51 protein-coding genes and 1 tRNA gene (1 of these 52 cut by a window edge) are annotated in these 57671 nt (G+C 35.1%); 22 read left to right on the top strand and 30 right to left on the bottom strand.

What is annotated here, in order from left to right; all coding sequences use genetic code 11:
• The 3 genes in view from B3C16_RS13630 to B3C16_RS13620 are tightly spaced (at most 1 nt apart) and all read left to right on the top strand, a layout consistent with a single transcriptional unit that may run on beyond the window.
• Positions 1-187, top strand: partial view of a Mov34/MPN/PAD-1 family protein gene (locus B3C16_RS13630; protein ID WP_291132667.1) — the 3' end only. Its footprint begins 281 nt before the window's first position; 187 of the gene's 468 nt are visible here — the last part of the coding sequence; its start codon lies off the left edge, out of view; it ends in the stop codon at positions 185-187.
• Positions 174-926 carry an NARF domain-containing protein gene (locus B3C16_RS13625; RefSeq protein ID WP_291132629.1) on the top strand — a complete coding sequence of 251 codons (753 nt, stop codon included), beginning with the start codon at positions 174-176 and terminating at the stop codon, positions 924-926. The genes B3C16_RS13630 and B3C16_RS13625 overlap by 14 nt, the downstream gene beginning before the upstream one ends.
• 1 nt (position 927) lies before the next feature.
• Complete coding sequence (locus B3C16_RS13620) at positions 928-1980, top strand: hypothetical protein (RefSeq protein WP_291132627.1); 1053 nt, start codon at positions 928-930, stop codon at positions 1978-1980.
• A 106-nt stretch (positions 1981-2086) separates the two neighbouring features.
• Here the strand turns inward: B3C16_RS13620 and B3C16_RS13615 are convergent, their stop codons facing one another.
• Entirely contained in the window at positions 2087-2695 is a 609-nt protein-coding gene (locus B3C16_RS13615) for a hypothetical protein (protein ID WP_291132625.1), read from the bottom strand.
• Between the two features lie 225 nt (positions 2696-2920).
• Between B3C16_RS13615 and B3C16_RS13610 the strand changes: the two genes are divergently transcribed.
• Positions 2921-3055: a hypothetical protein gene (locus tag B3C16_RS13610; RefSeq protein WP_291132623.1), complete on the top strand. Its 135-nt coding sequence runs from the start codon at positions 2921-2923 to the stop codon at positions 3053-3055.
• Here the strand turns inward: B3C16_RS13610 and B3C16_RS13605 are convergent.
• Complete coding sequence (locus B3C16_RS13605) at positions 3042-3278, bottom strand: helix-turn-helix domain-containing protein (RefSeq protein ID WP_291132621.1); 237 nt, start codon at positions 3276-3278, stop codon at positions 3042-3044. The two genes, B3C16_RS13610 and B3C16_RS13605, sit on opposite strands and share 14 nt — an antisense overlap.
• A gap of 104 nt (positions 3279-3382) precedes the next feature.
• On the opposite strand from B3C16_RS13605, the gene B3C16_RS13600 reads away from it, so the two are divergent.
• The 4 genes from B3C16_RS13600 (at position 3383) to B3C16_RS13585 (ending at position 7417) form a co-directional block, all read left to right on the top strand.
• Positions 3383-4393, top strand: a complete 1011-nt coding sequence (locus tag B3C16_RS13600) for a hypothetical protein (protein ID WP_291132619.1) — start codon at positions 3383-3385, stop codon at positions 4391-4393.
• Between the two features lie 257 nt (positions 4394-4650).
• On the top strand, positions 4651-4995 hold the full coding sequence (locus B3C16_RS13595; protein WP_291132617.1) for a hypothetical protein: 345 nt from the start codon (positions 4651-4653) through the stop codon (positions 4993-4995).
• Positions 4983-6521, top strand: a complete 1539-nt coding sequence (locus B3C16_RS13590) for a DNA primase family protein (RefSeq protein ID WP_291132615.1) — start codon at positions 4983-4985, stop codon at positions 6519-6521. Before B3C16_RS13595 ends, B3C16_RS13590 begins: the two co-directional genes overlap by 13 nt.
• A 5-nt stretch (positions 6522-6526) precedes the next feature.
• The gene (locus tag B3C16_RS13585; RefSeq protein WP_291132613.1) at positions 6527-7417 is read left to right on the top strand and encodes a BT4734/BF3469 family protein; all 891 of its coding nucleotides are present in this window, start codon (positions 6527-6529) and stop codon (positions 7415-7417) included.
• Between the two features lie 136 nt (positions 7418-7553).
• On the opposite strand, the gene B3C16_RS13580 is transcribed toward B3C16_RS13585, so the two are convergent.
• Positions 7554-7627 (bottom strand) — tRNA-Ile (locus B3C16_RS13580).
• 108 nt (positions 7628-7735) lie between these two features.
• Positions 7736-8137 carry a methylmalonyl-CoA epimerase gene (gene mce / locus B3C16_RS13575; protein ID WP_291132611.1) on the bottom strand — a complete coding sequence of 134 codons (402 nt, stop codon included), beginning with the start codon at positions 8135-8137 and terminating at the stop codon, positions 7736-7738.
• 183 nt (positions 8138-8320) lie between these two features.
• Here mce and rbfA point away from each other — a divergent pair, with 183 nt between their 5' ends.
• Together rbfA and B3C16_RS13565 are read left to right on the top strand one after the other, a co-directional pair.
• Complete coding sequence (gene rbfA, locus B3C16_RS13570; protein WP_121312104.1) at positions 8321-8713, top strand: 30S ribosome-binding factor RbfA; 393 nt, start codon at positions 8321-8323, stop codon at positions 8711-8713.
• A gap of 111 nt (positions 8714-8824) precedes the next feature.
• A complete protein-coding gene (locus tag B3C16_RS13565; RefSeq protein ID WP_121312103.1) occupies positions 8825-10024 on the top strand; it encodes an ABC transporter permease in 1200 nt (399 codons plus the stop codon).
• Here the strand turns inward: B3C16_RS13565 and dusB are convergent.
• Positions 10021-11013 carry a tRNA dihydrouridine synthase DusB gene (gene dusB / locus B3C16_RS13560; protein WP_291132608.1) on the bottom strand — a complete coding sequence of 331 codons (993 nt, stop codon included), beginning with the start codon at positions 11011-11013 and terminating at the stop codon, positions 10021-10023. The genes B3C16_RS13565 and dusB overlap by 4 nt on opposite strands.
• Positions 11014-11183: 170 nt before the next feature.
• On the opposite strand from dusB, the gene B3C16_RS13555 reads away from it, so the two are divergent.
• Positions 11184-12341, top strand: coding sequence for a hypothetical protein (locus tag B3C16_RS13555; RefSeq protein WP_291132606.1), 1158 nt, complete (start codon positions 11184-11186; stop codon positions 12339-12341).
• A 218-nt stretch (positions 12342-12559) separates the two neighbouring features.
• Positions 12560-14356, top strand: coding sequence for a translation elongation factor 4 (gene lepA / locus B3C16_RS13550; protein WP_121312100.1), 1797 nt, complete (start codon positions 12560-12562; stop codon positions 14354-14356).
• Between the two features lie 118 nt (positions 14357-14474).
• Here lepA and B3C16_RS13545 read toward each other — a convergent pair whose 3' ends face one another.
• The gene (locus B3C16_RS13545) at positions 14475-15401 is read right to left on the bottom strand and encodes a 1-phosphofructokinase family hexose kinase (protein WP_291132603.1); all 927 of its coding nucleotides are present in this window, start codon (positions 15399-15401) and stop codon (positions 14475-14477) included.
• Between the two features lie 88 nt (positions 15402-15489).
• Between B3C16_RS13545 and B3C16_RS13540 the strand changes: the two genes are divergently transcribed.
• Entirely contained in the window at positions 15490-16476 is a 987-nt protein-coding gene (locus tag B3C16_RS13540; RefSeq protein WP_121314952.1) for a helix-turn-helix transcriptional regulator, read from the top strand.
• 6 nt (positions 16477-16482) lie between these two features.
• Here the strand turns inward: B3C16_RS13540 and B3C16_RS13535 are convergent, their stop codons facing one another.
• Complete coding sequence (locus B3C16_RS13535; RefSeq protein ID WP_121312099.1) at positions 16483-16968, bottom strand: DinB family protein; 486 nt, start codon at positions 16966-16968, stop codon at positions 16483-16485.
• Between the two features lie 135 nt (positions 16969-17103).
• Between B3C16_RS13535 and thiL the strand changes: the two genes are divergently transcribed.
• The gene (gene thiL, locus B3C16_RS13530) at positions 17104-18150 is read left to right on the top strand and encodes a thiamine-phosphate kinase (protein ID WP_291132600.1); all 1047 of its coding nucleotides are present in this window, start codon (positions 17104-17106) and stop codon (positions 18148-18150) included.
• Positions 18151-18337: 187 nt separating this feature from the next.
• Here the strand turns inward: thiL and B3C16_RS13525 are convergent, their stop codons facing one another.
• The 8 genes from B3C16_RS13525 to B3C16_RS13490 form a co-directional block, all read right to left on the bottom strand.
• Positions 18338-19003: a response regulator gene (locus B3C16_RS13525; protein WP_121312097.1), complete on the bottom strand. Its 666-nt coding sequence runs from the start codon at positions 19001-19003 to the stop codon at positions 18338-18340.
• Positions 19000-21048 carry a sensor histidine kinase gene (locus B3C16_RS13520; protein ID WP_121312096.1) on the bottom strand — a complete coding sequence of 683 codons (2049 nt, stop codon included), beginning with the start codon at positions 21046-21048 and terminating at the stop codon, positions 19000-19002. The genes B3C16_RS13525 and B3C16_RS13520 overlap by 4 nt, the downstream gene beginning before the upstream one ends.
• Before the next feature lie 130 nt (positions 21049-21178).
• Entirely contained in the window at positions 21179-21418 is a 240-nt protein-coding gene (locus B3C16_RS13515; protein ID WP_121312095.1) for a hypothetical protein, read from the bottom strand.
• Positions 21419-21745: 327 nt separating this feature from the next.
• Positions 21746-23767: a tetratricopeptide repeat-containing sensor histidine kinase gene (locus B3C16_RS13510; RefSeq protein WP_121312094.1), complete on the bottom strand. Its 2022-nt coding sequence runs from the start codon at positions 23765-23767 to the stop codon at positions 21746-21748.
• Positions 23768-23787: 20 nt separating this feature from the next.
• Positions 23788-24159, bottom strand: a complete 372-nt coding sequence (locus B3C16_RS13505) for a hypothetical protein (protein WP_121312093.1) — start codon at positions 24157-24159, stop codon at positions 23788-23790.
• Positions 24160-24483: 324 nt separating this feature from the next.
• Positions 24484-25140: a response regulator gene (locus tag B3C16_RS13500; RefSeq protein WP_291132595.1), complete on the bottom strand. Its 657-nt coding sequence runs from the start codon at positions 25138-25140 to the stop codon at positions 24484-24486.
• 32 nt (positions 25141-25172) lie between these two features.
• Positions 25173-26057, bottom strand: coding sequence for a LytR/AlgR family response regulator transcription factor (locus B3C16_RS13495; RefSeq protein ID WP_291132592.1), 885 nt, complete (start codon positions 26055-26057; stop codon positions 25173-25175).
• Between the two features lie 308 nt (positions 26058-26365).
• A complete protein-coding gene (locus B3C16_RS13490) occupies positions 26366-27907 on the bottom strand; it encodes a glycine--tRNA ligase (RefSeq protein ID WP_291132590.1) in 1542 nt (513 codons plus the stop codon).
• Between the two features lie 97 nt (positions 27908-28004).
• Between B3C16_RS13490 and B3C16_RS13485 the strand changes: the two genes are divergently transcribed.
• From B3C16_RS13485 to B3C16_RS13475, 3 genes are all read left to right on the top strand, one after another.
• Positions 28005-28688 (top strand): ComF family protein, encoded by a 684-nt coding sequence (locus B3C16_RS13485; protein ID WP_291132588.1) that lies wholly within the window; start codon positions 28005-28007, stop codon positions 28686-28688.
• Positions 28689-28759: 71 nt separating this feature from the next.
• Positions 28760-29080, top strand: coding sequence for a hypothetical protein (locus B3C16_RS13480; protein ID WP_291132586.1), 321 nt, complete (start codon positions 28760-28762; stop codon positions 29078-29080).
• A gap of 121 nt (positions 29081-29201) precedes the next feature.
• A complete protein-coding gene (locus B3C16_RS13475; RefSeq protein WP_291132584.1) occupies positions 29202-30794 on the top strand; it encodes an Ig-like domain-containing protein in 1593 nt (530 codons plus the stop codon).
• A 31-nt stretch (positions 30795-30825) separates the two neighbouring features.
• On the opposite strand, the gene B3C16_RS13470 is transcribed toward B3C16_RS13475, so the two are convergent.
• From B3C16_RS13470 to B3C16_RS13435, 8 genes are all read right to left on the bottom strand, one after another.
• A complete protein-coding gene (locus tag B3C16_RS13470; RefSeq protein WP_121312086.1) occupies positions 30826-31590 on the bottom strand; it encodes a nitrilase family protein in 765 nt (254 codons plus the stop codon).
• A gap of 38 nt (positions 31591-31628) precedes the next feature.
• Complete coding sequence (locus B3C16_RS13465) at positions 31629-34454, bottom strand: GH92 family glycosyl hydrolase (RefSeq protein ID WP_291132581.1); 2826 nt, start codon at positions 34452-34454, stop codon at positions 31629-31631.
• 40 nt (positions 34455-34494) lie between these two features.
• The gene (locus B3C16_RS13460) at positions 34495-35331 is read right to left on the bottom strand and encodes an endonuclease/exonuclease/phosphatase family protein (protein ID WP_291132579.1); all 837 of its coding nucleotides are present in this window, start codon (positions 35329-35331) and stop codon (positions 34495-34497) included.
• Positions 35332-35482: 151 nt separating this feature from the next.
• Entirely contained in the window at positions 35483-36244 is a 762-nt protein-coding gene (locus B3C16_RS13455) for a succinate dehydrogenase/fumarate reductase iron-sulfur subunit (protein ID WP_121314951.1), read from the bottom strand.
• 6 nt (positions 36245-36250) lie between these two features.
• Positions 36251-38260 (bottom strand): fumarate reductase/succinate dehydrogenase flavoprotein subunit, encoded by a 2010-nt coding sequence (locus tag B3C16_RS13450; RefSeq protein WP_291132576.1) that lies wholly within the window; start codon positions 38258-38260, stop codon positions 36251-36253.
• An 18-nt stretch (positions 38261-38278) separates the two neighbouring features.
• Entirely contained in the window at positions 38279-39118 is an 840-nt protein-coding gene (locus tag B3C16_RS13445) for a succinate dehydrogenase cytochrome b subunit (RefSeq protein WP_291132574.1), read from the bottom strand.
• 161 nt (positions 39119-39279) lie between these two features.
• Positions 39280-40149, bottom strand: coding sequence for a hypothetical protein (locus B3C16_RS13440; RefSeq protein WP_291132573.1), 870 nt, complete (start codon positions 40147-40149; stop codon positions 39280-39282).
• Positions 40150-40234: 85 nt separating this feature from the next.
• Positions 40235-41086 carry a ChaN family lipoprotein gene (locus tag B3C16_RS13435; RefSeq protein ID WP_291132571.1) on the bottom strand — a complete coding sequence of 284 codons (852 nt, stop codon included), beginning with the start codon at positions 41084-41086 and terminating at the stop codon, positions 40235-40237.
• An 84-nt stretch (positions 41087-41170) separates the two neighbouring features.
• Between B3C16_RS13435 and B3C16_RS13430 the strand changes: the two genes are divergently transcribed.
• Together B3C16_RS13430 and B3C16_RS13425 are read left to right on the top strand one after the other, a co-directional pair.
• Positions 41171-41767, top strand: a complete 597-nt coding sequence (locus tag B3C16_RS13430) for a Crp/Fnr family transcriptional regulator (protein WP_291132569.1) — start codon at positions 41171-41173, stop codon at positions 41765-41767.
• 161 nt (positions 41768-41928) lie between these two features.
• Positions 41929-43221 carry an aminopeptidase P family protein gene (locus tag B3C16_RS13425; RefSeq protein WP_291132567.1) on the top strand — a complete coding sequence of 431 codons (1293 nt, stop codon included), beginning with the start codon at positions 41929-41931 and terminating at the stop codon, positions 43219-43221.
• 38 nt (positions 43222-43259) lie between these two features.
• Here the strand turns inward: B3C16_RS13425 and B3C16_RS13420 are convergent, their stop codons facing one another.
• The gene (locus B3C16_RS13420; protein WP_291132565.1) at positions 43260-44417 is read right to left on the bottom strand and encodes an AbiH family protein; all 1158 of its coding nucleotides are present in this window, start codon (positions 44415-44417) and stop codon (positions 43260-43262) included.
• Between the two features lie 167 nt (positions 44418-44584).
• Here B3C16_RS13420 and B3C16_RS13415 point away from each other — a divergent pair, with 167 nt between their 5' ends.
• Positions 44585-45367: an alpha/beta fold hydrolase gene (locus B3C16_RS13415; protein WP_291132563.1), complete on the top strand. Its 783-nt coding sequence runs from the start codon at positions 44585-44587 to the stop codon at positions 45365-45367.
• Positions 45368-45416: 49 nt separating this feature from the next.
• On the opposite strand, the gene B3C16_RS13410 is transcribed toward B3C16_RS13415, so the two are convergent.
• The 6 genes from B3C16_RS13410 to B3C16_RS13385 all read right to left on the bottom strand — a co-directional run bounded on the left by B3C16_RS13410 (position 45417) and on the right by B3C16_RS13385 (position 55364).
• Positions 45417-48176 (bottom strand): PD-(D/E)XK nuclease family protein, encoded by a 2760-nt coding sequence (locus B3C16_RS13410; RefSeq protein ID WP_291132561.1) that lies wholly within the window; start codon positions 48174-48176, stop codon positions 45417-45419.
• 63 nt (positions 48177-48239) lie between these two features.
• Positions 48240-49634, bottom strand: a complete 1395-nt coding sequence (locus B3C16_RS13405) for an OmpA family protein (RefSeq protein WP_121312075.1) — start codon at positions 49632-49634, stop codon at positions 48240-48242.
• Between the two features lie 153 nt (positions 49635-49787).
• A complete protein-coding gene (gene kbl, locus B3C16_RS13400) occupies positions 49788-50978 on the bottom strand; it encodes a glycine C-acetyltransferase (RefSeq protein ID WP_291132558.1) in 1191 nt (396 codons plus the stop codon).
• Positions 50979-51097: 119 nt separating this feature from the next.
• Complete coding sequence (locus B3C16_RS13395) at positions 51098-54250, bottom strand: UvrD-helicase domain-containing protein (protein ID WP_291132556.1); 3153 nt, start codon at positions 54248-54250, stop codon at positions 51098-51100.
• Positions 54250-54846 (bottom strand): hypothetical protein, encoded by a 597-nt coding sequence (locus B3C16_RS13390; protein ID WP_121312072.1) that lies wholly within the window; start codon positions 54844-54846, stop codon positions 54250-54252. The genes B3C16_RS13395 and B3C16_RS13390 overlap by 1 nt, the downstream gene beginning before the upstream one ends.
• A complete protein-coding gene (locus B3C16_RS13385; RefSeq protein ID WP_121312071.1) occupies positions 54840-55364 on the bottom strand; it encodes a GNAT family N-acetyltransferase in 525 nt (174 codons plus the stop codon). The genes B3C16_RS13390 and B3C16_RS13385 overlap by 7 nt, the downstream gene beginning before the upstream one ends.
• 72 nt (positions 55365-55436) lie before the next feature.
• On the opposite strand from B3C16_RS13385, the gene B3C16_RS13380 reads away from it, so the two are divergent.
• Together B3C16_RS13380 and B3C16_RS13375 are read left to right on the top strand one after the other, a co-directional pair.
• Positions 55437-56678: an MFS transporter gene (locus B3C16_RS13380; RefSeq protein WP_199717088.1), complete on the top strand. Its 1242-nt coding sequence runs from the start codon at positions 55437-55439 to the stop codon at positions 56676-56678.
• Between the two features lie 101 nt (positions 56679-56779).
• On the top strand, positions 56780-57388 hold the full coding sequence (locus tag B3C16_RS13375) for a superoxide dismutase (RefSeq protein WP_121312070.1): 609 nt from the start codon (positions 56780-56782) through the stop codon (positions 57386-57388).
• Positions 57389-57671 lie beyond the last annotated feature (283 nt).

Raw genomic sequence — 57671 nt, 5'->3', positions numbered from 1 at the left:
CACTCATCCAAATAATTTACCAATACCTAGCAGCACAGATATTAACGCCATAAATTCGATTGCAAATCATCCCGGAGTATCAATTAAGAATCCTGTAATGCTGATTATAGGTTACAATAATGCCAAAGTTGAACTTGGCTTTTATGTTCAATTTAAAAATAAATTATACAGATATGAAAAAAATTAAATTATTTGCTTTTATAGCCCTTTTCACAGTTTTAACCATGAGTGCAAAAGAAATTGATTCAATCAAAATTGTGAAACTTGAAGGCAGGGTTACTCAGTTAGAAAATTATAAAATAAATATTGAGAATGTATACAAAGCGGAATATCAAAAATCACAAAATGATTTGGCTAAGGACATCGATGAGAAGTATAAAGATGTCAGAAATCTTTTTGCAATGATCCTTATTTTAGGCATTCCTTCTTCCTTATATGGAATTTATTTAATGTTTTGGGGTATTAAGAAAAAAGTCAATCAATCAATTGCGGAAAAAATAGAAACAATTGTTGAACAGAAAAGAGAAGATATTATTAAATTAATACAGTCACAAAAATTTGAAAGACGTTTAAAAGACACCAAGAAAATTATCGTGATTAGTGAAAACGAAGAATCTCAGGAAGAAATAAAAAGTACAATTGAAACCTTTAAGTTTAAAAATGTAGTTTACAGAATTAATAAATCATATGACAACTTACCTGAATATGATTTAATTATTATTAATAATTGCGATGGTGAGTTTAAGCAGGAAGATGTGACTGATATAATAAACTCTGCTGCTGATGACGATGTGTGTTTTGTAGCTTATACCACTAAACAATTAGATAGAAATCCCAAATTAAACTTTGCTAATTCTAAATTTACGTTATATCACAATATTTTGACTACATTGAGTTTTTCTGAAGCAATAAAAATTAATGAATAGTATGAATAAAGCTAAAACATATGCTCAAACCGGTGCAGTAGCCTTTGGAATAGGAAATGCTCTTATCAATGCTCTTAATCAACTTAATAATAATCAAAATAAGAAATTCGATTGGGGGCAACTTGCTTTTGCTGCCGGAAAAGGTGCTTTATTTGGTGGAGCTGGCGGTTTTGTTTTAGGGTCTATCCGTGATAATCAGATGACACAAGTCTTTTCTAAATTTGATAGTGTCCCGAATTATCTTCATAAATCATTGGACTACTATAAAGATGACAATGCTTTACTAATAAGCAAGGCAGAACAAGTTAAAGTCAAACTAAATCAAAGATTTAAAAATGATTTGGCAATGGCGCCTAAATTTCACGGTTCTATTGCTAAAGGAACTAGCATATCCGGCTCAGATATAGATATTCAATTACAGTTTAAAAAAGATTCTGGGACTCTTTCGGATGTATATTACTCTGTTTCTAATTTTGTGTTAGACGAATTTAAGGATGAAAACCTAGAAAGTGTAAGAGAACAAAAACACTCAATTGGTATGGAATTCAAAATAAAAAACGAGATAAAACGGATTGATATAGTGCCTGTAAGGCAAATAGAAAATGGAAATAATGATACTTGTCTTTTTGTCAACAAAACTGGCTTTTTTGAAAAACCAACCTATAAAAAAACAAATTCACGAAAACAGCTATCGTCACTTATTTTTAATTATCGTGAGAAGCGAATAATTAAACTTTTAAAAGTGTGGAAAACAGAAAATAGTTTAAGAATAAAATCTATCCATTTAGAATGGTTAGCCAAGAAAGCTTTTGAGCAAAAATCAATATCAAATAATATTGAAAAAGCATTATTGGATGTGATTTACTTTATTGCTACAAATATTGAATATATGCGTATTGTTGACTCTGCCAATTCAAACAATATAATTTCAAACTCTTTAACAAGTGAGGAGAAGAGTAGCATTAGTCAGTTTTGTTTCAGAATGATAGAAGACATTAAAATAGACAAAAGAAATGTTATTGATTACTTTCCATCTTTGGAGTCAGCATCATAAAAAGAATTCTTGATAATAGCACAGGAGTACCAAAATAGCTTTTCAATACTACTTAAAAAGTTGATTTTTACTTCCCACAATGTAACTATGCAAAGTTGAGTGCTTTTTATTGAAAAGGCACAATTGGCTTAACAAATCCAATCAGTTGCACATTATTGTTAATGCTTCTTACACGTTCGTCATAGTATTCAATAACTCTATATATGGCATTGTATTTCTCAATACTTGTAAGCAATGAAGCTCCATATCCAAATAAAACAGCATACGAATCCGCATAGAGCTCATTATTTAAAGCGTTAGAATTCCTAACCTGCTGATGGGTATCTTTATCATAAGGAAGTTTATTCTTCATACAATATATAATATCCGGCTCCGCTAAAAAATCAGGGCTGTTAAGTAAATGTCCTAGTTCGTGCATAATAATAGCTTTATATTCGTTAGGCTCTATTTCGGCATCAGTACATTTAACCCAATTGATTATGATAAAGCGATGGGGATTTCCACGGTAATAGTGGTTGCTGATTCCAAATCCGAAACTTACATCAGCAATACCCACATAATTAGGCATTCTGTGATGGGCTTCATCCCATGTTGTAATGTGAATTGTATTATGGAATTCGATGTATCGCTGACATTGTAAAATCAATAGTTCGTGTACGTCATCAATAATTTCAGATAATTCAGGATTATCAGCTTCGTTGAAAATCTTAACCATAATTTTTATTTAATGTAGTTAGTAAAAATAGAAATTAATATTTGAAGTATATAAGTGAATTAAGTGAAGTTAATTATATAAAATGTCTTAATAATGACATTGCATTATTAAAATAAAATATAAAAATGTTTTTATAAAATCATCTCACTTACTTCACTTTTATCACCATTTTACCTATATAGAATGTTCTTTCTGGATATTAATAAAAATTAAAATTATTATACCATGAAAGGATTTGTAGAATTTATTATTGTAAGCATTAACGAAGTTGAAATTGAGCTATTAATAGGGCTTAAAGAAGAAAATAATATAGAATTTAATTCAGCAATTGAGGAGCTTATTGCTACTATTGAAACTTAAATAAGTCGGTTATAGATATGTCTAAAGCCTTAGAGATTTTCAACAAAGAAATTATAGTTGGGTTTCTTTTGCCCGATTCGATTGTGTTGTAATTACTTTTATCAAAACCGCAGCGATAGGCAATTTCAGTTTGTGAGATTTTCTTCTGTAAGCGAATCTCTTTTATTCTTTTACCCAATGCAATTAGGTACTCATTGTCGCTATGTTGATTCTCTTCATTCACATTGCTATATTCCAAATTAAACAATGAAAAAAGTTATTATATATTACAACATTTTATTTTTTTGTATAACTTTGAAAGTGATATAAATCTTATAAAATACATATATGAAAAAACTATTCTTGGCGTCAATTGCATTAATATCGTCGTTAGCATGTGTAGGGCAAAATGAACAGCCGACCGAAAAAACAGAAAAAACATTAAATTCTAATTGGAGTAATATTCCTAAGTGGAATTATATAGAAAATGGAAAGCAATTTGTCTTTGTTAGAAAAGGGATAGCAAAATTGGAAACATGCAATGATGGATTAAATAACTTTTTGAATAGTTACAACGCTACAAATAATAAAAAGCTAATGAAGATCAATAGTAATGAGCGGGCGAACTTACTTGAATCTGCGAAGAAATATTACCTTGGTGCCACAATTCTAAAATCACCAAATGATACTATTGGAGATTATATAAAGCTAATCGACATACCAGAAACACATAAATTTACAGTTATTGCTACGACCGGCATTGAACCACATTATACAATACTTAAATCCATTCGTAAAGACAAACCAAATCCATTTGACAGTTCAAAAATGATTATAGATTATGTGTATGATAGTGAAGTTTCATATTACTCCGGCAATGATGAAAGCTATAAAACTAAAAAACAAACTAAACTGTTAATACAGAATTTAAATACCAAATTGTATTATGTTTTAAACCTGGAAGCATTTGAATTTAGTTATGGTCAATGCGATAATTTGAGTTACAAAGTATTAGCACAGATTTATAAAACTATCCCTAAAACATTATCCAAAAATGAACAAGACTTAGTCAATAGATATAAATCACTAATTAAAAGTGCCAATACAAATGTTGCGGTCTTATTATCAATACAAAAGAAAAACTTAACAAGAGGCTACTTTAATCCTGATAAAGTAAACGCAGCGGATAGAAAGATTTACAATAAGAATCTGGAGGAATTAAAAGCAAAAGCACAAAAATTGGCAGAAATAGATAGAAATGAAGATAAAGATGATATAGCCCAGGATAAATTAACCACAGCAGAATTAGCATCTTTAAGTAGTATCAATGATTGGAATTTAAAGCAAACCAAAATATAACTAAACACAAAAATTTTCTAAAAAGCCCTTCAAATTACTGAAGGGCTTTTTCATTTCTTGAAACTCTATATTTTAAAATTTCTTTATGGTCATTTTTTAAGAATGCTAGAAAATTAAAAAATTTCAATACACTTTCATTAGTGATTTGAGACTCCTTTTGTTAAGGAATCTTTGAGAATACTTTCAATTTATGATTGAACCACATTATTGGAGAAAGCAAAAACTCACAATAAGTGAGCAATTAAAAACATAAAAAAATGAAAACAACTTATGAAAACCTTTTTGACAAGGTTGACTATCTGTTGATGTCAGTAGAAAAGATTCACAAGATCATAACAAAGTCAGATTCCGCTAAAGCACTTCCCAAAAACTTATCCTTTAATGGAGCCATTGATTTTTTAAAAGATAATGGAATGATTATCTCAGCATCTAAGTTATACAAACTTACTGCCAAAAAAGAAATTCCATTTTATCGGTTCAATAACAAACTTGTATTTAATACAGTTGAATTAGAAAAATGGATCCAAACACAAATTGCAAAGAAGAATGACAATCAAATAGTTTCTATTAACCCTAAACATAAAAAAGTATGGAGTCAATAGATTTAAATAAAGTGTTTGAAGAATTAACGGAAATAAATAAAAACGTCAAAAATAATAATCTTAATGAAGTTTACAGGCCGAGAATTATCAAGTCTGTTTTTGGAGTTGAACCTTTAAACAAAATACTGGAAGCCATACCTAAAATTTTTAATTACACAGAAGAAGAAAAGTATGCCTTGAAAAAAATAATAAAGGGCGGAGAAAATGTCTTGATTGTAGAAAAGCTTTTAGAAGTTAGTGACCGTTTGGATTTGAGTATTGGCTGTGAGAATAACTTCATTTTCATATATAATAAAAGATATTGGGAAAAAATAAATGAAAAGTTGTTTAAACACTTTTTGGCCCAAGTAGCAATAAAGTGTGGCATTGAAGAACTCTACGCCAAAAATGTACTTAATAATGAATCACTATTTTTTCAATTTATTTTTGCAGCATCACTACATAAAAATGAAAGTGCCGGAAGTACAATCAAAATTAATCTAGAAGATGGGACTTTTCATGTACGGGGAAATAATCTAGGTGAAGTAAGTGAACTAAAACCGCATAATAAAGAAGATTATTTTAAATATCAATTACCATTTTCATACAATCCCGAAGCTACTGCTCCTATTTTCATGAAATATCTACATAGAGTACTTCCTGACATTGATAGTCAAAAAATTCTGTTTGAATATCTGGGTTATATTTTTACTAAAAATATGAAATTGGAAAAAATACTTATTCTATATGGCCCAGGATCAAATGGTAAGTCAGTTTTTTTTGAAATTGTCACTGCATTGTTAGGGACTGAAAATGTTACAACTTTTTCAATGGAAAATTTATGTAATGATAATGGATATTACAGAATTAAAATAGATTCAAAACTCCTAAATTATGCTTCAGAATCTGATGGTAAATTTAATCTGCAAATTTTCAAAAAATTAGTTTCAGGCGAACCTGTTGAAGCTAGATCACCTTACAAAGAGCCTGTTACTATAACGGATTATTGTAAGTTCATTTTCAATGCTAATACTCTCCCAAGTGCCGAGCATACTGATGCATTTTTTAGAAGACCATTGATATTAACTTTTAACCAAAAAATATCCGAAGAAGAGAAAGACATTAATTTATCTAAAAAAATTATTGAAAATGAGCTAAGTGGAGTTTTCAATTTAATATTAGAAGGATTAGATAGATTAATTATTCAAAAAGGATTTTCTAAATCAAAAGTTGTTGAAGAAAATCATAATAACTACCGTAAAAAAAGCAATAGTGTTTCATTATTTCTTGAAGATGAAAATTGGATAAAATCAACTACAACTAAAATTAGACTTAAAGATTTATATAGTAGTTATAGGCTTTACTGCTCTGAAACAGGTCAACGTGCATTTACTCAAAATAACTTTAGCGAACGGCTGAAGGAAATGGAGGTAGAATTTAAATATAAAGGCACAAATAATTACACTTATGTCTGGATTGAAAAAAAAGATAATATGCTTGAAATAGTGCCGTTTCCAGGAATGGTAGATGATATATTAAAAAATTAAAAATTATGAAAAATATTTATATAAGTAAGTTTAAAAACTACATGTCACCAATTCCAGAGGCTACTATAAGCCTTTGGGATTGGCTTAATGATGATAGTTTAAAAAAAGATGTCGAATTCATTAGAACAGTTAAAAACAAAGATGAACGAAGTCAATTAAAGTCTAAGTTGCCAGGTGTTACAATTAGTGGAACATTCACTCAAAGGAAAGCATCTTGCCTAATAAAACATAGTGAATTCATTTGTATTGACATCGATTCTAAAGAAAACCCAAGCATAACAAATTTTGAAGAATTAAAGAATCAATTAAAAGACATATTGAATGTGGCATATTGTGGCATATCTGTTAGTGGTCAAGGGGTTTTTTGTATAATCCCAATTAAATACCCAGAAAAACATAAGGAACATTTTGAAGCTTTAAAAATGTGTTTTGATAAATTGGGTATTGTTATAGACAAATCGTGTGCTGACGTCTCTAGGCTTAGGGGTTATTCGCATGATCCAAATGCTTATTTTAATGAAAACCCTGAAATGTTCTTTCAATATTTTGATTATAGAAAAATTATTGAAAATAGATTATCCGAAGATTCAAATTCACAAATAGAAATTAACGTTTCTGAGAATTTTACAAAAAGAAAAGTAATTGAAATTATTAATAAAATTCAGAAGACTTCAATCGACATCACAGAAAAATATGACCAATGGTTTCAGATAGGATGTGCCTTAGCGAATGAATTTGGTGAAGAAGGCAGAGGAATGTTTGATTCCGTGTCGCAAAACCACCCCAAATATCATCCTGATATAGTTGACAAACAATTTTCAGATTGCTTAAATGCTCGTTATGATTATTCCATCGGCACTTTCTTTCATTGGGCCGAACAATATGGTTTAATTTAAGAAAAAGAAAAAGCCTCAAAAATTACATTTTTGAGGCCTTTTTTTATGCTTTTAATGATGTTGTGTGTGAACTGTGTGCAACAAGCAAAAAAATAGCACTTACGTTTTTGTTTGTAAGTGCTTCATTTCCATTTAGTGGTCCCACTTGGGCTCGAACCAAGGACCACCTGATTATGAGTCAGGTGCTCTAACCAACTGAGCTATAGGACCGGTTAATATTTCACTTATTCCATATTTATTTTGGTGTTCAGTGAATAAAGTCTGGGCTTTATTTGAGGTTGCAATATTACTACTATTTTTGTTTCGTTGCAACTATTTTTATTGGATTTCTTGACAAAGCTCAATCAAAACACCGTTGGTGCCTTTCGGATGTAAGAATGCAACCAGCTTGTTATCAGCGCCTTTTTTAGGTGTTTCGTTTAATACAATGAAGCCTTCATTTTTTAAACGTTCCATTTCTGAAATAATATCTTCCACATCAAAGGCAATGTGGTGAATGCCTTCGCCTTTCTTTTCCAGGAATTTAGCGATTGGGCTTTCGGGATTGATGGCTTCTAATAGTTCTATTTTATTTGGGCCGTTCATAAAAAAGGAAGTTTTTACGCCTTCGCTGGCGACTTCTTCTTCTTTATAAGGCGGATTTCCGAAGAGTTTTTCAAAAAGGAGGTTTGACGTTTCTAAACTTTTTACCGCTATACCTATATGTTCTATTTTTCTCATGGTTTGTACTTTAACCGCAAAGTTCGCAAAGTTTTTGCAAAGTCCGCAAGGATGCCGTGGTTTTTAATTTAGCCCCGATAGAAGCGGCACGAAGTAGAGCGGATAGCGGGAAAATGGCCGGCTGAAAATGCCAAAACTTTCGCTTCTGGGCGTTATAAAAATTTAAAATTGTATTTTTGCGCTATGGAAACGAACAGACAGAAAAAAATTGGCAGTGTATTGCAAAAGGATTTGGTAGATATTCTTCAGGGAGAAGTGCGTAAAAACGGCATTTCTAACTTGGTGATTTCAGTTTCAAAAGTGAGTGTAACTACCGATTTGTCTATTGCCAAAGTTTATTTGAGTGTTTTTCCACAAGACAAGGCCGCAGCTTTATTGGAAGCCATTAAAACCAATGCACCTTTAATCAAACACGATTTGTCGCAAAGGGTAAAACTACAATTGCGTAAAGTTCCGAATTTGGCTTTCTACATTGACGATTCGTTGGATTATATTGAAAAAATTGACAATGCTTTGGCCGGAAAAGAGAATCCGATTGAAAATCGTGACCTTTTAGACAAACGCAAGAAATTTTAAAAGGCGTATTTAAAAAAATAATTGTTCAATCTAATTGCCCAATTATTTTTTTTAATTCAAAATTATACCAGAAATAATAAATTTGTCCAAAACCAATAATATAAGTATAATTTGAATTTCTCGTTATACATAGCCAAACGTTATCTTTTTAGCAAAAGTAAAAACAATGCTATTAATATTATTACGGGTATCGCTTCAGTAGGCATTATTGTTGGCGCCATGGCTTTGTTTGTGGTGCTTTCTGTTTTTAGCGGGTTGCGTGATTTTAGTTTGTCATTCTCCAATGACTTTGACCCCGATTTGAAAGTCAATCCCATTTCCGGAAAATCTTTTTTTATTAGTCCGAATCAGGAAAAAGAGCTTAAAAATATTGATGGTGTTGCTTCTTACAGCAAAGTCGTGGAAGACCGCGTGCTTTTCTTTTTTGACGGAAAAGAGCAAGTCACTTATTTAAAAGGTGTCGATGTCAATTTTACCAAAACCAACGTGGTTGACCAAAATTTGGTGAACGGAAAATGGTTGGAACCCAATACTGTTCAAGTAGTGATTGGTTATGGAATTTCGGAGAAGTTATCTCTTGGACTTTATGATTTTAATAATGCTTTTGAAGTTTACGTACCGAGAAAAGGCAAAGGTGTTATCGAAAGTGAAGCCGAAGCCTTTAACAAAGCGAAGTTGATTCCGATTGGGATTTATGCCATCAGCGAGGATTTAGATAGTAAATATGTGTTTTGTGATTTGATTTTGGCGCAGTATTTATTAGAATTGAAGGCCAATCAGATTTCGGGAGTAGAAATTAAACTGAAACCTGAAGCAGAAGAAGAAATAGTTATTGAAAAACTGAATACTTTGTTTCAAAATAAAGTCGATATCAAAAACAGAGCGCAACAAAATGCTACTTTATATAAAATGTTGAATACCGAGAATATTGCCGTGTATTTGATTTTTACTTTGGTGATTATTATTGCGCTTTTTAACTTAATTGGCGCACTGATTATGATGGTTTTGGATAAAAAAAGTAATTTAAAAACGCTTTACAATTTGGGTTCCGAGATCAAAGATTTGAAGAAAATATTTTTGTTGCAAGGCAGTTTGCTGAGTCTTTTTGGTGGCATAATTGGATTACTTTTGGGCGTAATTATTGTGGTGATTCAGCAACAATTTAATTTGGTTATGATTACCGAAACCTTAGCTTATCCTGTAGTCTTTAGTATTCAAAATGTAGTGATAGTCTTCTTGACGATTGTATCTTTAGGCTTTATTTCCAGTTGGATTGCGAGTAGTAGAGTAAGTAAAAAGTTGTTGGATTAAACAAACTGAAAACCGGAATAAACGTCTTGAATTTCATCCAAAGTTTTGAACAAAGATTCAGCAGATTCCAGCGTAACCAATTTTAAACGGTGTTCCTTAAAGTTGGGAATTCCTTTAAAGTAATTGGTGTAGTGACGGCGCATTTCTACAATTCCCACGCGTTCGCCTTTCCAGTCCATAGACCAAGTGAGATGGTTTCTCGCGGCTTCAATTCGGTCTGCCATTGTAGGTTGTGCCAAATGTTCTCCGGTTTTGAAATAGTGCTTGATTTCGTTAAAAATCCAAGGATAACCAATCGCAGCGCGACCAATCATCATACCGTCAAGGCCGTATTTATTTTTGTATTCCAATGCTTTTTTAGGCGAATCAATATCACCATTTCCAAAGATTGGCATCTTAATTCTTGGGTTTTCTTTAATGCGTTGAATGTGTGACCAATCAGAATGACCTTTGTACATCTGAGCACGAGTTCGGGCGTGAACCGTTAAAGCTTGTACACCAATATCTTGTAAACGTTCGGCGACTTCGTCAATATTAATTGAATTTTCGTCCCAACCCAAACGTGTTTTTACCGTAACCGGAAGAGAAGTTCCTTTGATAACGGCTTTGGTCAAGCGCACCATTAAATCAACATCTTTTAAAACGCCGGCACCGGCGCCTTTGCAAACCACTTTTTTTACCGGACAACCAAAATTAATATCGACTAAATCCGGTTGGACAGCATCAACAATTCTTGAAGACATTTCCATCGCTTCTTCATCGCCACCAAAAATCTGAATCCCAACCGGACGTTCGTAATCGAAAATGTCCAATTTCATTCGGCTTTTCATCGCATCGCGAATTAATCCCTCAGAAGAGATAAATTCCGAGTACATTAAATCGGCGCCGTGTAACTTGCAAAGTCTGCGGAATGGCGGATCACTCACGTCTTCCATAGGTGCAAGGAGCAAAGGGAAATCAGGTAATATGATGTTGCCTATTTTGGGCATAGTGTCAATATAATTTTTTGCAAAGGTAAAAATCTATTATTAATAACCCTTAAATGATTATTAATCTTCGAGTGGATGAAATAAAATTAGAAACAAAGTAATGTTATATAAGGAAAAACATTAAATTTGAATTCTATACATCTTTAAACCAACCAATTAAACATTTTATCATGAAAAAACAATTACTAATTCTGCTGCTTTCAATGCTGACTTTGGTTAGCTGTAGTGATGACAGCAATAATTCTTCGGGTCAAAAAACAGGAAAGTTAAGAGGTAAAGTAACCACTATTAATACCCATAAGGCTGTTGGTGGTGCTTTGGTATTTGCTTTTGACGATGAAAAAAATATTTATTACACCTATAGCAATGCAACGGGTGATTTTGAATTAGATACGCCAATTGGTGATCGAGTAGTACATATTCAAACGGGTGATGGATCAAATTTCAGAACGACCATTAATGTTGTTGTGCAGGAAAATCAAACACAACAATTAGAAGAAGCATCGCTAAGATTAGACCAAGTAGCCAGAGTAGCTTATGTAAACGGAAGTTTTGACAATATCGAAGATATTATTGCCTCTTTAGGATATGAAGCAGAGCAAATTACTTTTAGTCAATTATCTGATTACAGCGTGGTTTCACAGTATGACATTATCTTTTTAAACTGTGGTTCAATATCAGGAAACATAGCCAATAACACAACTGTTACCAATAATTTAGCAACATTTGTAACCAATGGCGGAAGTTTGTATGCTTCAGATTGGTCCGTTGCCTATTTAATAGGAGGAGATACCAATACCAGTTCTTGTAATGAAACAGGTGGTTTTATTTCTGATACAACACTTTGCTCAGTTAATAATGGAGGTTCAGGAACACTAAATGCTTCTATTACTAATGCGGCATTAGCAAATGCTATCGGACTTTCAACGTTAGATATTGAATATGATCTTGGTTCTTGGCAAAAAATTGTTACTGTAGATGAAAGTTTTTGGGAAGTTTTGGTTAGAGATGCTAACACAAACGAAGCATTGATGATAAAAACCAATAATTTCTTTGATCAAAGTTTGGTTGGAAGCAGAGTAGGAAATTCACAAAATTCTGATTGGATTACTATTTGTCATGTTCCGGATGAAAACGGAAGTGAGCCAATAACAATTACTATAGAAGCGGCGGATTTACAATCTCATTTGGATCATGGCGATACTTTAGGTTCTTGTTCAGCGGTTGGAACAAGTGGGACAATTTATTATACTACATTCCACAATCACGCCAACCAAAACATTGGAAACTCTCAATTCATACTCGAACATGTGATTTTAAATCTTTAATAAAAAGTGCTCCGATAAGGAGCATTTTTTATTTAAAACCTTTGCAAAATAAGTATTTAATCAATCCAAAACTTTGACTTATATTTGCCGATTAAACGCACGCGCGTTTTTGCCCATCCGAGGACATTGGCCGAACGGAGCGAAGCTAAAAATTGACAGATTTACGAAGATGACATGCGAAGCATTAGATGTTTCCAATAAGACAATATTAAGTTTACATGAAGCATATTAGAAATTTTTGCATTATTGCACACATTGACCACGGAAAAAGTACGCTTGCAGACAGACTTCTTGGCGCTACACAAACCGTTTCCGCTCGTGAAGAGAAAGCCCAATTGCTTGACAATATGGATTTGGAGCGTGAGCGCGGGATTACGATTAAGAGTCACGCCATCCAAATGGAATACAAATACAAAGGCGAAGATTATATCCTAAACCTTATTGATACTCCGGGACACGTTGATTTTTCGTATGAAGTTTCGCGTTCGATTGCTGCTTGTGAAGGAGCGCTTTTGATTGTAGATGCGGCTCAAAGTATACAAGCACAGACGATTTCCAACTTGTATTTGGCTTTAGAAAACGACTTGGAAATTATTCCCGTATTAAATAAAGTGGATTTGCCAAGTGCTAATCCGGAAGAAGTCAGTGATGACATTATCGATTTATTAGGTTGCAAAATGGAAGACATTATTCACGCTTCGGGTAAAACCGGCTTTGGTGTGGAAAATATTTTAGCGGCTATTATTGAAAAAATTCCTGCTCCAAAAGGAAACAAAGACGAACCTTTACAAGCCTTGATTTTTGATTCCCATTACAATCCTTTCCGCGGTATTGAAGTTATTTTCCGTGTCAAAAACGGTGAAATTAAAAAAGGGCAAAAAATTAAATTCATGGCCACCGGTAATGAATATTTTGCCGATGAAGTAGGAACGTTGAAGTTAAATCAGGTTCCGAAAAACGTAATTTCTACTGGCGATGTTGGGTATTTAATTTCCGGTATTAAGGAAGCCAAAGAAGTAAAAGTGGGTGACACTTTAACCGATGCCAAAACGCCAACGACCAATATGATTACAGGTTTTGAAGATGTAAAACCAATGGTTTTCGCCGGAATTTATCCTGTAGATACAGATGATTACGAAGACTTGCGCGCTTCCATGGAGAAACTGCAATTGAATGATGCTTCCTTGGTGTTTACACCGGAAAGTTCGGCCGCTTTAGGTTTTGGTTTCCGTTGTGGATTCTTAGGCATGTTGCACTTGGAAATCATCCAAGAACGTTTGGAGCGCGAATACGATATGACCGTAATTACTACGGTTCCCAACGTTTCCTATTTGGCTTATACCAAAAAAGAACCGGAAGTTGGTTTTGTCGTGAACAATCCATCCGATTTACCGGAACCATCGAAATTAGACCGAGTTGAAGAGCCGTTTATCAAAGCGACCATCATAACCAAATCTGATTATGTTGGTAATGTAATGAGTTTGTGTATTGAAAAACGCGGTGTGATTACCAATCAAACTTATCTAACTACTGAAAGAGTAGAATTGAATTTCGACATGCCGTTGGCAGAGATTGTCTTCGATTTTTATGATAGATTAAAAACCGTTTCCAAAGGTTATGCGTCGTTTGATTATTCTCCAATTGGAATGCGAGCGTCTAAATTAGTTAAATTGGATGTTTTATTAAACGCTCAATCAGTCGATGCGCTTTCGGCCTTGATTCATGAAAGTAACGCTTACAACATTGGTAAAAAAATGTGTGAGAAACTGCGTGAATTAATCCCAAGACAACAATTTGACATTCCGATTCAGGCGGCGATTGGTGCCAAAATCATCGCGCGTGAAACGATAAAAGCATTGCGTAAAGACGTTACCGCCAAATGTTACGGTGGTGATATTTCGCGTAAACGTAAACTCTTGGAAAAGCAGAAAAAAGGAAAGAAAAGAATGCGTTTGGTAGGTAATGTTGAAATTCCTCAAGAAGCGTTTATGGCAGTTTTGAAACTGAACGATTAAAAGAATATCTGAGTAACTGAGAATAGCATATAGAGAAACCCAATAGCGAAAGTTGTTGGGTTTTTTGTTTAAACCATATAAGTCATGTAAGATTCTTAAATGACTTATATGGAGAGAATCACTGCATTCCTTCGAACAATTGTTCTGCATCTTCTTTTTTGAAAAGTTGCGTGCCTTCATTCATGGTGGCCGCTGTTCCGCAGGAAACGCCCCATTGAATGACTTCTTTTAAAGTTTTGTTTTGTGACAAAGCCCAAATTATTCCGCCGACCATGCTGTCTCCGGCACCTACGGTACTTTTCTTTGTGACTTTGGGCGCTTTCACCAATTCGGTTTGGTTTTTGGAAACCAAAATTGCGCCTTTTTCTCCTAGGGAAACAACAACAATTTCTGCGCTTCCTTTTTCGATTAAAGTTTTGGCTGCTTTTTCTACTTCGGGTAATTCTAACCTTTTTACTCCAATTAATTTGGCCAATTCACCTATGTTTGGCTTAATCAGATAAACCCCTTTTTCCAGTACTTTTTGTAACGCTTCACCTGAAGTATCCACAATTACTTTTATTCCGGAAGCTTTTGCGGTTTCAGCAATTGTTTGGTAGAAATCCGTTGGTAAACCGTCATTTAAACTTCCGCTAAGGACTAAGTAGGTTGTTTTTAGTTCTTTTATTGTTGTTAAAATAGTTTTGATTTCTTCGGCTGAAAATTCTTCTCCCGGAAATCCAAATCGGTATTGCGCTTTAGTACTGTTTTCAAAAGCAATAAAATTTTCTCTGGTCCAGTTTTTGGTTTTTATGACGATACTTTCTATACCTTCATTGGCAATTAATTCTTCTAATTTTTCACCTGTTGAACCACCGGAAGTTGACACACAAAGAGAATTCCCTCCTAATTTAGAAATGGCTTTAGAAACATTTATTCCGCCACCGCCGGCATCGTATCTTGGTTTTTCACAACGAATTTTTTTTTCGGCAACCAATTCTGAAAAATGGGCGGATTTATCTAACGATGGGTTGACCGTAAGGGTAATGATTTGATATGTTTTCATTGTAAAAAAATTAATTATAGTAAAGGTGCGAAAATTTATTGTTTTTCTCCTTTTACTATAAAATACTATCTTTGGATAAATGTCTTTTATGTTAGATGATTCCCCCAAACGGTTTGACCGTATTATCGCCATTCTAATTCAATTACAATCGAAAAAGGTTGTAAAGGCTCAGGAATTAGCGGAACGTTTTGAAGTGAGTTTGCGTACCATTTACCGTGACATTCGAACGTTAGAATCCTCAGGAGTGCCTATATATGGCGAAGCCGGAATTGGATATTCATTGGTTGACGGCTATCGTTTACCACCGGTTATGTTTACCCGCGAAGAAGCCAGCAGTTTTATTGCTTCCGAAAAGCTAATGCAAAAATTTATTGATAAGGAATTGGGACAGCATTACCAATCGGCTATGTTTAAAATTAAATCAGTGATGCAAAGTTCGGATAAAGATTGGGTTTCGAACATCGAATCAAAAATACTGATTCAACCGCCGAACGGCGATTTATTCAACGAGAATGTTCCTAATGCCATGGCAATCCTTTTTAAAAGTATAGCCGATAAAACACAAGTTGTTTTAAACTATCAGTCCATAGAAGCCGAAAATGCTTCCTTGCGAACTATTGAGCCTGTTGGAATTTTTCACGACAATAACAGTTGGTATGTTTTGGGGTTTTGTCATTTGAGAAATGATTATCGTCAGTTTCGTGTCGATCGAATGGAAGGAATTAAAAAAACCGAAATTTCATTTACTAAAGAGCATGATGCTTTAGAAACTTTTTTGGATAAAGAAAAGGAATCGCCAACAACAACTGTCCGACTTTTAGTTGATAAAAAAATCAGCAAATACCTTTCTTATGAAAAAAACTACCACGGATTTGTTTCGCAAAAAAATGTAGGCGATTCAGTAGAGATGACTTTTTTGTCCCGGGATTTAGAAAATGGTTTTGCCCGTTGGTTTTTAATGTATGCCGATTATGCCGAAATAATTGAGCCATTATCATTGAAAGACCGAGTTGTAGAATTAATGAATATTTATCGCCAACGATTGCAAAAAAAAGCCCCGACTAATCGAGGCTAAATTTTTTTACCAACGTTCCCAAAAGAACGGTGGCTCAATGCCTAAAGCTCTTAAGTAGACATAACCTTGTCCGCGGTGGTGAATTTCGTTATCGATAAAATAAAAAATGTTTTGGTAAATAGGGAATTCATATTGCCCGAACAAATTGAACGTTTTTTCGAAATCTTCTTCGGGGATTTGTAACCAAAGGCGGTTGATTTCTTCGGTGGCTTCGTCCCATTTTTGCAAATATTCCGCTTTGGTGGTTAATACAAATCCTTCTTCGGTGTAAGGTTGACTATCTCTTGAAATAATGGCTTTCAAAGCCGGAACGGCAATCGAAAGTAACTCAGAAGCCAAGCCCGAAAAAGGACGCATACCGCCAACAGAAAATTCAAAAAATTCTTTTTCAGGAAAAGCTTCGATAACGCGGCGTGTTACAAAACGATGGCCTTGCCAGTGGCGTAATAACTGTTCTTTTGATAAGATTGATGAGGTGTTCATAGTTTCCATAAGTTGATGTTTTTTATTTATAAGACAAATTTATAAGGCAGAAATGACAACAGTATGTCAGTAGGAATTTGAAAGTTTAAATTTTATTTAAAAAGAGAAACTGTTCGTACCTTTGCAACCTTAAACTTTGAAACAATGTTAGAAGATAAAACTCCGCAACGCACTTCACTATCCCAATTAGGCGAATTTGGGTTAATTGACCATTTGACCAAAAATTTTGATGTAAAACAACCCTCGACTTTGAAAAGCATAGGAGATGACGCTGCTGTTTTGGATTTTAAGGATAAAAAGGCCGTCGTTTCAACCGATTTGCTGATTGAAGGAGTTCATTTTGATTTGTCTTATATGCCTTTACGTCATTTGGGTTATAAAGCTGTTGTGGTGAATGTTTCCGACATCTGTGCTATGAATGCTAAACCAACACAGATAACGGTTTCCGTTGCAGTTTCTAATCGTTTTCCATTGGAAGCATTGGAAGAACTGTTTGACGGTATTGCTTTAGCGGCGAAGTTCTATAATGTGGATGTTATTGGTGGTGATACTACTTCTTCACAAAAGGGATTGATTATTTCGATTACGGCTATTGGAGAAGCGAATGCAGAAGATATTATTTACAGAAACGGAGCAAAAGATGGCGATTTGTTAGTGGTAACCGGTGATTTAGGTTCGGCTTATATGGGATTGCAGGTTTTGGAGCGCGAGAAGCAAGTATTTCAGGTGAATCCGAACAACCAGCCCGATTTGGATGCTTATACTTATTTAATTGAACGCCAATTAAGACCTGAAGCCCGTCATGATATCAGAGATTTATTGCAAAAACTGGAAGTGAAACCGACTTCAATGATTGATATATCGGATGGTTTGTCTTCTGAGATTATTCATATTTGCAAGCAAAGTAAAGTCGGCTGTAATTTATACGAAGAAAAGATTCCGGTAGATCCACAGTTTATCAATGTTTGCGAAGAATTCAACATTGATTCAACAACCGTAGCTATCAATGGTGGCGAAGATTATGAATTGTTGTTTACCATAGCTTTAGATGATTTTGATAAAATAAAAGCCAATCCGAATTTTACCGTTATTGGACATTTAACACAGGAAAGCGAAGGCATACACTTAATCACAAGAGCTAACACTAAAATCCCTTTGAAGGCTCGTGGGTGGGACGCTATGGATTCATAAAAAAAGCGATACCGAAGTATCGCTTTCCCCCTAAGTCTTGAAAAATTAAGAAGCAGTTTGAAGTTTTATAACTACTTGATTAATTCTACAAATACTAACCCTGAAATCATTCAGCTAAGTTAGGTATTGTAGTTATGTGGTTAATTACGGTTTACCGCATATTTGGTTACGGTTTACCGTAATATCGTTAAATGACACCTTTATTCTTGGCTTCTCTGATTAAATCTACATCAGTTCCGCCTGCAACTTCAAGTATTTCACGAATATTTAGTTTTCTTTTTTCGATAGCGCTTAGAGAAAGCGGTATGTAGGTTGGTAAATCTTTAGTTTTGACGCCTTTTGATAAGTGAAATAGAATTTGTTTGTCGAAAACATCTAATTCAATGTTGTTGTATTGGGCTTGACCTACTAATTTTATCACGGTTTGGCTGTAATAACTTTCGTCATTGATGATTTTGTCAAAGGCAAATAGCAATTCATCAAAGGTTAAATCGTTTTTGATGATTAAACCGCTTGGGTTGATGTTTTTGATGATATTGTTAATTTTAAGTAACTCGGTATGCATGGTCAAAAGAATGACTTTGCATTCCGGCATTTCGGTTTTCATTAACATGGCTAAGTCTTCTCCGGAATAGATTCCTTTCTCAGCATATTCGGGCATACTGATGTCAAAAAAAGCGATGTCGAATTTTTTAGCCGAATCTACGATGTTTTCATAGCCTGTTTTGCAGTTGCTGGCTTGTGTTACTACAAATTCAAAGCCTTTTTGGCCATATTTATTAATTGCATTTTTGTAGGCTTCAATAATAAAGGGATGGTCATCAACGATTAAAATTTGGATAGGGCTTTTCATTCTTGTTCTACAATTATAGGTTGTTTTGTTTCTATTGGTATGGTTATTACAATTTTAGTTCCGTTGCCTTTTTTAGAAGCAATGTCGATAATTCCTTTGCAATCATGTGTCCTGGAAATCATATTTTGCATGCCGATTCCTTTGCTTTTCTTGTTGACATCGAATCCAATTCCGTCGTCTTGGATTTTCAAATATACATTTTCTTCATTGCCTTTTATCTCTACCAAGATGTTTTTAGCGTTGGCGTACTTATTAATGTTTTGCAAGCCTTCCTGTAGGATACGGTATAAGTTGATTTTGATAGCATTGCTTACTTTATCCCAGATCACATTTTCATCAATAGTATAATTGACATTGACTTCAAAGGAAGTTTTTTGTTCTTCTAATAAATTATGAACGATAGAAACAAAGTTATTAATTAAAACTTGTTTTTCTCTATTTAAGTCGTGGGATATTTCGCGAATGTCTTGTTCGATGGTTTTGAGTTCATTTAACAATTCAAAACGTTTTTGTACCGCATCCTCTTCGGTGCTTGAATTTAAGCTGTCTAAGTTTAAGCGCAAACCAAACATTCTGCCTAAAACACCATCATGTAAATCTTGAGCCAAGCGTTTTTTCTCTTTATTTCGACTTTCATCAATAATGGCTTGTTGCGACATCATCAGGTTATAAATGTCTTCGTTCGCTTTTTGCTGGGCTTGTTTGTATAATAACTCTCGAGTTCTGGCTCTTTGAGCTCTTACGACAAATAATAATACTACTAAAATAAAAGAAACTACAAAAACATAAAGCAGGTTTCTGTTGCTTTCTGCCAGACCTTCGTTTTCTTGGATGATTTCGTCGGTTTCTAACGCTAAACGAGCAAACTTTTCTTGGGATAATCTTTCTACATCCTGAATACTATCATTTATTCTAATATAATCTTTGGAGTATTTGGAAGAATTTACATTGTCTACAACTGAAGCCTGTTTTAATGCTGCTAAAAAGTCTCTTGAAATTCCGGTGCTTTTTGCCTGAATTAATGCTTCAGTTGCAAATTTTTGTGATAGTTGATTTTGCTTTGTAACAAAATAGTATTCAGAAAGATGTATTTTGCTTAGCACAATTAGGGTTTTTGCATCAATTTGTTCTCTAACTTTTAAAGAAGTATAAAATAAATTTGGTAATCCCTCATAATCATTTAATTTAAACTTACAATAGGCCAAGTTGTCAGTTAATAAACTATATAGCTCTGGGTCGTTATCAATGATTGTCTTGTCTTTTAATGCTTTAGTATAATTCTTTATAGCCTCTTTATAGTCGCCTTTGTTTTGATAAACATATCCTATATTGTTTAGACAAGTTGCTTCTTGATAATTATCAGTTAAATTATTTTCTTTGATTATTTCTAAGGTTTTTGTATAATATTTAATTGCCTTTTCATAATCTTTAGTTTCATTAGCCACTATTCCCATCATGGTAAAAATGACATATAATTTATCATTTTGATTAGTGTCTTTTAATAATGAGTATGCTCGTGTCAATGAGCGGTCAGATCCAACAAAGTCTCCAACATTATATTGAATGACGCTTTTTGAGCTTAATACGGCTCCTTCATTGTTTTTATCGTTTAAAGATTTAAATAATTTTTCAGCTTTAGAAAAATAAATGAAAGCACTGTCATTTACAGCTGTTATCCTGTAATAGCCGGCAAGATATCTATATCCTTGTGCTAAATTTAAGGTATCTTGACTTTTAATTGAATTATTAATTAATGTAGTGGAGGATTTTTTTAACTCTTCAGAGTTGCCTGTTTTTAGGAATCCGATAGAAATATCAAGTAAATGATTTCGAGTTATTGAGTCATTTGATTGTGTTATAGCTTTTTCAAAAGCTTTTTCAAAATAAAGTTTTTTTTTGTCTACAGAAATTTCATTTACATTAGCCAATCTAATATAAATAGCAGTACTGTCTGAGTCAGTTTTGTTAACAGGTTTTTTTTGTTCATTTTTTGAACAGCTTATTAATAAACAAAGAATAAAGAAAAAAGGGAAATTTTTTTTCAAACTGTTTTCATGTTAATTTTTCAAAAATAGTAAACAAATAAAAAAAACCACCTTTAAAGGTGGTTTTTTTATAATTTAAATTTTTTATAATTTTTTCATATAACATTGAGGCTTTTTTACCGTCAAGTTATTATCCATTTCCTAAACCTGGGGTTTTACTTCCTCCGATAGTAAATCCGTTTCCTAAACCTGGAGTTTTGCTTCCTCCGATAGTAAATCCATTTCCTAAATCTGGAGTTTTACTTCCTCCAATAGTAAATCCATTTCCTAAACCTGGGGTTTTACTTCCACCAATTTCAGTCGGTGTTGTAAATGAAGTAACTACAAGCATTAAAGCTAATAATCCAAATGTTGTTGCTAATTTTTTCATAATTTGAGACTTTTTATTGTTAATGTTTTTGTTTCAATTTAAAGAGTGTGTTGTTCATATTGCTTTTGGGGCTTTCACACTTTCACGATGTAAAACTAAAAAGGATGTCTCTGTGAATCCCTATATATAAAGGTGTTTGTGGTAGAATGACCTCGTTTGTGAGTGAATGATAGTCAAATCTGGGTGAATGATTTTGAAGATTTTCTAAAAATGTTGATAATTAAAAGGATTTGTTGACAATCTTTTTTTAAAGTGTTGTCATTTGAATGATCTCAAGAATAGAAATATTTTTGGAAGAGGATAAAAAGATAACAGGACTAATTTTTATTAGTCTCTTTTGGGGATTGTGATATTGATTGTAGTTCCTGAATTGGTTTTAGAACTAATCTTGAATTTGCCTTTTAAGAGTTTAATTCGGTATTTCATGTTTTGTAAACCGATTCCATTTTTTGATGAAGAATGATTTAATCCTATACCGTCATCTGTAATTGAAAGATTAATATTTGCGCCAACCTTTACAATATTTATTATTGCATTTTTTGCTTTTGCATGTTTGAGAATATTGTGACTAGCTTCTTGGATAATTCGATACAAATTCATTTTCTTGCTATTAGATATAGCGTTCCAATCAATGTAAGAATCAGTTTCTATTTTAAAGATTGTATTGCTAGCCCTATTGAGGTCTTTTATATAGCTATTCAATAATTTATTGAAACTATTAGTGCCTGAAAAAACTTCCTGATTTAGATTATGTGCAACATTCCGAATTTCTTTTTCAATATTTTGAATATCCTTGATATAGTCCAAACATTTTTTAACAGTAGCCTCGTCACGACTAATAGATAATATAGAAAGATTGAGTCTGGTGCTGACCAGTTTATTCATAACTCCATCATGCAACTCAAGCCCAATACGTTTTTTCTCTATTTGTCGAGCTTCTTCCTCCTTGCTTTCTTGTGTTAACATAAGTTGGTATATTTCCTCATTCGTGTTTTGTTCTGTTTGCTTTATGCGAAGCTCTTTTTGTTTTAATCTTTGGCGAGCAATGATGAAAACCAAAATGGAAATAAAAAGAAGAAAAATGGCGACTATAATCACAAAAGTTCTATGTTTAACAGCAGTGTCTTTTTGTTGTGTTATCTCGTCTGTTTCTAACTGGATTTTATAATATTGATTTCTAGAAGTCCTTTCTGCAAAAAGGATACTGTCATTAATCCGGTGGTATTCTTTAATGTATATTGGAGCTTTCTTTGGGTTTATACTGCCGGCATGACTTAAGGCGATTAGATAATAATAAGACGCTTTTGATTCTTTAGCTAATTTCAACGCTGATTCAGCATGTAAATTAGCTTTTAGGGAATTGCCCTTTTTAGAAAAATATTCTGATAAATTAATGTCGCATATAGCACTTTCATCTTTTAATTCTAAACTATCAAATATTTTTTTTGATTTTTCAAATAAAGTTGGAATTTGTAATTGATTTGTTTTTAAATAACAATAGCCTAGGTTATTTGATATAAATCCTAATAATTCTGGATCTTTTTCAAACAAGTTCTTTTCTTTAAGTGCTAATTTGAAATAAAAAATTGCTGCTTTGAAATTATTTTGTTCTCTATAAACATTACCAATGTTATTCAAACAAGATCCTTTTGGGCAGCTATTTTTTTTGTCATCAAATTTGTCAATTAAAAACATCGCGTCTTTATAACATTTTATAGCAAGCACATTTTCTCCAATTGATTGATTTATGTTACCAATTAAAACTAAACTTTTAAATTCATGCTTGTAAAGTTTATTTTCTTTAAAATAGTTATAAGCCTTTTTAGCCGAAAGTTCTGCGCCTAAATAGTCATTTATGTCGTTTTGGATAAGTGATTTGTTAAGATTAATTAAGGCAATCTCATATTTATTGTTCATAAATTGATAAATCTTATCTGCTTTTGAATAATTATAAAAAGCAGAGTCTTTAACTTTTGTTAAATGATAAAAATGTCCTTTATACTTATGATATCTTGCAATTCCTAAACTATCTTTTTTTTCAAAAACTTTGTTGCTGTATAATTTTATTACTTTTTCGAAACTTTTAAAATTATTTGCTTTTAAATATAAATAATTGATTTTACTCAAATACTCCCTAGTCAAACTATCGTTCCTCTCCAAATCCAAAAAACCAAGCGCTTTATCATTGTACTTTATCCTTTTTTCAAAATCCAAAGTGTCATTTCCGGCTAAGTCAAGGTATTTTTGGATAGAGTCATTGGTAGCGGTAGTTTTTTTATCGGCTAAGTTGGAGTTGCAACCGATGAATATAACAAGAAGTATTAATAAAAAGACAGCTCTTTTGTTCATATAGCCAATTTAATTAAAAATCATATTATCCCTATTGCAATGGCGATTAATTGTGTTCGAAGTTTTTTTATTGCTGAGATTATTGAGGAATAAAAAGCGGTAACCGAACCGGTTATCGTTGTTGATACATTGTCGGAAGTAGTTGTTATAGATATTTCAATGGTTAGATTAGAGTCTTTTTCTTTTTTATTGGTAGAATTTGGCGTGGTAATTTCGTTTAAAATTTTCTCTGAATTCTCATCAAAATCTGTAAGGGAATCAAATTCATAAGTAATGGTCTCATCACCTGTTTTAATTTTTAAATAGGCAGATTCGTGTTTGTTTTTATCTTGGGCGATACCCAAAGAGGAAAACAAAACAAAAGTTAGACAAATCAATAATATTTTTTTCATAAAAACAGTCGCTACTTTAAAACAATACAGCCCAAGCTTTAAGTCGTCCAAACATCAAAGCCAAGGCTGCATTTTGGTTGGTTTTTGCATACTCCTGTTTAATAACAAACCCAAAATAAACAGAACAAAATTTCAATTAATTTTCACCAAATAAGATACCACTCAAATTTAGCTACATACTCAAGATGGTAAGTCTTGCTTTTTTACCAATAATAAAATAGATTTTTTATTGAAGTAAAATTAAAAGACAAAAACGACTTACTGTTACACTAAAAGTGTACATTTTGTTAAAGTTTGCGAATGAAGGAATAAATCTAGGAGAACTTAAATAAAACCTTGTTTTCTAGCTTCTCTTAGAATGTCTTCGTCCGTGCCTTTTTCAATGTCAAAAAACTCTTTGATGATTACTTTTCTTTTGTCAATGGCACTTTTGGATAGGTTTAAATAGTCGGGAAGATTTTTTGTTTGTATGCCTTGAGACAATAACATAATTATTTGTCTGTTATAGCTGTCCAGCACTTTGTCTGATTCTTTTAATTCTTGCTTGAGACTAATAATGGTACTGCTGAAATAACTTTCACCTTTTACAATGGTGTCAAAAGCAACCAAAAATTCATCGGCCAAAATATCACTTTTCACCAAAAGCCCTTCAGGATTGCCTTCTTTTAAAACTTTAAGTAATAATAGTGATTCCGAATGTGAGGTTAGCATCATGATTTTGGTTTTCGGTAAATATTGTCTGATTATCGGAACCAGATCAGCACCACAATGAATATTTTTCTCGACAAATGGTGGCATGGTGTAATCTATCATCACTACATCAAAAGGTGTTTTGGTAGTTGAGATTAAATGATAAGCAGATTCACAGCTAAATGCAGTTTGTATATCTAAAATATAACCATAAGGATTATATGATAATATCGATTTATAGCCTTCAATAATCGGAGGATGATCGTCAATCATTAATACAGTTACTTCCATACTCAAGTTTTAGTAAATGTATTATTTTTCTTCTATATCTCCAAATAATTTCCGCCGGCGATTCGGGTGATGATTAAATCGACATTGTCTTTATAGGATTTGGAGAATGGTAATTTAGTGGTGGAATTTTTAATATAACAAACCGTATTTCCGGTATGAATTCTCGAAACCTGTTCGACATTGATAATATAACTGTTGTGAATGCGTAAGAATTGTGTTTGTGGTAAAACGGTTTCAAAATGCTTTAAGGTCTTGAAGGCCGTAATCATTTCGCCATTATTCAAGTGAATATCGGTGGAGTTGTTATCGGCTTCAAAATATAGAATATCATTTGAATCGATATAACGATAATCACCATAGGATTTGACACAAATTATCAATGATTGTTCTTTTTGAACTAGAATCGGATTTTCAACCGTTGCCGGAATTGTTTTTACTTCAACCTCTGTCTCTGCTGTTTCTAACTCTTCGGTTAGGGTTTCATCCAAAACTTCAAAAGTCGCTGCCGGATTTTTGACTTCCATGTGTGGTAAATCGGACTTGATGGCGCGGTCAAATTTGAGTATTGCTTTTCTAAAATCATTGATGTCTAAAGGCTTTAGTAAGTAATCAACTACTTCATATTTCAAGGCGTCGTAAGCTAAATCTTTTTTGGCTGTAGTGATGATGATTTTAGGAACAACACTTAGATAACGATACAATTCATTAATCAATGACAAAGAAAGATTACTTTTTTTATCAGAAGGATCAATTTCGAGAAAAACTAAATGGGGTTGGTGTTCTAAGATAAGATTTACGCCTTCGTCATAACTATTGGCTGATGCGACAAATGACAAGTTACGAAAGCGCTCAGCTATTGCCTGAGTTTTCGTGACATCGTCCTGATTGTCATCAATAATTATATAAGTGTGGCTCATGAACGCTTTTCCGTGATTTAGGAGAAAGCATCATCAGTTAAATTGACAGGTAGTTTTGGGGAAACTAATTGTTGGGCTAAGATTGCATTTTATAATTAATCCGAAAAATAAAAACGATTAAACGTCCGTATTTTCGTTGTAACGAAATTATAATTTTGATAGCTCAATGTTAGTAAATGTTGACAGAAACGTTAATACTGTTAATATGTGTGTTTTAAATCGGATAAATCCTTACAAAAACAAAAAGCCCAAACTCTTAGTGAATTTGGGCTTTTTTCCTCTTTCGAGGTAATGACAATAGGTTGGTATTACATCTTCATCAACCAGTTTCTCATCGAAACTTCGTTGCCAATTATGTCTCTCAATGCTGAAATCTTAACGCGGTCCTGTGCCATGGAATCTCTGTGGCGTATGGTAACGGTTTCATCCTCTAACGTTTGGTGATCAACCGTAATACAGAATGGTGTTCCCAACGCATCTTGTCTTCGGTAACGACGACCCACCGCATCTTTTTCGTCATAAGCAACATTGAAATCCCATTTTAAATCTTCGATGATTTTTTGAGCCACTTCCGGCAAACCGTCTTTTTTTACTAATGGTAAAACCGCTGCTTTGGTTGGTGCCAAAACCGATGGCAAACTTAAAACGGTTCGGGTTGAACCATCTTCCAACGTTTCTTCTTTTAAAGATGTGGCGAAAACTGATAAGAACATTCTATCCAACCCAACCGAGGTTTCTACTACGTAAGGCACATAGTTAGAATTGGTTTCGTTGTCAAAATATTGCAGTTTTTTGCCGGAGAATTGTTCGTGTGCTTTTAAATCGAAATCGGTTCTTGAGTGAATTCCTTCTAGTTCTTTGAATCCGAAAGGGAAATTAAACTCGATATCCGCTGCCGCATTGGCGTAGTGTGCTAATTTTTCGTGGTCGTGGAAACGGTAATTTGCTGCGCCTAAACCAAGCGATAAATGCCATTTCAAACGGTTTTCTTTCCAGTATTCGTACCATTTCATTTCTTCACCTGGTTTTACGAAAAACTGCATTTCCATTTGTTCAAATTCGCGCATGCGGAAAATGAATTGTCGCGCTACAATTTCGTTACGGAAAGCTTTTCCGGTTTGGGCAATTCCAAACGGAATCTTCATTCTTCCGGTTTTTTGAACGTTTAAGAAATTTACGAAAATACCTTGAGCGGTTTCCGGACGCAAGTATAAATCCATCGCATTCTCAGCAGAAGCTCCGAGTTTGGTGCCAAACATCAAGTTGAATTGCTTCACATCCGTCCAGTTTCTTGAACCGGTTTCCGGATCGGCGATTTCTAACTCTTCGATTAACGCTTTGACATCTTCTAAATCTCCGGCACCAAGAGAACGACCCATTCTTTCCAGAATTTCACGCTCTTTTGCCAAGTATTCCATCACACGCGGGTTGGTGGTTTTGTATTGTTCTTCGTCAAACGATGCTCCAAAACGCTCGCGGGCTTTTTCAATTTCTTTTTTGGCTTTCAGGTTTAATTTTTCAGCATAATCCTCAATTAAAACGTCGGCTCTGTATCTTTTTTTAGAATCCTTGTTGTCAATCAACGGATCGTTAAACGCATCCACGTGACCCGAAGCTTTCCAAGTGGTTGGATGCATCAAAATTGCGGCGTCTAAACCGACAATATTTTCATGCATTTGCACCATGGCTTTCCACCAATATTCCCTAATGTTCTTTTTTAATTCGACTCCGTTTTGCGCATAATCATACACTGCGCTCAAACCATCGTAGATTTCGCTTGACGGAAAAATAAATCCGTACTCTTTTGCATGCGAAACTACATTCTTAAATAAATCTTCTTGTTTTGCCATAATGTTGCAAAAATATAAAAAGCGATGATAAAAAAAGGGCTAAAAATCAATTAGAATAGAATTTTTTTATAATTTTATGTAAGAAAATTACTTTTTTATGTTGAATCACCTGCTGAATTTATTTTTTCCAAAGTCGTGTGCCGGTTGTCATTCCTTTTTATTGCATGACGAATTGGTGATTTGTACGCAATGTCGGCACGAAATTCCGCTGACCAATCACCACAAGATTCAAGAAAATGAAGTGTTCCAAAAATTCTATGGTAGAATTCCGTTAGAGTTTGGTGCTGCCTTATTTTATTTCCACAAAAAAGGAATTGTTCAGGAAATGATGCATCAATTGAAATACAAAGGAAATCAGGAAATTGGCCAAATTGTAGGCGATTGGTATGCGGCAGAATTAAAAGATTTGGAAGCCATTACAACCATCGATTACATCATTCCGGTTCCGTTGCACAAAAGAAGATTTCGCGAACGCGGGTACAATCAGGTGACGAAATTTGGACAAGCTTTGGCACAAAACTTAGCGATTCCTTATGAAGAAACCATTTTGCAACGAAAATTATATACCAAAACCCAAACCAAGAAATCACTTTTAGGTAGGGCTGACATTAGTAAGACTATTTTTGACGTAACTTTTTCAGAAAGTCATCATGGAAAACATTTTTTGCTGATTGATGATGTAATTACAACCGGTTCAACACTAGAGGCTTGTAGTCGTGAACTGCTCAAAATTCCGGATGCGAAAATCAGTATTGTTTGCATGGCGATGTCACACAGTTAATTTTATAGAAAAAGAGTAAATGAAAATATTTTCTTATATTCGTGATGAATTAACTCCTTAAATTTATAGTTATGAAAAAAATATTTTTAGGAATTGCCCTTATTATTTTGTGCCAAAGTTGCTTTAGCTACAAAGCAATGGACAACGATCCAACAAAGATGGAAACGGGTAAAACATATAAGATTAAGCAAAATCATAAGTATTCGAAAGTAGTCTTTCATGATGTAAAAGACAACACAATATTGGTTTCAGAAGATTTTGAGGAAAAACAAATTCCCATAAATGATATCACAGACATCAAAAAAAGGAAATTCTCCATAGTCAAGACTGTAGCGCTACCTTTGTCCATAATAGCCGGTCTGGTAGGACTCTTCGCTCTATCATATAATTGACCTTCAAGAAGGGAAAAAAACTTTGTAAATAATGGGTTAATGACCAATTTGTTAACTTTCGGCTAAAACATTTCATTCGCACTGAATATAATTGTTATTTTGTGCTTTGAAAAAATGCTTTATGCCAAAAATCCACTTCAAATATTTTTCTTTACTGCTGATTCTTTTAACCATTGGATGTGCCAAGCGCGGCTCGATTACCGGTGGTACGAAAGATACAATTGCTCCGGTTTTAAAATCGAGTTTGCCTAAAAATTTTTCGACCAATTTTACCGGAAAAGAAATCAAGTTGGTTTTTGATGAATATGTAAAGCTGAAAAATGCTAATAAGCAGTTGATTATTTCACCACCTATGAAAAATCAACCTGAGATTTTACCTTATAATGCCAGCAAAATAGTGACTATCAAGATAAAAGATACTCTTTTGCCGAATACCACTTATAGTTTCAATTTTGGTCAAAGTATAGAAGACAATAACGAAGGCAATCCGTATTCCCAATTTAAATACGTTTTTTCTACCGGCAGTTATATTGATTCCTTGGCGCTGAGTGTAAAGGTCAAAGATGCTTTGGAAAGGAAAACGGATAATTTTGTATCGGTAATGTTGTATGAAATCAATGAAAAATTTAATGATTCGACGATTTATAAAGATACGCCAAGGTATATTACCAATACTTTAGATAGTTTGCAAGTAGTCAAACTCGAAAACCTAAAGGAAGGAAAATATCTTTTGGTGGCTTTGAAGGACAACGGCAATAATCTATACAACCCGAAGTCGGATAAAATTGGTTTTCAAAAACAATACATTAGCATTCCGAACGACACTATTTTTGAATTAGAATTATTTAAAGAGACTTTACCGTTTAAAGCTTTTAAACCAACATTGGCTGCAAAATCACGAATGTTGATGGGTTATGAAGGCAAAGGTAAAGACACTAAAGTAATGGTGAAAAATGGTTCTGAAAGCATTCCATCATTGGTTACTCAAATGGCTAAAAAAGATTCGTTGCAAATTTGGTTCAAACCTGTAAAAGCAGATTCGCTCCAAGTGACTGTTGAAAAAGACAAGTATAAAACAGATTTCATTGTTAAAATGAAAGCTGCAAAAGCAGACACTATTAATATTAGTTCGGATTTTAGTGGGAATTTACCACTTCGAGGGCGATTTTCTATGACTAGTGTTACGCCTTTAGTGAAATTTGATAAATCTAAAATCAGTATTAGAAGCAAAGATTCTACGGTAGTTGATTTTACTGCCGAGTATGATGATTTTAACCAAAAAATGTATCTAGATTTCAAAAAAGAACCATTGGAAAGCTACAGTATTCAAGCAATGCCGGGTGCTATGACTGATTTCTTTGAAAAGGAAAATGACACACTTAACTTTAAAGTAAGCACCAAGAATTTATCAGATTATGCCAATTTAAGGGTTGTTCTGGAAAATGTCAAGACATTTCCGTTGATTGTAGAACTTACAGATAAAGATGGAAAAGTCAAATACACAGAATATACTGAAAGCGCTACGACTATTAATTTTGACGCAATTGAACCCTCAAAATATACTTTGAGAATCATCTACGATAACAATAAAAACAAGGTTTGGGACACGGGAAGCTTCTTAGAAAAACGTCAAACGGAAGAGGTCATTTATCTACCCGGTGAGATTGATGTTCGCCCGAATTGGGATTGGATACAGCCTTTTAGTTTGAAATAAGATTGAAGATTAACTATTTTTGATTGCCGAATTATTGTATTTTAAAATCGTCTTTGTCTTCCAAAAAAGCCAATTTACTTCTCGTTTCTAATATTTTTTCTTTGTTTAATTCGATTATAAAAACGCCATCTGTTTCTTGTGGTTCCAATACATAATTCCCTAGAAAATCAACGGCTTGCGAATGACCGACGTATTCTAAACTATTACTGTCAGTTCCAATTCTGTTGACGCCAATCGCATAACTCATATTTTCTACGGCGCGCGCTTTTAGCAAAATATCCCAAGCATTGATGCGTGGTTTTGGCCAATTGGCAACATAAATTAATAGGTCATAATTTTCCACATTTCGCGAAAAAACCGGGAAACGCAAATCATAACAAATCAACGGACAAATCTTGAATCCTTTGTAATCAATGATTAATTTTTCGGTTCCGGCTGTATATACTTTGTCTTCTCCTGTCAACGTAAACAAATGTCGTTTGTCGTAAGTTTTGAGGTCGCCATTCGGAAAAACAAACACCAAACGGTTGTAAAAATTACCGTTTTCTTCAATTACCAAACTTCCTGTAATGGCGCAGTTTTTGGCTTTCGCCAAATGTTGGAGCCAAGAAATGGTTTCGCCTTGCATAGTTTCAGCAACATTTCTCGGATTCATGGTAAAGCCTGAGGAAAACATTTCGGGAAGGACAATCAAATCGACGTCTTCCATAAAACCCGTTATTTTTTGGGCCAAATGACTTCGGTTTTCGGTTGGATTTTCCCAAGATAATGTGGTTTGGATTAAGGCTATTTTCATTTTTTTAAGGGATAAGGGAAAAGAAATAAGGGATAAGTTTATTTAATGGTTATTTCGTCAATAAAAATAAAGGCATCGCCACCGGCTCCTTGATGCCATTCTGGTAATTTACCGTAATTATAGGCTTTAATTTTTACGTATTTGGCTTTGATAGCTGAGTTTAATTTGACACCAAAATTGGTCACCGTATTTTCAGTTTCTGCTGGATCAAGTGTATTGTCAATGGTTCTGGCTAAAGTAAAGTTCACATTATCAGTAGACACATAATATTCTACTTTTGTAGGCATCAAAATCCAAGAGCGCGAATCTTGAAGAAAAGTGCTGTTGCATTCGGTAATGGTTTTTTCAGATTGCAAATCTACAGTCGCTTCAAAATCTTGACCTTGATATCCTTGCCAATCGCCCTTTCTCCAGTTGGTAGTTCCGTTGATTCCGTCTAACAAACCTTCCGCACCGCCGGCATGGTATTGCGGGTTGTATTTTGATTTGATGTCGATGGAGTAATTGTTGGGTTTTTTGAAGAAAGTTGCAGAAATTGTGTCGCTGGTTGCCATAAAATCAGGTGCGAGATAGGCCTCAATTTTTGAGGTTTCGTCTATGATGAATGGTTTTTCATAAAGTTGAAATGTTTTATTATTGTCCATTCTGTAATACGCTTTAAGGCTTTTTTGATCATCCAAAAAATCAAGTTTATTGTAGAGAATGCTAATTTCAATCTTTTCTTTAAACGACTTACTTTTGGCTTCAATAACCGGAACAGGAATTATAGGTTGCCATGAATCTTGATGTGGTTTTTTTTGAAATTCCTCTAATCCGAAATACTGCAAATAATCTCCAGTTCTGGTTTTATCTATGTAATCAACTTTATTTTCATTCAATTGTACTTTAATGGTTTTAAAGTAAGGTTCAGTAGTACTCCAGCCTGCTTTCCCCGGTGTAACCGCATAAATTCCCATTGAACTCAACACATACCAAGCGCTCATTTGGCCACAATCTTCATTGCCAATCAAACCATCGGGCGTGTTTTTGTAGAATTCGTTTAGAATATAATTGATTCTTTTGACTGTTTTTTCGGGTTTGCCGATGTAGTTGTACAAATAAGTCATGTGATGACTTGGCTCGTTCCCGTGCGCGTATTGTCCAATCAAACCGGTAACGTCAACTTGCTCACGTCCTGTGGTTTTGCTTTCGCTGTTGAACATTTTGTCTAATTTGGCTTCAAATTTTTCGGCTCCGCCGTATGCTTCAATCATCCCGGGAATGTCTTGCGGCACAAAAAAAGAATAATGCCATGAATTGCCTTCAGTAAAGTTGTTATTGACTTCTCTTGGGTCAAAAGGTTTGTCCCAACCGCCGTTTTTCTTTGGTCGCATAAAACCGGTGTTCCAATCGAAGACATTTTTCCAGCTTTGCGAGCGTTTCATGAAATAATCGTAATCGTCTTTTTTGTTTAAAATCAAAGCCATTTGCGCAATACACCAATCGTCATAAGCATATTCCACCGTTTTGGAAACGCTTTCGTGTTCATCATCCATCGAAATAAAACCTTGTCTTTTATAGGCTTCCAACCCTAAATGATCCAACATCGCAGAATGTTTTGCGGCTTCAAAAGCTTTTTCGTAATCAAAACCTTTGATGCCTTTAGCCATTGCATCGGCCATGACAGAAACCGAATGGTAACCAATCATACAATCGGTTTCATTCGACGCCAATTCCCAAACCGGTAATCTTCCACCTTGTTCGTATTGTTTTAAAAAGGTATTGATGAAATCGGTGGTCCGTTTCTTTTCGATTAAAGTATATAAAGGATGCGCACCACGAAACGTATCCCAAAGCGAGAATACAGAGTAATAATCAAAACCTTCGGCTTTGTGGATTTTGTTGTCGCGACCACGGTATTTGCCGTCGATGTCTTGGGCAATATTAGGTTGCACCATCGTATGGTATAAAGCCGTGTAGAAAATGGCTAATTTATCCGTATTAGTTTCTGTGATTTGGATTTTAGCCAATTGTTGGTCCCAAAGTTTTTCGGCATCTTCTTTGACTTTATTAAAATTCCAGCCCGGAATTTCGCTCATGTTTAGTTTGGCACCTTCATAACCAGTTGGAGATAACGCTACTTTAACCCAAATTTTATCGCCTTTGCTTACGGATTTAGAAAAACTTAAAGCCAATTGTGTTCCTGTAAATAGTTTATCAGTCGAAGTGGCTTGCGCTGCATTGTTGTTTCTGATTTTGTTGATTTGCATCGGTTGGCTGAACTCAATTCGGGCAAAAACGTATTGATCCTTAGCCCAAGCTTCGCTTCTTCGGAGTATTTCAATGGTTTTAGAATTCACAATTCGCACTTCACCTTGTAACAATTTATCGCGGTGGTTTAAATCCAAAATGATGTTGGCTTTGCCCGAATTATTAAAAGTATATTGGTGAAAACCAACACGAGTAGAAGAAGTCAAAGCTACGTCAATGTTGTGTTTATCGAGCTTAACCGAATAAAATCCGGCTGTTGCTTTTTCTTTCGCATGAGAAAAGGTTGAGCTGTATTCTTTAGGGTTTAATGTTGGTTCGCCCATGGTTGGCATCAACATAATATCGCCATAATCAGTACAACCGGTTCCGTTTAAGTGTGTGTGAGAAAAGCCATAAATAGTATTATCGTCGTAATGATAGCCCGAACAGCCATCCCAACTGCCGTCAATTCTAGTATCGGGAGACAATTGTACCATTCCGAAAGGCACAGTTGCTCCTGGATAGGTATGTCCGTGACCACCGGTTCCAATCATAGGATTGACATGTTGGTGGAGATTTTGACCATAAGTTGAAATGGAAATCAGTAAAAATAAAGAGGTAAGTTGAAATTTCATTGCGTTGTTTGTTATGCGAAATATATAAAAATGCTTTTAATTAAATCTTGAGTTCGATATAAACCGGTAAATGATCTGACGGATATTTTAAGTCTTTGGAATCACTTAAAACGGCATACTTTTTTACTTTAAACGGATTCTCTTTGGATAAAAAGATATAGTCAATGCGTTTGGTTACGTTTTCGTTGTATTTAAAACCATTGAACGTTCCGATTGGTCCAAAAGGTTTTTCTTCTGAAATATCTCGGCTGTCAAGCATTTCTTTTTTCAGGTTGACAATTCGTTCTTCTGTTGGTTCCGAATTGAAATCGCCCATGAAAAAGATAGGGTAATTTTCGGTATTAAGTTCCTTGATTTTAGAAAGAATCAAAAGGATAGAATTGGTTCGTGCCAATTCACCCATGTGGTCTAAATGGGTATTGAAAATCCAAAAAGTTTGTTTGGTTTTGCTGTCTTTTAACAAAGCATAAGTGCAAACACGATTGAGTGCAGCATCCCAACCTTTGGAAATTTTATCAGGCGTTTCTGAAAGCCAAAAGGTGTTTTCTTGCAAGACTTTGAAACGGTCTTTTTTATAAAAAACATTGGATGATTCTCCTTTACCAACACCATCTCTGCCAACGCCGACATAACTATAATTTGGTAAGAGGGTTGCAATATCTGTCACTTGATGAGGTAAAGCTTCTTGAATTCCGAAAATATCCGGTTCGTTAAAAGTAACTTGTGAAGCCCAATAATCTTTGCGATTCGGCCATGCATTTTCACCATCAGAAGCGACATCTAATCTTATATTGTAAGTCATTAACTTTAGTTTTTGTGCCAAAATTGGATTTCCAAAAACCAAAAGCAGTAACAATGAAAAGAGAAATTTTTTCATGCGAATTAAAGTCAAAGTTTGTTACTGTAAATATACTTGATTTGATTTTATGGTATAAAAAAAACGCATTCAAATCAATGAATGCGTTTTGCCCTTCGACTGTACTTCGTCTACGCTCAGCATAAGCTGCTCAGGGTGACACAATATGAAATTATATTATACTCGCTTTTAAATATTCTCTGTTCATGCGAGCGATGTTTTCTAAAGAAATGCCTTTCGGACATTCTACTTCGCAAGCACCCGTATTGGTACAGTTTCCAAATCCTTCTTCGTCCATTTGACGCACCATGTTTAATACGCGTTGGGTTGCTTCTACTTTTCCTTGTGGTAACAAAGCATATTGCGATACTTTGGCACCCACAAATAACATAGCCGAGCCGTTTTTACAAGTTGCGACACAAGCGCCACAACCAATACAAGCAGCGGCTTCAAAAGCCCTGTCGGCGTCGTGTTTTGGAACCGGAGTGGCATTAGCATCAATCGTTCTTCCGGAAGTATTTACCGAAACGAAACCACCGGCTTGTTGGATTCTGTCAAAAGAACTTCTGTCCACCACTAAATCTTTTACTACAGGGAAAGCTTTACTTCTCCATGGTTCGATGTAAATGGTATCACCGTCGTTGAATTTACGCATGTGTAATTGACAAGTTGTTGTCCCGGTATCCGGGCCGTGTGCTCTACCGTTGATGTATAACGAACACATCCCACAAATACCTTCGCGACAATCGTGGTCAAAAGCCACCGGTTCTTTTTTGGTATTGATTAATTGCTCGTTCAATTGGTCTAACATTTCCAAAAATGAACTTGCAGTAGAAACATTATCTAATTTATAAGTTTCTATTTGACCTTTGGCTTTAGCGTTTTTTTGACGCCAAATTTTAAGGGTTATATTGATGTTTTTTGCTGCACTCATAATATCTTATTTGTAATTTCTAGCTGCAATTTTGATAAACTCGTATTTCAATTCTTCTTTGTTCAGAATTTCTTGGCTGATGTCATAACCCATGTATTCCCAGGCACCAACGAAGGCAAAGTTTTCGTCATCGCGAAGTGTTTCGCCTTCAGAATCTTGGTATTCTTCACGGAAGTGACCACCACAAGATTCTTTACGTTGCAACGCATCCATCGCCATTAATTGACCTAAATCAATAAAGTCGGCTACGCGAAGTGCTTTCTCTAATTCAGGGTTTAATTCGTCTGAACTTCCAGGTACGTAAACGTCTCTGTAGAATTCTTCTTTTAGCGCCGCGATTTCTCGAATAGCTTCGTTTAAACCTTTTTCGTTACGGGCCATACCGACTTTATTCCACATAATCAAACCTAGACGTTTGTGGAAATGATCTACAGATTTGGTTCCGTTATTGCTCAAGAATTTGTCGATTGCATTTTTAACGCTGTTTTCGGCTTCTGCAAATTCAGGAGAATCCGTTGAAATTTTTCCGGTTCTGATTTCGTCTGCCAAATAATTGGAAACGGTATAAGGCAATACAAAATAACCATCAGCTAAGCCTTGCATCAAAGCTGAAGCTCCTAATCTGTTGGCTCCGTGGTCAGAGAAATTCGCTTCTCCGGCAACGAAACAACCAGGGATTGTAGATTGTAAATTATAATCTACCCAAACGCCACCCATAGTATAGTGAACTGCCGGATAAATTTTCATTGGCGTTTCGTATGGATTCTCGTCTGTGATTTTTTCATACATCGCGAAAAGGTTACCATATTTTTCTTCCAACCATTTTTTACCCAATTTAGTCACTTCTTCTGCTGACGGATTGTGATTTCCTTGAGAATAAGCCGCTTGGCGACCTTTGGTTTGAATCTCGGTAGAGAAATCTAAGTAAACACCTTCGTTAGTGTCGTTAGCTTCAATGCCGTGACCTTCATCACAACGCTCTTTGGCAGCTCTAGAAGCTACGTCACGAGGAACCAAATTACCAAACGCCGGATAACGTCTTTCTAAGAAATAGTCTCTGTCTTCTTCTTTAAGTTGTGTTGGTTTTAATTTTCCGGCACGAATCGCTTCTGCATCTTCTTTTTTCTTTGGCACCCAAATTCTACCGGAGTTACGCAACGATTCCGACATCAAAGTCAGTTTCGATTGGTTTACGCCGTGAACCGGAATACAAGTTGGGTGAATTTGCACAAAACAAGGATTAGCAAATAATGCACCTCTTTTGTGTATTTTCCAACTGGCTGTAACATTACTTCCCATCGCATTTGTCGAAAGGAAATAAACGTTTCCATAACCACCAGTCGCTATAATTACGGCATGTGCCGAATGTCTTTCTAATTCACCGGTAACCAAGTTACGAGCGATAATTCCACGTGCTTTTCCGTCAATTTTTACCAAATCAAGCATTTCGTGACGGTTGTACATTGCTACGTTTCCAACTCCAATTTGTCTTGATAATGCTGAGTAAGCACCTAATAATAATTGTTGTCCGGTTTGTCCGGCAGCGTAAAAAGTACGTTGTACTTGTGTTCCACCAAAAGAGCGGTTGTCTAACATTCCGCCATAATCACGGGCAAAAGGAACGCCTTGAGCGACACATTGGTCAATGATATTAGCAGAAACTTCTGCCAAACGGTGAACGTTGGCTTCACGAGCTCTGTAATCACCACCTTTGATGGTGTCATAAAATAATCGGTAAGTACTATCACCGTCATTTTGGTAATTTTTGGCAGCGTTGATTCCACCTTGAGCAGCGATTGAGTGCGCTCTTCTTGGCGAATCTTGGAAACAAAATGCTTTTACATTGTATCCCATTTCTCCTAAAGAAGCAGCAGCAGAAGCACCGGCTAAACCAGTTCCAACAACGATTACATCGATTTTAGGACGGTTATTTGGAGCAACTAATTTTAAATGATTTTTATGGTTAGTCCATTTCTCTGAAATAGAACCTTCTGGTATTTTAGAATCTAACTTCATGATGTATACTGATGTTGATTATTTTAGAAAAAAGTGAATATAAACCGGAATCGTTGCAAATAATAGCGGAACTATAATGGCGAATGCCGCTCCGAATCCTTTGATGACCGGTGTGTACTTTGGGTTGTTTAAACCTAGTGACTGGAAAGCACTTTGGAAACCATGAAGTAAGTGGAAAGCCAAAACAAACATCGCCAAAACATAAAGTATTGTTGCGATTAAACCGGTTTTAGCGTCTTTAAAGAAAGCCACCGTGATTTTGTGTAAGTCTTTGTAACCTTCACCCATTTTTACACCAGCTTGGGTATTATAAAATTCTGTTCTGTTTCTGATTTCTAATCCCATTTGCTTCAATTGAATTGAATCTGTTGGAAAAAACTTTCCGTTATCAGTAGTGATGTAGTAATCTGCTTTTTGACCCATTTGATCCACAGTGATGGTTTGCAATGGCATTTTTTCATCAAAATGCATAACTGCCCAAAAGTTAACCATGTGTGTTACAATAAAAACCAAAATCAATGTTCCCAAAACGGCCATGTTTCTTGAAGAAAAACTACTGTTTTTGGAAGGATTGTTTTTGGCATAGCCAATAGGTCTTGCTTTTACATTTTGATAAGTCAATAAAAACCCATCAACGGCATGGAAAAGAATTGAAATGTAAGTTAGATAAGAAAGAAGTTTTACTGCCGGATTAGAGGTCATGAACAACGCATACTTGTTGAACGCTGAAGCATCGCTAAAAATTAATTGAAGATTTCCTGCTAAGTGACCTGCTAAAAACAAGCATAAAAATAAACCTGTAAGAGCCATCCAATATTTTTTTGCTAAGGATGACTTTAAAAGTGCAGATTTTGCCATAATTGTGTATAATTTGTTTAAAAAAATCACACAAAAATACACCTATTTGGTATTAACTACAACCTTTTCGCTCTAATTTATAATGAATTTAAAGTGAGATTAACACTTGTTGATTTTCAATTGTTTAAATGGCTTTTTTTGGTCAAAAAAATTAAACAAAACTATCTAACATAACTCGGAATCAAACCTCTTAATCCCATGTCGACAACATTTTCGCCAATAGAAGGTTCAAATTTTCCGTCAGCGGTAACTTCGTGCCACTCAAAACTGTTGTTAATTGACAACGAAAGAGTAATCACAATATCATCTGTTTCGTTTCCATTGATAACCAAATTGGAAGCAAATCTTCCGGTAACCACACAAGAACCTTGTGGAATAGGCGAAGTTGTTGCAATAGGATTTGGAACTGTAGTGGCATTAGCGGGTGCTTGGCCAGACGAAGAATAAGGTTGGTTGTTTAAGCCAAATGCCCAGTAACCCTGAGTTCTGTTGCCATCGACTTGAAAAATGTTATTGCCAATATTAAATTCGCTTATGTAAGTATTGTATCCAACAAAACTGGCTAAAGTTCCGGTATAATCAATATTTTGGTGTCGTATATTGATTTGGTAATTCTGATAAGACAAAGAAACACGCATCCATTCATAACTGCCGGAAGCGATTTCACTCAAAGGGATTTTTAGGAAAGTTTCACCTTCGGATACTATTTTAGATTGATCAAAATCGATGGCCGAAGCACCTCCTAAATTGGTTTCAGGCGCATGATAAATAATCGTTCCTTGACCAATTTGTGTGAAAGCATTTGGAGCCAATTCCATGTAATGAGCCGAAATAGTATTGAAAATTGGTGATTGAGCGGCATTTCCTGCAGCAACGGTTGAAGGTTGCCCTAAATTATTCAATCGAGCCTGATTTTCATCAAATTGGAATTTGATAATCAACATCGGTTCTTCAGGTGCATTATCACTGCTGCACGAAAAGAACGGCAGCGCGGCGATCAGGAAGAGTAAAAGGATATATGCTTTTTTCATTGGGTTTTGATTTTTTCCGCTACACTGCAAACAATTTGGCTGCGCTTTGGATGATTGATTTTTGATTGATTATGTTAAGACGATGTTAATGTGTTTTTGTTACATCTTCATCTATAACGAGAATATAGTCTGCTTTATTATAATCTTCGGGCATTATTTTTTCTAAATCTTTTTGTTCCAATGTAGCAATGGTGATTATTTGCAGATTTGGCGTGTTTTTTTTCAGATACCAATTGATGCCTTCAAAATTGTCGGAATGATAAGTGCCGTTGTAGTGAATGAAAATACTTCCGTCTTTTAAATTCTTTTCGATAAAATAAGCCATCGTCGCATCTTTACTGGCTTGCGCTTTCGGCATATTCGGACTCGCATGATCGCCCATCATTTTCATCATGTTGACATAACCCGGCAAATTTTCATCATAAGCGATTGGCAAAGGTGCAATCCATGCTTTTTCTTCAGCAGTCAATGTTTCTAAAGCTTCAAATCCTTTTTTAGAAACCGCAGCCGCATATCTTCTGGGAATATTTGTGGCGATAAAAGGCAATTTGTTTTCCTTAGCAAAATCAACCAAAGGTTTATAATCAGTTTTATAATTGGGCCAAAGTCGAGCAGTCGTATCCAATTGTTTTTGGTTGATTTCTCCTTTCAAATATTGGTCTAATGGCGCCTGGTTGTCGGCTTCAATCATTTCTGCACCAAGAACTAGCGGCTTTTTTACAGCTAAATCTTTCGTTAGTTCCAATTGTAACCAATGCACCACTGAATTATTATGGTATTCGCCAAACAAAACCACTTGCGATTTTTCAGCAGCCTTCAGAAGTTTGGCATAAGTCGTCTTTTTGCCTTTCTTGTCAAATAACTGATAAGCCTTTTTGTCCTGAGCATTAAGTCCAAAACATATCAAAAATGCGATGAATAACGTAACCTTTTTCATGGGATTAATTTTGCTTAAAATTATTCATTAATCGTTGAATAAAAAAATGTGTCCCAAAAAAGAATATTTTTGTTCTCAATACTTATGAAAACTCAAAACAATAATTCGGCTTTTTTAGATTATTTGCGTCATTTTATCAATGATTCAGATAAGCATTTGGAACAATCACTGACCGAAATTGCCAATCACTTCAAGATTTTGTCTTTAAAAAAGAACCAATTTTTAGTCGATGAAAATCAAGTTTGCCGTTATTTCTGTTATGTTGAAAGTGGCATTTTGCAACACGCCATTTTAGTTGATGATGAAGAGAAAACCACCTATTTAGCCATGCGAAATTCGGTTACATCGTCTTTAAATAGTTTCCTCAATACAATTCCGTCCAGAAAAAGCATTAAAGCACTAGTCGATTGCCAACTTTGGGTAATTGATTTAGAGTCTTTCAACTATTTGTTAGCCAATAACCAAGCGTTTCATCAATTTTATTACAATTTAATCGAAAGACAGATCATTTTGATTGACGATTATCGCATCGACTTACTGACGTTAACACCGGAAGAACGCTACAAAAAATTATTAGTCACTGAACCCAAACTTTTGCAAGAAGTGCCGCTGCATTATTTGGCTTCTTTCCTCGGTATTTCCAATCGCCACATGAGTCGTATTCGAAAAAACAGCCATTAATTTTTCACCACAAATTCGCGAACTTTATTTTATTTTTAATCTGCGAATCTGCGGTGAACAAAAAATAACGCCATTTGGCTACTTATCGCTTTAGAGTAATCCGTAATTTTGGTAAACTATAATCTAGGAAGTCTAACAATCCAAAAATCTAATAATCTAATATGAAATACCATCAAATAGACCGCGATTTGTTTGTAAAAAACAGGGCCAAATTCACGGCACAAATGAAACCGAACAGCGTGGCTGTTTTTAATTCAAATGACATCTATCCGGTTTCTGCCGATAGTTCTTTACCTTTTGCACAGCACAGAGATATTTTTTACTTGTCAGGTGTTGACCAAGAAGAAAGCATCTTATTGCTTTTTCCTGACGCACCGTATGAACATTTGAAACAAATTTTATTCTTAAAAGAAACCAACGAGCACATTGCAATTTGGGAAGGCGAGAAGCTGACGAAAGACAGAGCGTTTGAAGTTTCCGGCATTAAATCGGTGATTTGGTTACAAGATTTTCACAAAACTTTGAAAGAAGTGATGGCTTACGCCGAAACGATGTACATCAACACCAATGAGCATTACCGCGCGAGTATTGAAACCGAAACCCGTGAAGCGCGTTTTGTCAAATGGTGGAAGGAAAATTATCCGGCGCATAAAGTCGAAAAATCCAACCCAATTTTACAAAGATTGCGTTCGGTAAAAGAAAGCGAAGAATTGGATTTAATCCAAACCGCCTGTGAGATTACTGAGAAAGGTTTCCGTAGAGTGCTCAACTTTACCAAACCTAACGTAATGGAATACGAAATCGAGGCCGAATTCGCTCACGAGTTCCTCAGAAATCGTTCCAAAGGATTCGCCTATACGCCAATCATCGCTTCGGGAAACAATGCCAATGTGTTGCATTATATTGAAAACAACCAACAATGCAAAGCCGGCGATTTATTGTTGTTGGACGTTGGTGCCGAATATGCCAACTATTCCAGCGATATGACCAGAACGATTCCGGTTTCGGGGAAATTCAGTGACCGACAAAAAGCAGTTTACAATGCAGTTTTGCGCGTGAAAAACGAAGCGACTAAAATGTTGGTGACCGGCAATTATTGGAAACAATACCACGTTGAGGTTGGCAAAATCATGACTTCAGAATTGCTTGGCTTAGGCCTAATCGACAAAGCCGATGTACAAAACGAAAACCCGGATTGGCCGGCATATAAAAAATATTTCATGCACGGAACGTCACACCACATGGGATTAGACACGCATGATTACGGGCTATTGCACGAAGCCATGCAAGCCAATATGGTGTTCACCGTAGAACCTGGAATTTATATTCCGGCAGAAGGTTTCGGCATCCGATTGGAAGATGATGTCGTGATTCAGTCAACCGGAGAACCGTTTAACTTGATGCGAAATATTCCGATTGAGGTTGAGGAAATTGAGAGTTTGATGAATTCCTAATCTAGGGAAAAGGGATAAGTAAAAAGGGATAAGACGGCTCACGATTGTGGGTCGTTTTTTTGTTCGAATCTTATTTTTTGAAATAAAGGATCACTTTTTTTCTTAATATCAATCTTTGTAGTCGTTGCAATTCTATCGTTTTTAAAATGTCTGGAAATATTTTTAGATAAATCTTTATAATTATTACTTCCATTATCATATGGACGATAGTAGATTTTTATTTTATCACAGTTAGGGTTTTCAAATATTTGGCTGAGTAAAAATTTATCTGATGTCTCGCATGAATGTCCCATTATTAAAACTCTAAACTTATTAGAGTTCATAAAAGCGATTAAGTTTACTAAATTTTCTTCTTCACCATATTCATGATTTTTCAAATTATTGAGAAAAACATTTCCTTTTTCTTTTAAAGAACCATAATCATTATCTTCATCATCACCGTAACCAAAAATGATATATGGATTTTTATCATTGGATAATTCTCCATGTATATAATTCACTTCTGTTTTGTAAAGTTTGTTTTTTAAATATTCGTAGTATAATCTGGCTGTCGGAGTATAATTAAAACTCAAAAAATATGTCACATATGTTTCGTTCTTTTCTATGTCACTATTGTTTATTTCTTCTTCAAGACTTTTTAAAATTTCATTTGTATCATCTAAGGTGAATGAATATTTTTCACAAATATTTTTTTCTAAGTAATTTACAAGAAGTTTTTTCACATCTTCAAACTCTTCATTTAATCTTTGGACGCTATTTGGATATTTATATATATTCTTTTCTGGAATAGCAATCCCTTTTAATATGTTGTAATAAATAGCTTCAATCCCTGACCAATTTATAGTTGTGCTTTCATTACAAATTATTTTAAAAAACTCATTTTCAAACTTAAAAATAACCTCTCGATCGGCACCTTTAGATGTGTAAAACATTAAACGCTCTTTGTTAAAATAAAAACCAGTATGATCGTTTATATATTCATCTATGTTGGATTTAAAATCATTAAAATTATTGATTATTCCATAATTAGAATAATATTGATCAAAAAGGTCATGAGTATAGACAAACTTTTTGTACTCTTCAGTCTTTACTTTATTCTTGAAATTACTCCAAAAAGCGTCTATAAAATGTCCGTAACTCGTCGGCAACCCATGCGCTAAGTCAAATCCATTTCCAATAATAACCAATCTGTTCATATTCAAATCCTTTTCTCAAATATAGGAATTTTACGTTTAGTATTGTCATTCCGACTGAAAGGAGGAATCTCATCATGAGATGCTTCCTTCGTCAGCATGACAATAATAATGACAAATCAGGCTAAATATACTATGTCTTATATGGTTAAAAAACTATTTTTGTAGCTATGAAAACCATCACTTATAAAAACACCAAAATCTCTTTTACCGACGAAGGTAAAGGTACAGCTGTAGTTTTATTACACGGTTTTCTCGAAAACAAAACGATGTGGCAGGCTTTTGTGCCCGAACTTTCGAAGAAACACCGCGTCATTACCGTTGATTTATTGGGTCATGGTGAAACCGAATGTCTCGGTTATGTGCATGCGATGGAAGACCAAGCCGATATGTTGTTTGCCTTATTTATGCATCTTAAAGTTCGGAAAGTAGTTCTCGTTGGGCATTCTATGGGCGGTTATGTGGCTTTGGCTTTCGCCGAATTGTACCCCGATTTTATGAAAGGTTTGTTTTTACTGAATTCAACTTCTCGTGCGGATAGTGACGAACGCAAAATGAATCGCGATAGAGCAATAGTTTGTGTTAAGCAGAATTATGGTGCTTTTGTGAGCATGTCGATTGCCAATTTGTTTAGTGAAGACAATCACGAACGCTTAGCCGACGAAATCGAAAAGGTAAAAGAACAAGCTTTGAAAACACCTTTGCAAGGTATTGTTGCTGCTTTAGAAGGCATGAAAATCCGAAAAGACCGTGAAGTAATTTTACATTTTGCGCCTTATCCGATGCAGTTGGTTTTAGGTCAAAAAGATGGTGTTTTACACTACGAAGACAGTTTGGAACAAATTGAAGGAACGAAAGTCGAGTTGACCACTTTTCCAGATGGACATATGAGTCACATTGAAAACGAGGCGGCATTGATGAAAGTGTTGTTGGGTTTTTTGAAGAAGGTATAAACGCCTTTGTGCTCTTGGCGTAATGCCTTTGCGACCTTTGCGGTTCAAATCAATTTATTTTCTCCTCAAAAGCCTTTTCCAAATTAAAAATCTCTTGTAGCAAAACTACAATCTGTTCTAGATAGGCTTCCATAATTTCAGGCGAAATGACTTCGGTTACTTCTTTATCTTGTTTGAAATTAAAAGGCAAAAATCCGGATTTTAAATTTTTAAACGAAATGATTCCGGCTTCAATTTCTCTGCCTTTGGCTTGTTCTTCAAACATAAAAGCGTACGCCAAAATCTGAATGATCTTGTCGTTTTTGATGTCTTCGGTTAAGCCTTTCCAGTCTTTTAAAGTGACGCTTTTTTGCTCGACTTTCCCCGTTTTATAATCAATGATTCTGATTTTGCCGTTGCGGATTTCAATTCGGTCCACGTTTCCTTTGATTAATACCGGAAATGGCAAACGCATGTCTTCTAAAGTTCTTTGAAAGGTTTCTTCTAAAGCGATAATTTGCACTTCATCACCTTTTTCTAAATTTTCTAATTCGAGTTTGAGAAAGTTTAACACATTGCGTTTTGCGACTTCAAAAGCCAACAGGTTTCTGCCTTTTTTGATTTCGCCTTCTTTGTACACTTCTTTGAATTGGGTCAACACTTCGTCATCTATCTTTTTGAAGCAACTTTCGATATCGATTTTGGTTAAAATTCTTCCGATAAACGGTTTGTACAAAGCTTCTAAAGCACCGTGAATAATGGTTCCTAAAGTATTCACTGCGATATTCTCTTCGACTTCATCGGTTTCCGAAATACGCAACACTCGTTGAAAATAAAACTGAATCGGATTTCGAATATAGGTCGTTAAGGACGAAGGCGAAAAACCATTGGTAGCAATTTCGCGCAAGCGTGTTATAACACTTTCTGTTTTTGGAACTATAATGGGTTGGTGTGCAATATTGGGCACATCGGGATTGAAATATTGAAAGGTTAAATTGTGATTAGGTTGTTTTTCGACTTCCAATTGGGTAATGAAACGGCTTTTTTCGCCGGCATCAAAACCATCGCTGTCGGCATTGAAAATCAGGTAAATGTTTTTGGCGCGTTGCAATAAATGGTAAAAGTGATACGTGTAAATCGCGTCTTTTTCTTTGTAAGTTGGCAACCCTAATTCGCGTTTCACATCATAAGGAATAAACGAATTGGTGCTTTTTCCTGCCGGAAATTTGCCTTCGTTGACCGAGGTGATGATTACGGTTTCAAAATCGAGCACACGACTTTCCAAAACGCCCATGATTTGCAAACCGTCTAATGGTTCGCCTTCAAAGGACACTTCGGCAACTTCAATCACTTGTTTGTAAATGGCGTGTAACGTTTTGATGTCGTCTATGTTTTGGTGTTCGCCAAAATAAGAAATCATCTTGTTAATTACTTTGAATACGGAATAGACAAAGGCATTTGTGATTTTCTCTTCTTCGTTGTCGTAACTCAGATTCGCTTTAATTTGGAGTAAAATTTGAGATAGATTTTCTAAAACCGCTACCGAGTTGGTGTCCCATTTTCGGAACAACATTTTGAATAAAGCATTGTCATTAGGGTATAAATCCTCGAGTTTTTTGTGTGTAATAAAAGTGTAATTGTTTTTGTTGATTCGGTTGACCAATTCGCCGGCATAGACATAAGGTTCAATCAACGGATGCGTCAAAATATCGAGTACATCTTTGTAATACATCACATAACTGCTCGGATTTCTTGACAAAGCATTGGAATGCAGTTTGAATAGTTTGGCGATTAATAATTGCGCAGGATTGTTTTTGCTCGAAAATCCCATCGTGACATTTAAGGCGTTAACGGTATTTGGTAACGAATGCAAAACCGGTAATAATAAATTTTCTTCTCCTAAAACTACGGCTACGTTTTGCAGATTTGAATCATTTTCTCTAATATATTTATCGATTATGCTTCCGGCAATTTTGGCTTGACCGATAGATTTGGAAGTCGCAATGACGTGAATGTTTTTCGCTTCGGTAAAATCGTTTACAATCCACTCATAAGGATGTGTTTTGTAGTAAATCCATTCCGATTTAAATTTCCTTTGGAACAAACCCGCATCATGGAAAGAATCATAAAGTAGTGTTTCGTCAATATCCCAATAGATTTTGGCTTTGTCTAAGGCCAATAAATGTTGGATGATTTTTTCTTCGGCTTGGTTCAAAGCATTAAAGCCTGCAAATATAAATTGGTTGGTATTGTTTTCTGAAAAATGATTTAAATTCTCAACTGCTTCGCGATAAATTAAACCTTGATAGCCAATGCCTTTGTTGAGCAAATAATCATAAAGAGATTGGTAATATTCAGGAAGTTTTTTCCAGAAGATTAAGTAGTTTTCAATGAGTTCGGTGCGTTTTTCAATATCAACAGCCCAATGTTCAATTTCCTTGATGTTTTCCAGATACTTTAAAACTTTGTTGGGTTCTAGTAGGTAACGGTCAATCTCGTTGAAATCTTGTAGTAGCGTTTTAGCCCAGTTGGCAAAGGTTTCGAAGGATTCTTGTTTGTCTTTTTCAGTAACAGAAAGATAGACGTCATAGAATTCGAAAAGCAGTTCAACACTATCTATGGAGCGAATGCCTGCAACATCTTGAATGAAATCTTCAATGCTGATGATTTCGGGAGCGAAGACATTATTGGGTACTGATTCCTTTAGTGCTGCAAGCAAAAAAACTTTGGCTCTTTTGTTGGGCAAAATTACCACCAAATCCAATAAATTGTTGGAATGGGTTTTCAGAATTTCTTGCGTGAGTTGGTAAAGAAATGTTGGCTTTGACATTCTATAAAAATAAAAAAACGCCCCGAATTTCGGAGCGTTTTTTAGAAATATTTTGAGAAGAAATTATTTTACTAATTTCACTTCAACTCTTCTGTTGTTAGCTTTACCAGCTTTAGTTTTGTTAGTATCGATTGGTTTAGCCTCACCGAAACCAGCTGAAGACAATCTTGAAGAAGCAATACCGTTTTCAATTAAATAATTTTTAACGGCTGCAGCTCTGTTTTCAGAAAGTGTTTGGTTAGCAGCATCTTTACCATCGCTATCAGTGTGACCTTCGATTGAGAAGTTAGAGTTTGGATACTCTTTCAAGATAGCTACAATTGCTTGTAATACTGGGTAAGTTTGTTGTTGGAAAGAAGCTTTACCGCTATCAAATAAGATAGTTTTAGCATAGTCATTCAATCTTTTGATAGCTTCTTCAGTAACTTCAGGACAACCATTGTTTGCAACAGTACCTTTTACGTCTGGACATCTGTCATCTTTGTCTAATACATTGTCACCATCTCTATCTGGCCAAGGACAACCACCATTTTCTTTAGGACCTTTAACGTCTTTACATTTGTCTTCTTTGTCTTGAACTCCGTCACCGTCAGTATCAGGACAACCACCGAAAGCTTTTAAACCAGCCACTTCTGGACAAGCATCAACATTATCAGCAATTCCGTCACCGTCAGTATCAGGACAACCATTGAATTCAACCGGACCAGCGATATCTTTACAAGCATCTTTGCTGTCTTCAATTCCGTCACCATCAGTATCAGGACAACCATTGAATTGTTTTAAACCAGCTTCTTCTGGACAAGCATCATCTTTATCATAAATTCCGTCTCCATCTTTGTCAGAACCTCCAAATTTGAAAGTAAGACCTGCAAAATGTTGCATGTGCGTTGGCATATCTTCACGTAAATCTTCGAAAGAATGTTTGTAAGTAGAACGAACAGATAAACCGATGTTTTCAGTAAACCAATAAGTTAAACCTAAACCTCCGTTTACAGTACCGGCACTCATGTCGTCACCAATCCAAGTGTAACCTCCACCAGCGTGAATAGATGGGTCAATTTTTTTAGATCCAATTAAACTCATCAAACTGTAGTTGATAACACCATCAACAGCGTAATAGTTCAAATCGCCAGGATTTACAACTTCGTATGGTCCATCGCCAACTCTTGGCAATACATACCTGTTAATTTTGTTAAGGGAACCTGTAATTCCGAAAGAGAAATTACCGCCAACGTATTTAGATACGTTTACAAAAGATACTGAAGGTAAAATGTTCCAGTTGTCATTAGCATTAAAATACTGAGAGAACTGATCCTCTAATTTTGATGCAGCGCTTACTCTTGTATCTACTGCGTTAGCCCCAAACGATATAGCCCAAGGGTTGTTGCTGTCTTGAGCTTGAGAGCTGAAACCAGCCAACATTAGCATAGCAACGAATAATTTGTTAAGATGTTTCATACTTAATTTGATTAGATTATAATAATTATAATGAAGCAAAAGTAATACGTATTAATATAATATCAAAATCTTATTGTTAAAATGTGGAAATTATGTAATGTTTTGGATAAATTTTGGAATTCCAATGACAATTACGCAACATTTAACACCGTTTTATATGACATTTAACATCTTGGCTACTTCTTCAAAGGCTTTAATAGCCTGATCAAGATGTTCTTTGGTATGTGCGGCTGATAATTGTACTCTGATTCTAGCTTTGTCTCTTGGAACCACTGGAAAAAAGAATCCAATCACGTAGATTCCTTTTTTCAATAATTCATCTGCCATGACTTGAGACAATTTGGCATCATATAACATCACAGGAACAATGGCTGAATCTCCATCAATGATATCCAAACCTGCTTTTTTCATTCCTGCTTTGAAGTAGTTGGTATTCCATTCTAATTGATCTCTCAACTTGGTGTCTTTTTCTAATAGTTCGAAAACTTTGATAGAAGCACCAACAATGGCCGGAGCTAAAGAGTTTGAAAACAAATAAGGTCTTGAACGTTGACGTAATATTTCAATCACTTCTTTTTTAGCCGTAGTATATCCGCCCATAGCGCCGCCTAAAGCTTTCCCTAAAGTTCCGGTGATGATGTCAACTCTGCCCATTACGTTTTTGGCTTCCATCGTTCCTTTACCGGTTGCACCGATGAAACCGGCTGCGTGACATTCGTCAACCATAACTAATGCATCGTATTTGTCGGCTAAGTCACAGATTTTATCTAATGGTGCCACCAATCCGTCCATAGAGAAAACACCATCGGTTACGATTAACTTGAATCGATGTCCGGCTTCAACCGCTTTTTTCAATTGGGTTTCCAAATCTTCCATATTGGAATTTTCATAACGGTAACGCGCGGCTTTACACAATCGCACACCGTCAATAATAGAAGCATGGTTTAAACTGTCTGAAATAATACAATCTTCTTCGCCTAAAAGTGGTTCGAAAACACCACCATTGGCATCAAAAGCTGCTGCATATAAAATAGTATCTTCCGTTCCGTAAAAATCGGCTATCTTTTTTTCTAAAGTTTTGTGAATATCCTGAGTTCCGCAAATGAAACGTACTGATGACATACCGAATCCGTGAGAATCTAAAGCGTCTTTCGCTGCCTGAATTACTTCCGGATGCGAAGACAACCCCAAATAATTATTAGCACAGAAGTTTAAAACTGTTTTGCCGTTTACGGTGATTTCCGCGCCTTGAGGCGAAGTGATGATGCGTTCTCTTTTGAAAATACCGTTTTGCTCAATGGTATTTAGTTCGTTTTGTAAGTGTTGTTGAATTTTTCCGTACATGTTATTTAGTTTGTTGTTTGTTGTTTCTTTTTCTGCCTTTTGCCTTTTGCCTTTTGCCTTTTGCCTTTTGCCTTTTGCCTTTTGCCTTTTGCCTTTTGCCTTTTGCCTTTTTTTAGAGTTTACAAATTTACTATTTCCAACCTTTCCCCAATATAAACCAATGCTTTTTTAGTCACTTTAAAACCCATTTTTTCGATTGCGTTTTGATAATTTTCCAATTGCAAGGTGTATTTCGTTTGGTGCGCTCCGGTTTTGTAATCGAGCAAATAGATTTCTTGGTTGGTGTTGATGACCATTCTATCTGGTTTGACCAAGTTGCCTTCTTTTTGAATGATGGTTTTTTCGTTTAGAATTTTGTTGCCAATGGCGAAAAAGGATAGCAAATCAGAATGGTTGACGACTTGTTGAATGGTTTGTTCGACTTCTTCTTTTTGCGATGCGACGATTAATCCGTTTTCGATGGCTTTGGTGAGTGCCAAATCAATGTCGTCTTTGCTTTTGACGAAAGATAGAATTTCGTGTAAAATGTTCCCGAATTCAATGGCTTTCTGCTGTTGTGTGTTCCACATCAAACTTTCTTTTTGGGCAATTTTGATGTTTTTCGGGTTCAAAGTGGCTACTAATTGAGGGATGGTTTCGGTTTCGTCAATGAGGTCTTTGGTGTCGGATAATTTTTTGGCTTCGCCAAATGAATACTCAAATTTACTTTCGTCAAAACCTTTGTCTTCCAAAAACTTGATAAAAAACGTCGCCATGTTATTTGGATATTCGCCCGAAGTTTTGCTTCTGCCTTGCATCCCCGAAATGATATACAATTGCTCTTCAGCACGCGTTAGCGCCACATACAAAACATTAATATTGTCGAGCAATTCTTCCTGTTTTTTTTGTTGGTACACCAAAGTGGCTTCTTCGCCATAACCTTCGACTTTACTACTTTTGTCGACTAATGCTTTCGGCAAACCGATAATGGCTTCATCGGCATTGAGCCACATTTTTTCCCGCGGACCTTTGCTGTAATCTTCTTCGGCAAAAGGAAAAATCACCACCGGAAATTCTAAACCTTTCGATTTGTGAATCGTCATAATCCGAACGGCATCGTTTCCTTCAGGCGACGGAATACTGAGTTTCTCCGAATTGTTGTCCCAATAAGAAAGAAAATCCGAAATGCCGGCTTGATTTTTAAGATCTCGCTGTAAAACTTCATCCAGGAAAAACTGGATGTAAGCATTGCGCTTGGCCATCGGAATGACTTTAGCAATGATAATTTCTGTGGCTTCGTACAATGATTTTTTTCGAATATTTTGAAACGAAAAATCTATGTTGAATGTCGTTAACCAGTTTTGAAATTCGGTTTCCGATTTTTGTTCCATACCTTGGGCAATGAAATCGTGAATCGCTAATTGCTCTTGTTGCGAAGCCAAATAATACAAGAAATTCGCTTTTGATTGCAAATCGTGGCTGTTTTTCAGATAACGCAAAATGTGAATTACGCCTTGAACTTCCGACGAAGCACCGAGCAACAAACTTTCCGAAGACAAAATCGGAATGCCGTTTTCGGTTAAATAATTGGCGACTTCAGTACCGTGAGCTTTTTTTCGAGTTAGAATCACCATGTCTTTGTAGCGGAAACCGTTTTGTTTGACTTTTTCAATCGTGGCTAAAGTCGCTTGCAAATACAATTCGTTTTTGGCTAGATTTTCTTCATCGTCAAAGGTTTCTTTGTCAATTTTTGGTACAAAAGAAATATTGACATAACCACCAGTTTTGGAATTGAACTTTTGATGGCTGTGGTTTTGGTACAAATCTTTGTAATCTGCATGCGCAAATTCATTCGACAAAAAGCCAAAGAGTTTGTTGTTGAAATCAATAATTTCCGAGTAACTGCGGTAATTGGTTCCCAATGAAAAAGGTTTCCAATCCGGATTCACGAATGGATTTTTGCCTTTTACTAATTCGATAAATTGTTCGGCTTTTCCACCGCGCCAACGGTAAATCGATTGTTTTGGATCGCCTACAATCATTAGCGAACCTTGTTCACCATTCAAATCTTCGCTCGACAAGGCATTATCAATCAGCGGAATCAAATTCTGCCATTGCATTTCGGAAGTATCTTGAAACTCGTCGATAAAGAAATTTCTATATTTTTCACCTAAACGTTCGTAAATAAACGGCGCCGGTTGGTTTTGGATTTGTTCGTTAATCAGTTTATTAAATTCAGCTATAGAAAGGATGTTTTGTTCTTTTTGGATTTTGCCCAATTCATTGCTAACCGTATTGAGTAAAGAAAGCGGTGTGATGTTTTTGAGAAACGCTTCGTAGAAATTTTTCTTTTCGAATGTTGCATAAATCGAAGCCAACATTTCGAGTAAATCGGGAATGATATTTTCAATTATCGCTCTGTCGGAAGCGGTTTTGTTGATAGAAATATCTTCAAACTGATAATATCTCTTGTTGATAGGATTGAATCTTTTTTCAACAATGCTTTTTATATGATTTGGAAAAGTTTCTCTTGAAAACGATTTGAGATCAATGCCTTTGTTTTGAATTAACAATAATATTTCGCTTGCTGCTTCAACCGTTTTCGTTTCTAATTCATCACAAAGTTCCGTCAGTTTGTTTTTGATTTCAATAAACTCCGTAATGGTTTTGTTTTGGAAATGCGTGATTTCTTCCCGATTGTTTTCGTTTAAAATCAATTTTCCGGTGTCCATAATTTCGCGCGAAATGTCCCAAGATTTGTCGTCATCGGTTTTTTCCATGGTGAAATCGACCAACAAGTTGGTTAACGTTTCATCGTTTCCGGCTTCGGCTATGATGGCGTCGACGGCTTCGGTCAATAAATTTTCGGTATCCAACGACACTTCAAACGTAATGGGCAAATTCAAATCGTGTGCAAAAGCGCGAATGACTTTGTGCGTGAATTTGTCAATGGTAGAAATATCAAACGAAGCATAATTGTGAATCAGGTTTTTGATGATGCTTTTGGCTTTTTCGGTAATCGTGGCCAATGATAATCCTGTTTCCCTTTGAATGTCTTGCATCAATTGCAATGCTTTATCGGAAGGATTTTCTTTGGCAAATTCTGACAGACTTTCGACCACCCGACTTTTCATTTCGTGTACTGCTTTGTTGGTAAACGTAATGGCTAAAATATTACGATAGGCATCGGGTTTTTTAGACAAGAGAATAATCTTTAGGTATTCTTTGACCAAAGTATAAGTTTTGCCCGAACCGGCGGAAGCGTCGTATATGGAGAAAGCGGTTTTTTGCATTAGTTACTTTTAGTAGTTTTTAAATTTAATAGCCATTGTTTGGCATATTTATAAGCGAATACTATAATGGCAAATTCAATTGTCTTAATTATTAACGAAAGTATGAACACCCACCAAGTGATTCCAAAATCCAAACTGAAAATACGCCAACTGCTCGGAAGATAATCTCTGTGAAGGGAAGTTATCATTATGACAAATCTTTCAAAAGTTAGAATAAAAGAAATACAAATTAATAGCCTGAAAATCAAAAGTCTTCTAATGAAACGAATTCTTAATGATTGGGTTAACATTACCCAAAACAAAGGTTGAAACCAATAGCCAAAAGAATACGGACCGGTTAGCCTGCGGATAAATTGTGCTTTTTCTTCTTCATTCATTACGTTAAAATAAGTTAACAATACCGCAATTATCCAAACAATGCCATAGGCTAATCCTAAAAAAGCAAGCGTTTTGCATGCCTGTTTATCAAACTCAGCCAAAAACTCTTTTTGGTATTTGAATAATCGTAAAATAAAAAACAAAATGGAATACCAGCCAAAACCGATAATCAAGTCAACTCGGATGAAATCCAATATGAAATCAAAAACGGCTACCATTGGTTTTTATTGATCAGGTAAACAAAATTCAACTTCGCGTCTTCACCATAATATTCCACTTCAAATTCGTCAATTTTCACAGCACCGATTTTTTCAATAGCTTTTTGTGACCGAAGATTAAACGCGCCAATATGAAAATAAACTTTATTGACATGTGCGAAAGCATAATCGAGCATGATTTTTTTCAAAGCTTTGTTGTAGCCGTTGCCCCAAAATTTCCGTCCGATAAAGGTATAGCCAATCAATACCGAATTTTCTTTTTCGTTATAATCATAAAAACGACTGCTGCCGATTACTTCATTTGTTTTTACATCGCGAATTATAAAAGCACCTTTAGACAAAATGGCACCTTCAAAATAATTTTGAAAAACATCGCGTTGGTATCGCAGTTTGTTTGGATGTTGTTCCCAAACCAAAGGATCAGAAGCCACGGCATACAATTCTTCAAAATCTATTTCCTGTAAAGGAATTAGTTTAATAAGCTCATTTTCAAGTTTATTGGTTTGCAAATCAAACATAGAAAACTATAGTTTTTATTTATGCTACTAATGTAATTAATTAATTCTTTATTAAGAAAAACGAATTTTTCAATGCGTAATTTTGCAACTGAATTAAAAAATATTGTTTTGAAGAAAAATGAAGTTATTTTGGTAGCATTGATGGCGTTACTGAATTTCACACACATACTCGATTTTATGATTATAATGCCTTTGGGAAATATCTTGATGCCCAAATGGAATTTGACTACTTCTGAGTTCTCAATTATTGTTTCCAGTTATTCTTTGGCTGCTTTTGTGAGTAGCTTTTTTGCCATTTTCTTTGCGGATAAATTCGACCGAAAAAAACTATTGCTTTTTGGATATTCCGGATTTTTAATTGGCACTTTTGCTTGTGCTTTTGCTTTTGGAACTTATTCGATGATATTGGCCAGAACATTGACCGGATTGTTCGGTGGTTTAATCAGCGCACAAATCTTAAGTATTATTGCCGATGTTATTCCGTATGAAAGACGCGGCAGAGCGATGGGAATGTTGATGGGCGGATTTGCTTTGGCTTCGGTGATTGGCGTTCCTTTTGGGTTGTTTTTAGCTAACAAATATGATTGGCATTATCCGTTTTTAGTCGTTGCGATTTTTGGCGTGTTGTTGTTGCCGTTCTTAATACGATTTGTTCCCAATGTCAATGCCCATTTATCTACTCCTGTAAAGTTGAAAGAACGCATATCCAATTTCTATGACATCTTTAGTAACCAAGCGCAAATCACGGCTTTGTTATTTAGTTTCTTGTTAATCACCGGACATTTTATAATCGTGCCATTGATTAATCCTTATTTGGTTTACAATGTTGGCGTTCCGCAGGAATACACACCTTTAATTTATTTAGTCGGTGGAATTTGTTCTTTGATTTCCGCTCAAATCATTGGAAAATTAGCTGATAGTTATGGCAAAAGAACCGTGTTCGTTTGGGCAGCTTTAATTTCAACTTTCTTTGTTGTTTTGATAACTAATATGCCTCATTGGCAACTTTTCATTGTGTTAGGTATCTTCGGATTTTGGTTTAGTTCTTCAACAGGAAGAACAGTTCCTGGTCAAGCGATGATTACCCAAGCGGTTACCAGTCAAACTCGAGGTAGTTTTATGAGTTTAAATTCTTGTGTGCAATCACTTGGGACAGGATTTGCCTCATTAATGAGTGGTTGGATTACTTATAGTGATACCAAATTTGCTATCCATAATTACAATTATTTAGGCTACATAAGTATTAGTTTGATTTTATTGTGTGTTTTGTTATCTTACCAATTAGAGCGAAAACTGCAATATGTTGAGGTGTAATTTTTTGAAATGTTATAAATGATTGTGTGAATTTTATAAGTAAAAACAATTTATAATTTATAAATTTGAACATCAAATATTAATCTTTAAATATAGTAACCATGGCTTTTGAATTACCGCAATTACCTTATGCATACGATGCATTAGAACCATATATTGATGCTAAAACAATGGAAATTCACCATTCGAAACATCATAATGCTTATACAACCAATCTTAATGCGGCGATTGCCGGAACAGATTTGGAAGGTTTAACGATAGAAAACATCCTAATCAACTTGGATATGAAAAACGCAGCAGTTAGAAATAACGGAGGCGGATTTTATAACCACAATTTGTTTTGGAGAGTAATGGCGCCTAATGGTGGCGGATTGCCAACAGGCGAATTAGCTGAAGCAATTGAAAGAGATTTTAAATCATTCGAAGAATTCAAAGCGCAATTTGCCAAAGCTGGCGCAACACGTTTTGGTTCTGGCTGGGCTTGGCTTTGTGTTCATAAAGGCGGAAAGTTGGAAGTTTGTTCGACACCCAATCAAGACAGTCCATTAATGCCGGATACAGCTTGTGGCGGTTTCCCTATTTTAGGAATGGATGTTTGGGAACACGCTTATTACTTAAACTATCAAAACCGCCGTCCCGATTATATTGAAGCGTTCTTCAATGTAATCAATTGGACAGAAGTTGCCAGATTATACGCGACAGAAAAATAAAAGACAAACTCTTTTTAAGGATTTAAACCGATTGTGAAAGCAGTCGGTTTTTTTATTTGGGATAGGGTTAAAAATAAACAGGCGGAATTGCTTCCACCTGTTTGCCCCAAATCTACCATAAACTTAACCTACACTAAATACTATGGTAGTGCAAATTTAACAACATAAAAAAGGAAAAAGTGCTTTTTTAACTGAATTATATTGGAATGATAGGCAAATGAGAGTAGAAATCGCCTTTTTTATGATTTTCAGCCTTTATAAAATAAAAAAGGTGAAAATTTCT

The organism is Flavobacterium sp. UBA7682, assembly GCF_002482945.1.
GTDB lineage: Bacteria > Bacteroidota > Bacteroidia > Flavobacteriales > Flavobacteriaceae > Flavobacterium.
This window is presented reverse-complemented; position numbering and strand designations above follow the sequence as displayed.

Coding starts and splice junctions, on each gene's coding strand:
- B3C16_RS13625 (WP_291132629.1), top strand. CDS start 174: ATGAAAAAAATTAAATTATTTGCTTTTATAGCCCTTTTCACAGTTTTA.
- B3C16_RS13620 (WP_291132627.1), top strand. CDS start 928: ATGAATAAAGCTAAAACATATGCTCAAACCGGTGCAGTAGCCTTTGGA.
- B3C16_RS13615 (WP_291132625.1), bottom strand. CDS start 2,695: ATGGTTAAGATTTTCAACGAAGCTGATAATCCTGAATTATCTGAAATT.
- B3C16_RS13610 (WP_291132623.1), top strand. CDS start 2,921: ATGAAAGGATTTGTAGAATTTATTATTGTAAGCATTAACGAAGTTGAA.
- B3C16_RS13600 (WP_291132619.1), top strand. CDS start 3,383: ATGAAAAAACTATTCTTGGCGTCAATTGCATTAATATCGTCGTTAGCA.
- B3C16_RS13595 (WP_291132617.1), top strand. CDS start 4,651: ATGAAAACAACTTATGAAAACCTTTTTGACAAGGTTGACTATCTGTTG.
- B3C16_RS13590 (WP_291132615.1), top strand. CDS start 4,983: ATGGAGTCAATAGATTTAAATAAAGTGTTTGAAGAATTAACGGAAATA.
- B3C16_RS13585 (WP_291132613.1), top strand. CDS start 6,527: ATGAAAAATATTTATATAAGTAAGTTTAAAAACTACATGTCACCAATT.
- mce (WP_291132611.1), bottom strand. CDS start 8,137: ATGAGAAAAATAGAACATATAGGTATAGCGGTAAAAAGTTTAGAAACG.
- rbfA (WP_121312104.1), top strand. CDS start 8,321: ATGGAAACGAACAGACAGAAAAAAATTGGCAGTGTATTGCAAAAGGAT.
- dusB (WP_291132608.1), bottom strand. CDS start 11,013: ATGCCCAAAATAGGCAACATCATATTACCTGATTTCCCTTTGCTCCTT.
- B3C16_RS13555 (WP_291132606.1), top strand. CDS start 11,184: ATGAAAAAACAATTACTAATTCTGCTGCTTTCAATGCTGACTTTGGTT.
- lepA (WP_121312100.1), top strand. CDS start 12,560: ATGAAGCATATTAGAAATTTTTGCATTATTGCACACATTGACCACGGA.
- B3C16_RS13545 (WP_291132603.1), bottom strand. CDS start 15,401: ATGAAAACATATCAAATCATTACCCTTACGGTCAACCCATCGTTAGAT.
- B3C16_RS13540 (WP_121314952.1), top strand. CDS start 15,490: ATGTTAGATGATTCCCCCAAACGGTTTGACCGTATTATCGCCATTCTA.
- B3C16_RS13535 (WP_121312099.1), bottom strand. CDS start 16,968: ATGGAAACTATGAACACCTCATCAATCTTATCAAAAGAACAGTTATTA.
- thiL (WP_291132600.1), top strand. CDS start 17,104: ATGTTAGAAGATAAAACTCCGCAACGCACTTCACTATCCCAATTAGGC.
- B3C16_RS13525 (WP_121312097.1), bottom strand. CDS start 19,003: ATGAAAAGCCCTATCCAAATTTTAATCGTTGATGACCATCCCTTTATT.
- B3C16_RS13515 (WP_121312095.1), bottom strand. CDS start 21,418: ATGAAAAAATTAGCAACAACATTTGGATTATTAGCTTTAATGCTTGTA.
- B3C16_RS13510 (WP_121312094.1), bottom strand. CDS start 23,767: ATGAACAAAAGAGCTGTCTTTTTATTAATACTTCTTGTTATATTCATC.
- B3C16_RS13505 (WP_121312093.1), bottom strand. CDS start 24,159: ATGAAAAAAATATTATTGATTTGTCTAACTTTTGTTTTGTTTTCCTCT.
- B3C16_RS13500 (WP_291132595.1), bottom strand. CDS start 25,140: ATGGAAGTAACTGTATTAATGATTGACGATCATCCTCCGATTATTGAA.
- B3C16_RS13495 (WP_291132592.1), bottom strand. CDS start 26,057: ATGAGCCACACTTATATAATTATTGATGACAATCAGGACGATGTCACG.
- B3C16_RS13490 (WP_291132590.1), bottom strand. CDS start 27,907: ATGGCAAAACAAGAAGATTTATTTAAGAATGTAGTTTCGCATGCAAAA.
- B3C16_RS13485 (WP_291132588.1), top strand. CDS start 28,005: ATGTTGAATCACCTGCTGAATTTATTTTTTCCAAAGTCGTGTGCCGGT.
- B3C16_RS13480 (WP_291132586.1), top strand. CDS start 28,760: ATGAAAAAAATATTTTTAGGAATTGCCCTTATTATTTTGTGCCAAAGT.
- B3C16_RS13475 (WP_291132584.1), top strand. CDS start 29,202: ATGCCAAAAATCCACTTCAAATATTTTTCTTTACTGCTGATTCTTTTA.
- B3C16_RS13470 (WP_121312086.1), bottom strand. CDS start 31,590: ATGAAAATAGCCTTAATCCAAACCACATTATCTTGGGAAAATCCAACC.
- B3C16_RS13465 (WP_291132581.1), bottom strand. CDS start 34,454: ATGAAATTTCAACTTACCTCTTTATTTTTACTGATTTCCATTTCAACT.
- B3C16_RS13460 (WP_291132579.1), bottom strand. CDS start 35,331: ATGAAAAAATTTCTCTTTTCATTGTTACTGCTTTTGGTTTTTGGAAAT.
- B3C16_RS13455 (WP_121314951.1), bottom strand. CDS start 36,244: ATGAGTGCAGCAAAAAACATCAATATAACCCTTAAAATTTGGCGTCAA.
- B3C16_RS13450 (WP_291132576.1), bottom strand. CDS start 38,260: ATGAAGTTAGATTCTAAAATACCAGAAGGTTCTATTTCAGAGAAATGG.
- B3C16_RS13445 (WP_291132574.1), bottom strand. CDS start 39,118: ATGGCAAAATCTGCACTTTTAAAGTCATCCTTAGCAAAAAAATATTGG.
- B3C16_RS13440 (WP_291132573.1), bottom strand. CDS start 40,149: ATGAAAAAAGCATATATCCTTTTACTCTTCCTGATCGCCGCGCTGCCG.
- B3C16_RS13435 (WP_291132571.1), bottom strand. CDS start 41,086: ATGAAAAAGGTTACGTTATTCATCGCATTTTTGATATGTTTTGGACTT.
- B3C16_RS13430 (WP_291132569.1), top strand. CDS start 41,171: ATGAAAACTCAAAACAATAATTCGGCTTTTTTAGATTATTTGCGTCAT.
- B3C16_RS13425 (WP_291132567.1), top strand. CDS start 41,929: ATGAAATACCATCAAATAGACCGCGATTTGTTTGTAAAAAACAGGGCC.
- B3C16_RS13420 (WP_291132565.1), bottom strand. CDS start 44,417: ATGAACAGATTGGTTATTATTGGAAATGGATTTGACTTAGCGCATGGG.
- B3C16_RS13415 (WP_291132563.1), top strand. CDS start 44,585: ATGAAAACCATCACTTATAAAAACACCAAAATCTCTTTTACCGACGAA.
- B3C16_RS13410 (WP_291132561.1), bottom strand. CDS start 48,176: ATGTCAAAGCCAACATTTCTTTACCAACTCACGCAAGAAATTCTGAAA.
- B3C16_RS13405 (WP_121312075.1), bottom strand. CDS start 49,634: ATGAAACATCTTAACAAATTATTCGTTGCTATGCTAATGTTGGCTGGT.
- kbl (WP_291132558.1), bottom strand. CDS start 50,978: ATGTACGGAAAAATTCAACAACACTTACAAAACGAACTAAATACCATT.
- B3C16_RS13395 (WP_291132556.1), bottom strand. CDS start 54,250: ATGCAAAAAACCGCTTTCTCCATATACGACGCTTCCGCCGGTTCGGGC.
- B3C16_RS13390 (WP_121312072.1), bottom strand. CDS start 54,846: ATGGTAGCCGTTTTTGATTTCATATTGGATTTCATCCGAGTTGACTTG.
- B3C16_RS13385 (WP_121312071.1), bottom strand. CDS start 55,364: ATGTTTGATTTGCAAACCAATAAACTTGAAAATGAGCTTATTAAACTA.
- B3C16_RS13380 (WP_199717088.1), top strand. CDS start 55,437: ATGCGTAATTTTGCAACTGAATTAAAAAATATTGTTTTGAAGAAAAAT.
- B3C16_RS13375 (WP_121312070.1), top strand. CDS start 56,780: ATGGCTTTTGAATTACCGCAATTACCTTATGCATACGATGCATTAGAA.